Origin of the sequence: Mycolicibacterium parafortuitum (assembly GCF_002086815.1) — a bacterium.
GTDB classification, from domain to species: domain Bacteria; phylum Actinomycetota; class Actinomycetes; order Mycobacteriales; family Mycobacteriaceae; genus Mycobacterium; species Mycobacterium parafortuitum.
The window spans coordinates 113,555-164,057 of sequence record NZ_MVID01000011.1; the positions used below are offsets into that span (position 1 = coordinate 113,555).

At 68.8% G+C, this 50,503-nt stretch carries 45 protein-coding genes and 3 tRNA genes (1 of these 48 only partly in view); 37 read left to right on the plus strand and 11 right to left on the minus strand.

Annotated elements, in window-relative coordinates; all coding sequences use genetic code 11:
- The 5 genes in view from BST38_RS14300 to BST38_RS14320 are tightly spaced (at most 2 nt apart) and all read left to right on the plus strand, a layout consistent with a single transcriptional unit that may run on beyond the window.
- On the plus strand, window positions 1–1,522 hold the 3' portion of the coding sequence (locus BST38_RS14300; RefSeq protein WP_083143984.1) for a carboxyl transferase domain-containing protein. Its footprint begins 29 nt before the window's first position; only the last 1,522 of its 1,551 coding nucleotides appear in the window; its start codon lies off the left edge, out of view; it ends in the stop codon at window positions 1,520–1,522.
- A gap of 2 nt (window positions 1,523–1,524) precedes the next feature.
- A complete protein-coding gene (locus BST38_RS14305; protein WP_083144041.1) occupies window positions 1,525–3,507 on the plus strand; it encodes an acetyl-CoA carboxylase biotin carboxylase subunit in 1,983 nt (660 codons plus the stop codon).
- Window positions 3,504–4,664 carry an acyl-CoA dehydrogenase family protein gene (locus BST38_RS14310; RefSeq protein WP_083143985.1) on the plus strand — a complete coding sequence of 387 codons (1,161 nt, stop codon included), beginning with the start codon at window positions 3,504–3,506 and terminating at the stop codon, window positions 4,662–4,664. Before BST38_RS14305 ends, BST38_RS14310 begins: the two co-directional genes overlap by 4 nt.
- The gene (locus BST38_RS14315; RefSeq protein ID WP_083143986.1) at window positions 4,661–5,176 is read left to right on the plus strand and encodes a MaoC family dehydratase; all 516 of its coding nucleotides are present in this window, start codon (window positions 4,661–4,663) and stop codon (window positions 5,174–5,176) included. The genes BST38_RS14310 and BST38_RS14315 overlap by 4 nt, the downstream gene beginning before the upstream one ends.
- Complete coding sequence (locus BST38_RS14320; protein WP_083143987.1) at window positions 5,173–5,976, plus strand: HpcH/HpaI aldolase/citrate lyase family protein; 804 nt, start codon at window positions 5,173–5,175, stop codon at window positions 5,974–5,976. Before BST38_RS14315 ends, BST38_RS14320 begins: the two co-directional genes overlap by 4 nt.
- Before the next feature lie 2 nt (window positions 5,977–5,978).
- On the opposite strand, the gene BST38_RS14325 is transcribed toward BST38_RS14320, so the two are convergent.
- The 3 genes from BST38_RS14325 to BST38_RS14335 form a co-directional block, all read right to left on the minus strand.
- Complete coding sequence (locus tag BST38_RS14325; protein WP_083143988.1) at window positions 5,979–6,731, minus strand: enoyl-CoA hydratase; 753 nt, start codon at window positions 6,729–6,731, stop codon at window positions 5,979–5,981.
- 5 nt (window positions 6,732–6,736) lie between these two features.
- Entirely contained in the window at window positions 6,737–7,513 is a 777-nt protein-coding gene (locus BST38_RS14330) for an acyl-[acyl-carrier-protein] thioesterase (RefSeq protein WP_083143989.1), read from the minus strand.
- Between the two features lie 92 nt (window positions 7,514–7,605).
- The gene (locus BST38_RS14335) at window positions 7,606–8,013 is read right to left on the minus strand and encodes a hypothetical protein (RefSeq protein WP_083143990.1); all 408 of its coding nucleotides are present in this window, start codon (window positions 8,011–8,013) and stop codon (window positions 7,606–7,608) included.
- 91 nt (window positions 8,014–8,104) lie between these two features.
- Between BST38_RS14335 and BST38_RS14340 the strand changes: the two genes are divergently transcribed.
- From BST38_RS14340 to BST38_RS14350, 3 genes are all read left to right on the plus strand, one after another.
- Window positions 8,105–8,887, plus strand: coding sequence for a TetR/AcrR family transcriptional regulator (locus tag BST38_RS14340; RefSeq protein ID WP_083143991.1), 783 nt, complete (start codon window positions 8,105–8,107; stop codon window positions 8,885–8,887).
- Between the two features lie 53 nt (window positions 8,888–8,940).
- Entirely contained in the window at window positions 8,941–9,801 is an 861-nt protein-coding gene (locus tag BST38_RS14345; RefSeq protein WP_083143992.1) for an alpha/beta fold hydrolase, read from the plus strand.
- Window positions 9,802–10,038: 237 nt separating this feature from the next.
- Entirely contained in the window at window positions 10,039–11,646 is a 1,608-nt protein-coding gene (locus BST38_RS14350) for a hypothetical protein (RefSeq protein WP_083143993.1), read from the plus strand.
- A 7-nt stretch (window positions 11,647–11,653) separates the two neighbouring features.
- Here BST38_RS14350 and BST38_RS14355 read toward each other — a convergent pair.
- Window positions 11,654–11,726, minus strand: a tRNA-Arg gene (locus tag BST38_RS14355).
- Between the two features lie 97 nt (window positions 11,727–11,823).
- Here BST38_RS14355 and BST38_RS14360 point away from each other — a divergent pair.
- From BST38_RS14360 to BST38_RS14400, 9 genes are all read left to right on the plus strand, one after another.
- Window positions 11,824–13,308, plus strand: a complete 1,485-nt coding sequence (locus BST38_RS14360; RefSeq protein ID WP_083143994.1) for a wax ester/triacylglycerol synthase family O-acyltransferase — start codon at window positions 11,824–11,826, stop codon at window positions 13,306–13,308.
- Window positions 13,309–13,334: 26 nt separating this feature from the next.
- Window positions 13,335–14,963, plus strand: coding sequence for an HAD-IB family hydrolase/lysophospholipid acyltransferase family protein (locus BST38_RS14365; protein WP_110781757.1), 1,629 nt, complete (start codon window positions 13,335–13,337; stop codon window positions 14,961–14,963).
- Window positions 14,960–17,311 (plus strand): glycerol-3-phosphate 1-O-acyltransferase, encoded by a 2,352-nt coding sequence (locus BST38_RS14370; protein WP_083143996.1) that lies wholly within the window; start codon window positions 14,960–14,962, stop codon window positions 17,309–17,311. The genes BST38_RS14365 and BST38_RS14370 overlap by 4 nt, the downstream gene beginning before the upstream one ends.
- 32 nt (window positions 17,312–17,343) lie before the next feature.
- A complete protein-coding gene (locus tag BST38_RS14375) occupies window positions 17,344–19,365 on the plus strand; it encodes a bifunctional copper resistance protein CopD/cytochrome c oxidase assembly protein (RefSeq protein ID WP_083143997.1) in 2,022 nt (673 codons plus the stop codon).
- A gap of 272 nt (window positions 19,366–19,637) precedes the next feature.
- Window positions 19,638–20,147 (plus strand): single-stranded DNA-binding protein, encoded by a 510-nt coding sequence (locus BST38_RS14380; RefSeq protein ID WP_083143998.1) that lies wholly within the window; start codon window positions 19,638–19,640, stop codon window positions 20,145–20,147.
- A gap of 110 nt (window positions 20,148–20,257) precedes the next feature.
- A complete protein-coding gene (ettA, locus tag BST38_RS14385; protein WP_083143999.1) occupies window positions 20,258–21,931 on the plus strand; it encodes an energy-dependent translational throttle protein EttA in 1,674 nt (557 codons plus the stop codon).
- Window positions 21,932–22,043: 112 nt separating this feature from the next.
- Window positions 22,044–26,912, plus strand: coding sequence for an NAD-glutamate dehydrogenase (locus BST38_RS14390; RefSeq protein ID WP_083144000.1), 4,869 nt, complete (start codon window positions 22,044–22,046; stop codon window positions 26,910–26,912).
- A gap of 50 nt (window positions 26,913–26,962) precedes the next feature.
- Window positions 26,963–27,325, plus strand: coding sequence for an acyl-CoA thioesterase (locus BST38_RS14395; protein WP_336385743.1), 363 nt, complete (start codon window positions 26,963–26,965; stop codon window positions 27,323–27,325).
- Entirely contained in the window at window positions 27,313–28,005 is a 693-nt protein-coding gene (locus BST38_RS14400) for a DUF8185 domain-containing protein (RefSeq protein WP_083144042.1), read from the plus strand. Before BST38_RS14395 ends, BST38_RS14400 begins: the two co-directional genes overlap by 13 nt.
- Before the next feature lie 93 nt (window positions 28,006–28,098).
- Here the strand turns inward: BST38_RS14400 and BST38_RS14405 are convergent, their stop codons facing one another.
- Complete coding sequence (locus BST38_RS14405; RefSeq protein WP_083144002.1) at window positions 28,099–28,509, minus strand: globin; 411 nt, start codon at window positions 28,507–28,509, stop codon at window positions 28,099–28,101.
- A 132-nt stretch (window positions 28,510–28,641) separates the two neighbouring features.
- On the opposite strand from BST38_RS14405, the gene BST38_RS14410 reads away from it, so the two are divergent.
- From BST38_RS14410 to BST38_RS14420, 3 genes are read left to right on the plus strand one after another with little or no spacing between them, the layout of a single operon-like run.
- Window positions 28,642–29,307 carry an HNH endonuclease gene (locus tag BST38_RS14410; RefSeq protein ID WP_083144003.1) on the plus strand — a complete coding sequence of 222 codons (666 nt, stop codon included), beginning with the start codon at window positions 28,642–28,644 and terminating at the stop codon, window positions 29,305–29,307.
- 25 nt (window positions 29,308–29,332) lie between these two features.
- Entirely contained in the window at window positions 29,333–29,566 is a 234-nt protein-coding gene (gene ctaJ / locus BST38_RS14415) for an aa3-type cytochrome oxidase subunit CtaJ (RefSeq protein ID WP_232079726.1), read from the plus strand.
- The gene (locus BST38_RS14420; RefSeq protein ID WP_083144005.1) at window positions 29,553–30,029 is read left to right on the plus strand and encodes a DUF5130 domain-containing protein; all 477 of its coding nucleotides are present in this window, start codon (window positions 29,553–29,555) and stop codon (window positions 30,027–30,029) included. Before ctaJ ends, BST38_RS14420 begins: the two co-directional genes overlap by 14 nt.
- 27 nt (window positions 30,030–30,056) lie before the next feature.
- On the opposite strand, the gene BST38_RS14425 is transcribed toward BST38_RS14420, so the two are convergent.
- Entirely contained in the window at window positions 30,057–30,440 is a 384-nt protein-coding gene (locus tag BST38_RS14425; RefSeq protein ID WP_083144006.1) for an HNH endonuclease, read from the minus strand.
- Window positions 30,441–30,545: 105 nt separating this feature from the next.
- Complete coding sequence (gene pepN, locus BST38_RS14430; RefSeq protein WP_083144007.1) at window positions 30,546–33,140, minus strand: aminopeptidase N; 2,595 nt, start codon at window positions 33,138–33,140, stop codon at window positions 30,546–30,548.
- A 105-nt stretch (window positions 33,141–33,245) separates the two neighbouring features.
- Here pepN and BST38_RS14435 point away from each other — a divergent pair, with 105 nt between their 5' ends.
- The 7 genes from BST38_RS14435 (at window position 33,246) to BST38_RS14465 (ending at window position 39,790) form a co-directional block, all read left to right on the plus strand.
- The gene (locus BST38_RS14435) at window positions 33,246–33,866 is read left to right on the plus strand and encodes a mycothiol-dependent nitroreductase Rv2466c family protein (protein ID WP_083144008.1); all 621 of its coding nucleotides are present in this window, start codon (window positions 33,246–33,248) and stop codon (window positions 33,864–33,866) included.
- Window positions 33,867–34,016: 150 nt separating this feature from the next.
- On the plus strand, window positions 34,017–34,484 hold the full coding sequence (locus tag BST38_RS14440) for a nucleoside deaminase (protein ID WP_083144043.1): 468 nt from the start codon (window positions 34,017–34,019) through the stop codon (window positions 34,482–34,484).
- Window positions 34,481–35,440, plus strand: a complete 960-nt coding sequence (locus tag BST38_RS14445; protein ID WP_083144009.1) for an isopenicillin N synthase family dioxygenase — start codon at window positions 34,481–34,483, stop codon at window positions 35,438–35,440. Before BST38_RS14440 ends, BST38_RS14445 begins: the two co-directional genes overlap by 4 nt.
- Window positions 35,441–35,539: 99 nt before the next feature.
- Window positions 35,540–36,013, plus strand: a complete 474-nt coding sequence (locus BST38_RS14450) for a ribose-5-phosphate isomerase (RefSeq protein WP_083144010.1) — start codon at window positions 35,540–35,542, stop codon at window positions 36,011–36,013.
- An 18-nt stretch (window positions 36,014–36,031) separates the two neighbouring features.
- A complete protein-coding gene (locus BST38_RS14455; protein ID WP_083144011.1) occupies window positions 36,032–37,231 on the plus strand; it encodes an allophanate hydrolase-related protein in 1,200 nt (399 codons plus the stop codon).
- A 5-nt stretch (window positions 37,232–37,236) separates the two neighbouring features.
- On the plus strand, window positions 37,237–38,043 hold the full coding sequence (locus tag BST38_RS14460) for an Fpg/Nei family DNA glycosylase (protein WP_083144012.1): 807 nt from the start codon (window positions 37,237–37,239) through the stop codon (window positions 38,041–38,043).
- A 61-nt stretch (window positions 38,044–38,104) separates the two neighbouring features.
- Entirely contained in the window at window positions 38,105–39,790 is a 1,686-nt protein-coding gene (locus BST38_RS14465; RefSeq protein WP_083144013.1) for a cation:proton antiporter, read from the plus strand.
- Between the two features lie 4 nt (window positions 39,791–39,794).
- On the opposite strand, the gene BST38_RS14470 is transcribed toward BST38_RS14465, so the two are convergent.
- A complete protein-coding gene (locus BST38_RS14470) occupies window positions 39,795–40,619 on the minus strand; it encodes a hypothetical protein (protein WP_083144014.1) in 825 nt (274 codons plus the stop codon).
- Between the two features lie 401 nt (window positions 40,620–41,020).
- On the opposite strand from BST38_RS14470, the gene BST38_RS14475 reads away from it, so the two are divergent.
- Genes BST38_RS14475 through BST38_RS14490 form a run of 4 tightly spaced genes read left to right on the plus strand, consistent with a single transcriptional unit; the run spans window position 41,021 to window position 43,874 of the window.
- Entirely contained in the window at window positions 41,021–41,881 is an 861-nt protein-coding gene (locus tag BST38_RS14475; protein WP_083144015.1) for a helix-turn-helix transcriptional regulator, read from the plus strand.
- Between the two features lie 13 nt (window positions 41,882–41,894).
- Window positions 41,895–42,797, plus strand: coding sequence for an aldo/keto reductase (locus tag BST38_RS14480; RefSeq protein ID WP_083144016.1), 903 nt, complete (start codon window positions 41,895–41,897; stop codon window positions 42,795–42,797).
- On the plus strand, window positions 42,775–43,587 hold the full coding sequence (locus BST38_RS14485) for an alpha/beta fold hydrolase (RefSeq protein ID WP_083144017.1): 813 nt from the start codon (window positions 42,775–42,777) through the stop codon (window positions 43,585–43,587). Before BST38_RS14480 ends, BST38_RS14485 begins: the two co-directional genes overlap by 23 nt.
- Window positions 43,584–43,874, plus strand: a complete 291-nt coding sequence (locus BST38_RS14490) for an EthD family reductase (RefSeq protein ID WP_083144018.1) — start codon at window positions 43,584–43,586, stop codon at window positions 43,872–43,874. The genes BST38_RS14485 and BST38_RS14490 overlap by 4 nt, the downstream gene beginning before the upstream one ends.
- A gap of 96 nt (window positions 43,875–43,970) precedes the next feature.
- Here BST38_RS14490 and BST38_RS14495 read toward each other — a convergent pair.
- Window positions 43,971–44,041, minus strand: a tRNA-Gly gene (locus BST38_RS14495).
- Between the two features lie 135 nt (window positions 44,042–44,176).
- On the opposite strand from BST38_RS14495, the gene BST38_RS14500 reads away from it, so the two are divergent.
- From BST38_RS14500 to clpP2, 4 genes are all read left to right on the plus strand, one after another.
- Window positions 44,177–44,253 (plus strand) — tRNA-Pro (locus BST38_RS14500).
- Window positions 44,254–44,293: 40 nt separating this feature from the next.
- Window positions 44,294–45,736: a trigger factor gene (gene tig, locus BST38_RS14505; protein ID WP_165761591.1), complete on the plus strand. Its 1,443-nt coding sequence runs from the start codon at window positions 44,294–44,296 to the stop codon at window positions 45,734–45,736.
- 54 nt (window positions 45,737–45,790) lie between these two features.
- On the plus strand, window positions 45,791–46,462 hold the full coding sequence (locus tag BST38_RS14510) for an ATP-dependent Clp protease proteolytic subunit (RefSeq protein WP_083144020.1): 672 nt from the start codon (window positions 45,791–45,793) through the stop codon (window positions 46,460–46,462).
- Window positions 46,459–47,118 (plus strand): ATP-dependent CLP protease proteolytic subunit ClpP2, encoded by a 660-nt coding sequence (gene clpP2 / locus BST38_RS14515; protein ID WP_083144021.1) that lies wholly within the window; start codon window positions 46,459–46,461, stop codon window positions 47,116–47,118. The genes BST38_RS14510 and clpP2 overlap by 4 nt, the downstream gene beginning before the upstream one ends.
- Before the next feature lie 6 nt (window positions 47,119–47,124).
- On the opposite strand, the gene BST38_RS14520 is transcribed toward clpP2, so the two are convergent.
- Entirely contained in the window at window positions 47,125–47,568 is a 444-nt protein-coding gene (locus tag BST38_RS14520) for a TIGR03618 family F420-dependent PPOX class oxidoreductase (protein ID WP_083144022.1), read from the minus strand.
- Between the two features lie 125 nt (window positions 47,569–47,693).
- Between BST38_RS14520 and BST38_RS14525 the strand changes: the two genes are divergently transcribed.
- The gene (locus BST38_RS14525) at window positions 47,694–47,978 is read left to right on the plus strand and encodes a hypothetical protein (protein ID WP_083144023.1); all 285 of its coding nucleotides are present in this window, start codon (window positions 47,694–47,696) and stop codon (window positions 47,976–47,978) included.
- A gap of 3 nt (window positions 47,979–47,981) precedes the next feature.
- Here the strand turns inward: BST38_RS14525 and mmuM are convergent, their stop codons facing one another.
- On the minus strand, window positions 47,982–48,863 hold the full coding sequence (gene mmuM, locus BST38_RS14530; protein ID WP_083144024.1) for a homocysteine S-methyltransferase: 882 nt from the start codon (window positions 48,861–48,863) through the stop codon (window positions 47,982–47,984).
- A gap of 268 nt (window positions 48,864–49,131) precedes the next feature.
- Between mmuM and clpX the strand changes: the two genes are divergently transcribed.
- On the plus strand, window positions 49,132–50,412 hold the full coding sequence (clpX, locus tag BST38_RS14535) for an ATP-dependent Clp protease ATP-binding subunit ClpX (protein WP_083144025.1): 1,281 nt from the start codon (window positions 49,132–49,134) through the stop codon (window positions 50,410–50,412).
- Window positions 50,413–50,503: the final 91 nt, after the last annotated feature.

Sequence of the window (50,503 nt, forward strand, 5' to 3'; positions counted from 1 at the left end):
TCACGTCGCGCTGGTCGACCAGTTGCGGGCCAAGCTCGCCGCGGCGGCGCTCGGGGGTCCCGAACGGGCCCGGGAGCGCCATATCAGCCGGGGCAAGCTGCTCCCGCGCGATCGCGTCAACGGCCTGCTCGACCCCGGCAGCCCGTTCCTGGAACTGGCGGCGCTGGCCGCTGACGGCATGTACGACGACGAGTGCCCCGGTGCGGGCATGATCGCCGGCATCGGCCGGGTGTCCGGGCGTGAATGCATGATCGTCGCCAACGACGCGACGGTGAAGGGCGGCACCTACTACCCGGTCACGGTCAAGAAGCACCTGCGCGCCCAGGAGATCGCGCTGCAGAATCTGCTGCCGTGCATCTACCTGGTCGACTCGGGCGGGGCGTTCCTTCCGCGCCAGGACGAGGTGTTCCCCGACCGCGAGCACTTCGGCCGGATCTTCTACAACCAGGCGACCATGAGCGCCAAGGGAATCGCGCAGATCGCCGCGGTCCTGGGCTCCTGCACCGCCGGCGGCGCGTACGTCCCCGCGATGAGCGACGAGGCCGTGATCGTGCGCAACCAGGGCACCATCTTCCTCGGCGGGCCGCCGCTGGTGAAGGCCGCGACCGGAGAGGTGGTCACCGCCGAGGAACTCGGTGGCGGGGATCTGCACTCGAAGGTCTCCGGGGTCACCGACCATCTCGCCCACGACGACCGCGACGCGCTGCGGATCGTGCGCCGCATCGTCGCGACGCTGGCACCGAAAGCCGCGCCGCCGTGGGAGGTGGCACCCGCCGTCGCCGCGGTCGCCGACCAGACCGAGCTCTACGACGTCGTGCCCGTCGACTCCCGGGTGCCCTACGACGTGCACGAGGTGATCACCCGCATCGTCGACGGCGGCGAATTCGGGGAGTTCAAGGCCGAGTACGGCACCACGCTGGTGACCGGCTTCGCCCGCATCCACGGCCACCCGGTCGGGATCGTCGCCAACAACGGGGTGTTGTTCGGCGAATCCGCGGTCAAGGGTGCGCATTTCATCGAGCTGTGCGACAAACGCAACACGCCGCTGCTGTTCCTGCAGAACATCTCGGGATTCATGGTCGGACGCGACTACGAGGCCGGCGGCATCGCCAAGCACGGCGCGAAGATGGTCACCGCGGTGGCGTGCGCGCGGGTGCCGAAGCTGACCGTGGTGATCGGCGGATCCTACGGGGCGGGCAACTACTCGATGTGCGGACGGGCGTATTCGCCGCGCTTCCTGTGGATGTGGCCGAACGCGCGGATCTCGGTGATGGGCGGCGAACAGGCCGCGTCGGTGCTGGCCACCGTGCGCGGCGATATGACCCCCGAGGAGGAAGAGGCGTTCAAGGCGCCGATCCGCGAGCAGTACGAGAGCCAGGGCAATCCCTACTACTCCACCGCACGGCTGTGGGACGACGGCGTCATCGACCCCGCCGACACCAGAGACATTGTGGGATTGGCACTTTCGGTGGCAGGCCAGGCTCCGCTGGAGCCGGTGTCCTACGGCGTCTTCAGGATGTGAACATGTTCGATACGGTTCTGGTGGCCAACCGCGGCGAGATCGCGGTCCGGGTCATCCGCACGCTGCGCTCGATGGGGATCCGCTCGGTCGCGGTGTTCAGCGACGCCGACGCCGGCGCCCGGCACGTCCGGGAGGCCGACGTCGCGGTCAACATCGGGCCCGCTCCGGCGCGACAGAGCTACCTGTCCGTCGACGCGCTGCTGTCCGCGATCGAGCGCACCGGCGCGCAGGCCGTCCATCCAGGATACGGATTCCTTTCGGAGAACTCGCAATTCGCCGATGCGCTGAAGTCCGCGGGGGTGGTGTTCATCGGCCCGCCGGTCTCGGCGATCGAGACCATGGGCGACAAGATCTCGGCCAAGGCGGCCGTCTCGGCGTTCGGTGTCCCCGTAGTTCCGGGGATCTCGCGGCCCGGGCTGAGCGACGACGATCTGATCGCCGGCGCGCCGGAGATCGGCTTCCCGGTCCTGGTGAAACCGTCCGCCGGCGGCGGCGGTAAGGGGATGCGGGTCGTCCAGGAAGCCAGTGAGTTACTCGCCGCCCTCGTCTCCGCCCGCCGCGAGGCGGCGTCGGCGTTCGGTGACGACACGCTGTTCCTGGAGCGGTTCGTGCTCAACCCGCGCCACATCGAGGTGCAGGTGCTCGCCGACAACCACGGCAACGTCGTGCATCTCGGTGAGCGGGAGTGCAGCCTGCAACGTCGCCACCAGAAGGTGATCGAAGAGGCGCCGTCGCCGCTACTCGATCTCGACACCCGCGCGCGGATCGGCACCGCGGCTTGCGACACCGCACGCAGTGTCGACTACACCGGGGCGGGAACCGTCGAGTTCATCGTCTCCGCCGACCGGCCCGACGAGTTCTTCTTCATGGAGATGAACACCCGCCTGCAGGTCGAACATCCGGTCACCGAGATGGTGACCGGACTCGACCTGGTCGAGCTGCAGGTCCGGGTCGCCGCGGGGGAGAAGCTGCCGATCGAGCAGCACGACATCCGGCTCGACGGCCACGCGATCGAGGCGCGGGTGTACGCCGAGGATCCCGCGCGCGGATTCCTGCCCACCGGCGGCGATGTCGTCGGTCTGCGGGAACCGGCCGGGCCCGGCATCCGCGTCGACTCCGGGCTGCGGGTCGGCACCGTGGTCGGCAGCGATTACGACCCGATGCTGGCCAAGGTGATCGCGCACGCCGCCGACCGTCCGGCCGCACTGCGCGCGCTCGATGCCGCGCTCGCCGACACCGCGGTGCTCGGGCTGACCACCAACGTGGAGTTCCTGCGCTTCCTGCTCGCCGACCGCGACGTCGTCGCCGGGGACCTGGACACCGGGCTGCTCGACCGGCGGCTGCCCGATTTCGTGCAGGCGCTTGCCTCCGACGACGATTTGATCGCCGGGGCCGCCTACCGCTGGCTGCGGTCCTGGCCCGTGACGCCCGCAGACCCCTGGGAGGTGCCGTCGGGCTGGCGCATCGCCGGCCGCGCACCCACCACCGTCCGGTTGCACGCCGGTGAGCGCACCGACCACGTCTGGCTCACCGGCACCCCCGACAACGCGACCGCGACCGTCGAAGGCGGGGAAACCCGAACGCTGCGCGCGGAATTGGACGGCGACCGGCTTGCGGTCACGATCGACGGACTGCGCACCGACTACACCGTCGCCGAGGCCGGACACCAAGTGTGGCTGGCCGGCGCCGGACGCGTCGCGATGATCGAGGAGGTCCGCGAGGCGCCGGTGCGCCCCGACGACGAACACAGCGGAGACGCCGAACTGACCAGCCCGATGCCGGGCGCCGTGGTCGCCGTCGGCGTCGAGGACGGGGCGACCGTCGCGGCGGGGACCGTGGTGGTCACCGTCGAGGCGATGAAGATGGAGCACGCGTTGTCCGCACCCGTCGACGGGGTGGTGGAACTGTTGGTCGACGCGGGCGAACAAGTCAAGGTGGGTCAGGTCCTGGCCCGCGTAACGGCAAGCAAGGAGCCGCAATCATGACCGAATTTCTCGCGACCGGGACGCTGCCCGACCACTACGCGGAGCTCGCCAAGACGGTGCGGGACTTCGCTCAGAGCGTCGTCGCGCCCGTCGCGGCCAAACACGACGAGGAACATTCGTTTCCGTACGAAGTCGTTTCCGGCATGGCCGATATGGGCCTGTTCGGGCTGCCGTTCCCCGAGGAGTACGGCGGCATGGGCGGAGACTACTTCGCGCTGTGCCTGGCGCTCGAAGAACTTGGCAAGGTCGACCAGAGTGTGGCGATCACGCTGGAGGCCGGTGTCTCCCTCGGGGCGATGCCGGTGTACCGGTTCGGCTCCGAGGACCAGAAGCAGGAATGGCTGCCGCTGCTCGCCAGCGGCAAGGCGCTCGGCGCGTTCGGTCTGACTGAGGCGGGCGGCGGCAGTGACGCGGGCGCGACGAAGACCACCGCCAAACTCGACGACGGCCACTGGGTTATCAATGGCAGCAAGCAGTTCATCACCAACTCCGGCACCGACATCACCAAACTGGTCACCGTCACCGCGGTCACCGGCGAGAACAACGGCAAGAAGGAGATCTCGTCGATCCTGGTGCCGGTCCCGACCCCCGGCTTCACCGCCGAGCCGGCCTACAACAAGGTGGGCTGGAACGCGTCGGACACCCATCCGCTGAGCTTCGACGACGTCCGAGTTCCCGAGCAGAACCTGCTCGGTGAGCGTGGCCGCGGCTACGCGAACTTCCTGCGGATCCTCGACGAGGGCCGGATCGCGATCGCGGCGCTGTCGGTCGGTGCCGCGCAGGGCTGTGTGGACGAAAGCGTCAAGTACGCCAAGGAACGTGAGGCCTTCGGCCGCCCGATCGGCAGCAACCAGGCGATCGCGTTCAAGATCGCCCGGATGGAGGCCCGGGCCCACGTCGCGCGCGCCGCGTACTACGACGCGGCCGCACTGCTGTTGTCGGGCAAGCCGTTCAAGAAGCAGGCCGCGATCGCCAAGATGGTCGCCAGCGAGGCCGCGATGGACAACGCCCGTGACGCCACCCAGATCTTCGGCGGCTACGGTTTCATGAACGAGTACTCGGTGGCCCGGCACTACCGCGATTCGAAGATCCTCGAAATCGGCGAGGGCACAACGGAAGTGCAGTTGCTGCTGATCGGACGGGAGCTCGGGCTGTGAGCGCAGCGGACGATCGAGGCGACGCACCGAAGAAGATCGTCGTCCAGCGAGGGCTGTGGTTCGAGGAGTTCGAGACCGGCGTGCTCTATCAGCACCGGCCCGGACGCACCATCACCGAGGCCGACAACGTGTTGTTCACGACGCTGACGATGAACACCCAGGCGCTGCACCTCGATGCCGCGTTCTCGGATGCGTTGCCGCCGTTCCACCAGCGGCTGGTCAACTCGATGTTCACGCTGTCGACGCTGGTCGGCCTGTCGGTCGCGCAACTGACCCAGGGCACGATCGTCGGCAACCTCGGGTTCGGTGAGGTGGCCTTTCCGAAGCCTCTGTTCCACGGCGACACGCTGTACGCCGAGACCGAGGTCACCGACAAGCGGGAATCCAAGAGCCGCCCGGGGGAGGGGATCGTCACCTTCAGCCACGTCGGGCGCAACCAGCATGGCGATATCGTGGCGACGGCATCGCGGAAGACCATGGTGCGCAAGCGACCCGAAGGAGATGCGCAGTGACCCTGGCGCCTGGGACGGCGTGGCTGTTCTGCCCCGCGGACCGACCGGAACGATTCGAGAAGGCCGCCGCGGCTGCCGATATCGTGATCCTCGACCTGGAGGACGGGGTGGCGGCCAAGGACCGGCCGGCGGCCCGCGAGGCGTTGGTGAACACCCCACTGGATCCGCAGCGGACCGTGGTGCGGGTCAACCCCACCGGCACCGCCGATCACGAACCCGACCTGGAGGCCGTCTCCCGCACCGCGTACACCACGGTGATGCTGGCCAAAACCGAAGCGCCCGAACAGGTCAGCGCGTTGGCGCCGTTGGACGTGATCGTGCTGATCGAGACGCCGCTGGGGGCGCTGAACGTCGTCGAGCTGGCCCGGGTGGACAACGCGTACGCGCTGATGTGGGGCGCCGAGGACCTGTTCGCCGCGCTCGGCGGGACGGCGAACCGCTACCCGGATGGCTCCTACCGCGAGGTCGCCCGCCATGTCCGGTCCCAGACGCTGCTGGCCGCCAAGGCCTACGGGCGGGTCGCGCTGGATTCGGTGTTCCTCGACATCAAGAATCTCGACGGGTTGCGCGCCGAGGTCGACGACGCGGTCGCCGTCGGCTTCGACGGCAAGGTCGCGATCCACCCGACGCAGACCGCGGTGATCCGGGGCGGCTACACACCGACCGAGAAGGAAGCGGACTGGGCGCGACGGGTGCTGGCCGCGGCGCGGACCGAACGCGGCGTGTTCCAGTTCGAAGGCCAGATGGTCGACATGCCGGTGCTACGGCGTGCCGAGAGGATCGTCGCGCTGGCGCCCTAGGTCTACTTCCGCTTGGCTGCGGCCAGCCGCGCCGCGAACTCGGGCGATTCGATCGACGTCGCCTGCGGGACGATCTCGATGTCGACCGCGAGGCGGTGCTGCTCCAGGTCGTCGGTGCCCGGATGGGCGGTGGCGCGCATCGAGGCCTTCGTGGCCACCACGACGTCGCGAGGCGCACCGGCGGGCCCGGCGGCCAGCTCGCGCGCACGGGCGACCGGGTCGTCGGCCACTTCGAGGGCGAGTCCGTGGCGGACGGCGGCCTCGGCGTCAAACCGCATCCCGAACAGCAACGCGGCGCGGGCCGCCTGCGGGCCGGTGATCCGCTGCAGCATCCAGGTCGCGCCGCCGCCGGGATGGATGCCCAGTTTCTGGAAGCGCGGGTCGAACATCGCATGGGGCCCGGCGATCCGCACATCGGCCGCCAGCGCCAGATTGAGCCCAGCGCCGACGGCGGCACCGTTGACCGCCGCGATCGTCGGAAGGCTGCACTGCGCGACGGCCAGGAAGCCGTCGTAGATCACCCGCAGACCGTCCTCGGTCGCCGCGCCCAGTGCGGTCAGGTCGGCACCGGCGCAGAACGCCTTGCCCGCCCCCGTGACGATCACCGCGTGCACGCCCGGGTCGGCCTCGGCGGCGCTGACGGCGGCCCGCAACGCGGCCGAGATCTCCGCGGTCACGGCGTTGCGCCGGTCGGGATCGTTGATGGTGATGACGGCGACGCGGTCGGTGACCTGCATCAGTACCAGTTCGGACACGGGGCTCAGCCTAACGACAGCGTGCGCAGCACAGCAGCGGCCCGCACCTCGCCGTCGACGGTCAACGCGATGTCGACGCGGGGTGCGTCGTCGCGGCGGCGCCACGCGATGACGACGTCCTCGCCGTACTTGATCGGCTTGCGGTATTCGACCACGGTCCGGTACGGCGCGGTGCCGATGTCGGGAACGCGGGCGGCCACCTCGTGGATCGCGTGCCAGTACGCGGTGTTGGTGACGTGCTCGAAAAGGTCGATGTCGGTGCGCCGCAGGGCGAACGGCGTCGTCTGGTCGGCGTCGGTCAGGTTGTCCAGCCACGGCCGCCACTTGAGCCGATGCTGGTCGGTGGTACTGGAGAACCGTTCGATCAGCGAGTCGGTGGCCCGTTGCGGCGTCAGGGTTTTCGCATTGATCGCGATCCAGAACCCCTCGGTCTCGATGCGCCCGCCGTCGCTGCCGACGAGGTCGACGCGCATCGTGCACCACCGCGTCGACAGCGCCGAGCACCAGCGGCTGAACGTGATCTCGTTGGGGAACTCGATCGGTTCGATCACGTCGATGACGGTGCGCTGCACCAGCCAGTGCGGGTGCGCCTCGGCCTCGCCGGCGTCGACGAGGTTCTCCGCGCCGACTTCTTGGATGTAGCGCGCGACGCCGTCGAGGCGAAGCGTCAGGTCGCTGCCGATGTCGCCGGTCGCGACCCGCCACGCGGTGCGGTAGACGTAGCCGGAGTCCGGTTGCACGACCTGTCGCTGGTCGAGTGGGCCGTCCGGGCTGGTGGGCATCGAGGCCAGCCTACGGGCGGGGCTAGGCCGCGAGTCTGAACCTGTGCGCGACTTTCCGGCCGGATCTCGCCAACGAGTTCAGAATCGGCGGGTCAGAACTCGCCCCAGCCGCCCTGCACCATCGTCTGGAACCTCCACGCGCCGCCCGATTTCACCAACAGATCGCCGTAGCGCACCTGGTGGCTGAACTCGCCCGCGGTGATGGTGGCGTCGGTGATGACGAACACCAGGTTCTCGTTGATGAAGTGCGGTGTGCGCACCGACTCCATCGACACGTCGCCGGCGTCGCCGAGTTGTTCGGTCATCTGCGCGACGAACTTGGCTCGGTCACAGGATGCGGCGTAGCCGTCGGTGACCTCGTTGAGCGGGAACATCGCCTGATCGGCCATCGCCTCGATGTCTTTGGCGACCGCCAGCGCGTCGTAGTTCGCGAACCAGGACATCACCTCCTCGACGTCAGCGGCGGACGGGGTGAAGGCGGCCTGGGCAGGTAGCGACATCGTCGATCCTCTCGATCTGATTCCGTACAACGTACGGTGTACAACGTACGGGAAAATTGTCGACTCGGCCAGGTCCATTACGATCGGCCGGATGAGCCCGCCTTCCGTGCCGGAACGCAGCAGCGCCGGGGACCCGGCACGCACGCTGGAGTTGCTCTGGCGCGCATCCGGTGAGCCGCGCACCGGCCGGGGGCCGAAACAGCGGACCAGCGTCGACTCGGTCGTGGCCGCCGGGATCGAGATCGCAGACGCCGACGGGCTGTCGGCGGTGACCATCCGCGCCGTCGCGGCCAAGCTCCGGATCGCGCCGATGGCCACCTACACCTACGTTCCCGGCAAGGCCGAACTCTTCGACCTGATGCTCGACACGGTCTACGCCCAGATGCCGCGCGCGGACCTGTCGGGAATGCAATGGCGGGACAGGGTTTCGGTCATCGCCGCGGAGAATCGCGCGATGTTCGACGCGCATCCGTGGGTCGCGCACCTGGCGACCACGCGGCCGCCGCTCGGTCCCGGGATGGCCGCGAAGTACGAACACGAGCTGCGCGCGTTCGACGGTCTCGGACTCAGCGATCTCGACATGGACTCCGCGCTGACGTTCGTGCTCGGCTTCGTCACCTCGGTGGCCCGCATCGCCATCGACACCCGAAATGCGCAGGCCGACAGCGGCATCAGCGACCAGGCGTGGTGGGAGCGGGCGGAACCCCTGCTGGCCGAGGTGTTCGACGCCGAGAAGTTCCCGCTCGCGGCACGGGTGGGGGCGGCCGCAGGCCACGCACACGACAGCGCTTACAGCGCGGATCACGCGTTCACGTTCGGTCTGGCCCGGGTGCTCGACGGCCTGCAACCCGTGATCGACCGCGCAGCGCGATGAGGTAAGCGGGCGCCCAGCGGGTACAGGGCAGAGCAGTCGAGGGAAGGACATTCATGACTGCGATCACCGCCTACCGTGGCCCGCTGCGCACCACCGATCTCTACGTCGACGACACCGGGGGACAAGGACGCCCCGTCGTGCTGATCCACGGCTGGCCACTGCACAGCGGATCTTGGGCGGCTCAGGTGGACGTGCTGCACGGCGCGGGCTACCGCGTCGTCACCTACGACCGGCGCGGCTTCGGGCGCAGTGACAAACCGTTGGTCGGCTACACCTACGAGAGCCTGTCCGACGACCTGTCGGCGCTGCTGGAGGAACTCGACCTGCGCGACGTGACGCTGGTCGGGTATTCGATGGGCGGCGGTGAGGTGGCCGCCTATTGCGCGCGCAAAGGGGTCGAGCGGATCCGCAGCGCGGTGTTCGCGGCGTCGGTCACGCCGTTCATGTCGACGCGTAAGGACAATCCGGACGGCCCGCTGGGCGCGACGGACGCGGCGAAGATGGCGGCGGCGCTGACCGCGAACCAGGACGCGTTCTACGAGCAGTTGATGACCGACGTCTATTCCGTCGACGGCGAACTCAAGGTCGACGAGGAACAGCGGCAGGAGGCGCTGCGGATGTGCGGCGACGCAAGCAAGGTGGCGGCGCTGGCGTGTATGGCCGCGTTCGGCGGCACCGACTTCCGTGAAGACCTGCCCAAGGTCACCGTGCCGAGCCTGGTCGTCCACGGCGACCGCGACACGACGGTGCCGTTCGAGGGCTCCGGAAAACGCACGCACGAGGCGCTTCCGGACAGCCGGCTGCACGTGATCGCCGGAGGACCGCACGGCATCCCGGCCACCCATGCCGGCGAGTTCAACGAGGTGCTGCTGAAATTCCTCGCCGAGGACTTCGGTAAGCAACAGCTGGTCTGACCCGGCTTCCGGAATTTCCGGAATCGTCAGAGGTGTTGCTGGGTTTGAGTTACATTGACCCCGACGCGGGACGTCCTCAACGCTGCGGAACGAGTCGGGGGGTTCATGGTGGGTAACAGGCTGCCGCAATCAGGCACTGCTCCACGACAATTCAGATCAAGCGCACCGTCGGCACCACTGCGCGGCAGACATGCCGCCACCTGGCTGACCGCGTGGGCGCTGACCATCGGGCTCGGCATGGCATTGCTGAGCGGTGCGGCCGTGGCCGCGGCCGACACCGAATCCGGCGGCTCGACGGGGGACACCGCCAGCGTCGGCTCGAGCGGCGCCGATGGCGCGGATCGGGCGGGTACCGACTCCGGCAGTGAGTCCGTCACCGGTCACCGGCAGTCGCGCAAAGCCGCAGAGGGCACGCTGCTGCGGCAGTCCTCGCCGGGCCGTGGCGCGGAACCGGCAGCCGACGACAGCGCAGACAGTGACGACACCGACGTCACCGACGACAGCGACGTCACTGACGTCAGTGACGACGACCCCTCCGACTCCGGCGATTCCACCGAGGTGACCCCGGTCGACGAGGTCGTGGTGGCAGATCCCGAGGTGACCGACGACGTCGTCGAGGTCGTGGAGAACGGCGCACCTGCGGCCCCGGTCGCCTCCGGGGGTGCGACACCGCGTGCCGGTCCGGCCACCGCGGCCCCCGACGCTCGTCCCGACGGCGCTGTCGCCGGCGCGCAGTCGCCGAACTCGTGGTGGGACACGCTGATCCGCGACCTCACGTACACCTTCTTCAACAAGGCGCCGACTCTGTCGCCCACCGACAACGTCGAGGTCGCCCCGGGCGTTTTCACCGGGAAACTCAACGGCCAGAGCAACAACGGGCTGACGCTGAGCTACAGCATCAAGGAGCAGCCGAAGCTCGGCACCCTGATCATCGACCAGGAGACCGGCACCTACACCTACACCTTCGACCCGGCGGACTTCGACGAGGACACCACGGATTCGTTCGTCATCGGCGCGGACAACGGCGAGGAGGCCCGCCGTCCCGGTCTGTTCGGGATCGTGCAGCTCGTCATGCACAACATCGCGATCGGCCTCGGACTGTCCCAGCGTGACACCACCGAATCCACCTTCAGCGTGACCGCGAGGAAGGTCGAAGAGGAGATCGAGGTTGCCGTTCGCGGAACGGGCTTCTACGGCAACGTGTCCAACAAGAAGTACTGGGCGGAACAGAATTACGCCGACAACTGCATGCTGATGTCGATTCTGATGATCGAAAGCCAGTTCACCGGGATACTGCCGACCCGGGCCCTCGAAGAGGCGATCGTCGCGCAGGCGAAGTTCACGCCCAGCGTCGTCGATCCGTCCAAGATGATGTACCTCGGGGACGGCAACGAGGATGGGGTCAAGTCCGAGGATGCGGTCGCGCTGCTGCAGATCCGTGGCAACGACGCGGCGCTGAAGTACTTTCCCAACAAAGACGACGATGCCACCTTCTACGACGGCCTGGACGCGCTCGATTTCGTGAGCAAATGGCTCCTGGGTGGCAACGGCGTGATCGCCGGAGTGAACAACCAGACGATCTGGGACGCCACCGACAACGAGGGGACCCCGGGGGCCGACCGCATCAACGCCAACCACGGCGTGGTCGTGATCGCGGTGGACACCCACAACGGCAAGGTCTATCTCAACGATCCGGGGGTCTCCGGAGGCAAGGGCCTGGTGGTACCCCTGGGGGCCTTCATGTGGGCGTGGCAGAGCGAATCGTTCGAAACGATCGCGGTCGAGCGTCCGCTGACGCAGACCGGGTACGCCGCGCACAGTGACCAGCTGATCCTGGTCGCCTGACCAAAAGCGCCCCCGGCAGGGATCGAACCTGCGACCGACCGCTTAGAAGGCGGTTGCTCTATCCACTGAGCTACGGAGGCAACGCCGGGGAAGTCTATCGCGTGGCGGGAGCCGGTCTGGTCGGCAACGGCGCTTAAAGCCACTCCTGTCACAAACGTGCCGACTAGTTTGGTGCACATGAGCAACGCGCCGGACTTCGATGCGGCCGGACTCCCGGAGGAACTCAGCCCGCTCGACCAGATCCTGCATCGTGGCGAGGCCAATCCGCGCACCCGCTCGGGCATCATGACCGTCGAATTGCTCGACACCACGCCGGACTGGGACACCTTCCGGACCCGCTTCGAGCATGCCTCGCGCAAGGTGCTGCGGCTGCGGCAGAAGGTGGTCACACCGACGCTGCCCACCGCCGCGCCACGCTGGGTCGTCGACCCGGACTTCAACCTCGATTACCACCTGCGCCGGGTCCGCGTCCCCGAGCCCGGCACCGTGCGCCAGGTCATGGACCTCGCCGAGATCGCGGCACAGTCCCCGCTCGACATCTCCCGGCCGCTGTGGACCGCCACCCTGATCGAGGGCGTCGAGGACGGGCAGGCCGCCCTGATGGTGCACCTGAGCCACGCCGTCACCGACGGCGTCGGCGGAGTGGAGATGTTCGCCAACCTCTACGACCTCGAACGGGACCCGCCCCCGCAGCCCGTACCGCCGCTGCCGGTGCCGACCGACCTGTCGCCGAACGACCTGATGCGCAACGGGCTGAACCGGCTGCCCGGCACCATCCTCGGCGGCGTGCGCGACGCGTTCGTCGGTTCCGTCAAGGTGGCCGGCCACGTGGTCCGCGACCCGGTGACCCGGCTGGGCAGCGCCTTCGACTACGCGAGGTCGGGGGTCCGGGTGGTCGGCCCGTTCGCGACCCCGTCGCCGATCCTGCGCCGGCGCAGCCTGTCATCGCGCAGCGAGGCCATCGACATCGAGTTCAGCGAGCTGCACCGCGCGTCGAAAGCCGCGGGCGGCTCGATCAACGACGCCTATCTGGCGGGTGTGTGCGGCGCGCTGCGGCTCTACCACGAAGCCATGGGGGTGCCCGTCGACACGCTGCCGATGGCCGTCCCGGTGAACCTGCGCCGGGAGGCCGACCCGGCCGGCGGGAACCGCTTCGCCGGGGTCAACCTCGCGGCGCCGATCGGCCTGTCCGACCCCGAGGTCAGGATCAAGGAGATCCGCGCGCAGATGACCAGCAAGCGCGAGGAGCGTGCGATCGATCTGGTCGGCGCGATCGCACCCGTGGTCAGCCTGCTGCCAGACTCCGTGCTGGAAACCATGGCCGGGTCCATCGTCAACGCCGACGTGCAGGCCAGCAACGTCCCCGTCTACGCCGGGGACACCTTCATCGCCGGTGCGAAAGTGTTGCGGCAGTACGGCATCGGGCCGCTGCCCGGTGTCGCGATGATGGTGGTGCTGGTGTCGCGGTCGGGCTACTGCACCATTACCGCCCGCTACGACCGTGCCTCCGTCACCGACCAGGACCTGTTCGCGCGCTGTCTGCTCGCCGGATTCGACGAGGTCTTGGCCCTCGGCGGCGACGGCCGGGCCGTACCCGCGACATTCAGCGTCCCCGAGACACCTTCATCCACCGCCGAACCGAACAGGAGTGGCCCGCAGTGACACCCGACTTGTCGGCGAACCGGCAGATGCGTCTTCCCGGCTCGGTCGCCGAAATCCAGGCAAGCCCACCGGGGCCGGAGATCGGCGCATTCTTCGATCTCGACGGCACTTTGGTGGCCGGCTTCACCGGCGTCGTGATGACCCAGGACCGGTTGCGGCGCAGGCAGATGTCTGTCGGTGAGTTCATCGGCATGGTGCAGGCCGGCCTCAACCATCAGCTCGGGCGATCCGAGTTCGAGGACCTGATCGGCAAAGGTGCGCGGATGCTGCGCGGCAACTCGGTCGCCGACATCGACGAACTCGCCGAGCGGTTGTTCGTCCAGAAGATCGTCGGCCGGATCTACCCGGAGATGCGCGAGATCGTGCGGGCGCACATGGCCCGCGGACACACCGTCGTGCTCAGCTCGTCGGCGCTGACCGTCCAGGTCGAGCCCGTCGCCCGCTTCCTGGGCATCGGCAACGTGCTGAGCAACAAGTTCGAAACCGACGAGGACGGGCTGATCACCGGAGAGGTGACGCGACCGATCATCTGGGGGCCCGGAAAGGCCCGTGCGGTACAGGAATTCGCCGCCGCCAACAATGTCGACCTGTCGCGCAGCTACTTCTACGCCGACGGTGACGAGGACGTCGCACTGATGTACCTCGTCGGCAATCCGCGGCCCACCAACCCGGAGGGCAAGATGGCCGCTGTCGCGGCCAAGCGTGGTTGGCCGATCCTGAGGTTCAGCAGCCGCAGCGGCAGCAGTCCGGCGTCGCAGGTGCGCACCGCCCTCGGCGTCGCGTCGATGGTGCCGATCGCGGCCGGCGCGCTCGGTGTCGGAATCCTGACCCGCAACAAGCGCACCGGGGTGAACTTCTTCACCTCGATGTTCGGGCGCACGCTGCTGGACACCGTCGGGATCAACCTGCAGGTGCTCGGGGAGGAGAACCTGACCGCGCAGCGACCCGCGGTGTTCCTCTTCAACCACCGCAACCAGGCCGATCCGCTGATCGCCGGGCGGCTGGTGAAGGACAACTTCACCACGGTGGGCAAGAAGGAACTCGAGAGCGATCCGGTCGTCGGCACCATCGGCAGGATCCTCGATGCCGCCTTCATCGACCGCGACGACCCGAGGAAGGCGGTCGAAGGGCTGAAGAAGGTCGAAGAGCTTGCCCGCAAGGGGCTTTCGATTCTGATCGCACCCGAGGGCACCCGGCTCGACACCACCGAGGTCGGCGAGTTCAAGAAGGGGCCGTTCCGGATCGCGATGTCGGTAGGCATCCCGATCGTGCCGATCGTCATCCGCAACGCCGAGGTGATCGCCGCCCGCGACTCCAGCACCTTCAACCCCGGCACCGTCGACGTCGTCGTCTACCCGCCGATTCCGGTCGACGACTGGACTCAGAAGAACCTGCCCGAACGGATCGAGGAGGTCCGGCAGCTCTACCTCGACACGCTGAAGGACTGGCCGCACGACGAGCTGACATTGCCGGATCTGTACAAGCGGTCCGCGCCGGCGAAGAAGACAAGTGCGAGAAAGGCTCCCGCGAAGAAGAAGGCGCCGGCCAAGGCCGCACCTGCCAAGGCCGCCAAGGCCACGCCCGCCAAAGCCGCCAGACCTGCCAAGGCCACCAAGGCCACCAAGCCCGCCGGTGACGACAAGGACCGGTCATGAAGTTCCGCGCCGACGAGATCGCGGCGTATTCGGCGGTGGGGGACACCCTGGTGCTGGCGTCGGTGTCGTCGCCGGCCGAGGAAGCCCTACTCGCCGACTGGCTCGCCGAGCAGCGCACCGCCCATCCCGAGTCGAAGATCGAAGTCCTCAAACTGCCCGCCGACGACGATCCGCCCCCGGCGGTGCTGGCACAGCTCGTCGAACTGCTCCAAGCCGACGACGACCGCTCGGTCGTCCCGGTCCGGGTGTTCTGGGTGCCGGGCGGCCTGCCCACCCGGTCCAAGGTGGTCGCGCTGCTCTCCGGCCGTGACACCTACTGTCCGCCGAAGGCCATTCAGCACAGCATCCTCAAACGGGACCCGTCCCGGGCACGCGTCGTCGCGGGCGAACCCGCGAAGGTGTCCGAGCTGCACGAACGGTGGAAGGACACCACCGTCGCCGAAAACCCCAGGGAATTCGCCCGATTCGTGCTGCGCCGGGCGATCCTGGCCATCGAGCGCGTCGAGCTGCGGCTGCTGGGTCCCGAATACAAATCCCCTCAGCTGATCAAACCGGAGGTGCTGTCCTCGGCGCGGTTCCGCGAAGGCCTGGAGAAGATCCCGGACGCCACGGTCGAGCAGGCCGGCGAGATGCTCGACGAACTGTCCACCGGGTGGAGCCGGTTCTCGGTCGACCTGATCCCGTCGTTGGGCCGGGCCATCTTCAGCCGCGGTTTCGATCCCAACATCGACTACGACCGCGCCGAGATCGAATCGATGCGCCAGGCGTTGGAGACGCATCCGGCGGTGCTGCTGTTCTCGCACCGGTCCTATCTCGACGGGGTGATCGTGCCCGTCGCGATGCAGGAGAACCGGCTGCCGCCGGTGCACACCTTCGCCGGGATCAACCTGTCGTTCGGCTTCATGGGTCCGCTGATGCGCCGCTCCGGCGTCATCTTCCTGCGCCGCACACTCGACGACCCGCTGTACAAGTTCGTGCTGCGCCAGTTCGTCGGCTACATAGTCGAGAAGCGGTTCAACCTGTCCTGGGCGATCGAGGGCACCCGGTCGCGGACCGGAAAGATGTTGCCGCCCAAGCTCGGTCTGCTCGCCTACGTCGCCGACGCCTACCTGGACGGACGCAGCGACGACATCCTGCTGCAGCCGGTGTCGATCAGTTTCGACCAACTGCACGAGACGGCCGAGTACGCGCGGTATGCCCGCGGCGGGGAGAAGACCCCCGAGGGGCTCTCGTGGCTGGTGAATTACATCAAGGCGCAGGGCGAACGTAACTACGGCAAGATCTACGTCCGTTTCCCCGAAGCCGTGTCGATGCGCGAATACCTCGGCGAGCCGCACGGTCCGATGAGCACCGATGAGGCCGCCAAACGCCTCGCGATGCAGAAGATGGCGTTCGCGGTGGCCTGGCGGATCCTGCAGGTCACGCCGGTCAACGCGACCGCTCTGGTGTCGGCGCTGCTGCTGAGTACCCGCGGCATCGCGCTGACCCTCGACCAGTTGCACCACACCCTGCAGGATTCGCTGGACTACCTTGAGCGCAAACAGGTTCCGATGACCAACAGCGCGCTGCGGCTGCGCACCCCGGACGGGGTCCAGGCCGCGCTCGACGCGTTGTCGGGCGGGCATCCGGTCACGCGCACCGACAGCGGCCGTGTCCCGGTGTGGAACATCGCGCCGGAAGACGAGCTGCAGGCCGCGTTCTACCGCAACTCGCTGATCGACGCGTTCCTGGAGACCTCACTGGTCGAGTTGGCCCTCGCCTACGCCGCGCGCACCGAGACCGACCGGCTGGACGCGTTCTGGACCCAGGTGATGCGCCTGCGGGATCTGCTGAAGTTCGAGTTCTACTTCGCCGATTCCGCCGCCTACCGCGAGCACGTGGCCGAGGAGATGTCGTGGCATCCCGACTGGGAGGGTGCGGTCGAGGAGGGCGGTGAGCGCATCGACGCGCTGCTGGCCGAGAAACGGCCCGCGATCGCCGGGCCGCTACTGCGGCCGTTCTTCGAGGCCTACCAGATCGTCGCCGACGCGCTGATCGACGCACCTGCCGAGATCTCCGAGAAGGATCTGACCGCCAAGGCGCTCGGTCTCGGCAGGCAGTACCTGGCGCAGGGGCGGGTGCAGAGCACCGAATCGGTGTCGGCGCTGCTGTTCACGACGGCCCGTCAGGTCGCCGCGGACCAGCATCTGCTCGAACCCGCCGCCGACCTGGCCGATCGGCGGCGAGCCTTCCGGACCGAGCTGCGCGGCATCCTCAAGGACATGAACACCGTCGACCGCTGCGCCCGCAGGCAGTTCTTCGCGCGTGAGCGCAGCCGGTGGCAACTACGCAACGACCCTGTGTCGTAGATCGCCTTCGACGAGGTCATACGCTGGGGTGCATGGCTGCCGAGACCTCTGCCGCACCCGTCGGCGCCGCGCGCCGCGCACCGGTGTGGGCCGTGCTGTACGGGGTCGCGGTCCTCGCGGGTGTGACCGCCGCCGCGCTCGCGGCGCTCTCACTCGCTGACGCGCTGACCGCGACAGGTCTTCCCGATCCCGGACCGGTGACCACCTACGGGTTGCCGTTCGTCCGCGCGGCGGGGGAGATCGCGGCGGTGACCGCGACCGGCGGGTTACTGCTCGCCGCATTCCTGGTCCCGCCCCAGCAGAACCAGGTCCTCGACGCCGGCGGCTACCGGTCACTGCGGATGGCCACTGCGGCGTCCGGGATCTGGGCGGTGTGCGCGGTGCTGATGGTGCCGCTGACGGTCTCCGACGTCAGCGGTCAACCGTTGTCGTCGCGGCTGAGCTTCGCCGACATCTGGGCGGTGGCCGATCTGATCGACATCGCCGGCGCGTGGCGGTGGACCGCGCTGCTCGCGGTGCTGGTGACGGTGCTGAGCATCCCTGTGCTGCGCTGGTCCTGGACACCCGTGCTGTTCGCCGGGTCGTTGGTGACCTTGCTGCCGCTGGTGCTGACCGGGCATTCGTCCTCCGGCGGGGCGCACGACATCGCCACCAACAGCCTGTTGTTCCACCTGATCGCCGGCGCGATCTGGGCGGGCGGCCTGCTCGCCCTGCTGGCGCACGCGCTGCGCGGCGGTGAGCACGCCGCACTGGCCGCGCGGCGATTCTCGGCGGTCGCGCTGTGGTGCTTCGGCGCGATGGCGATCAGCGGCCTGATCAACGCGCTGGTCCGGGTCCGGCTGTCCGATCTGCTGACCACCACCTACGGGGCGCTGGTGCTGGCCAAGGCCGCCGCGCTGATCGCGCTGGGTGTGCTCGGCTGGCAGCAGCGGCGTCGGGGAGTGGCGGCCCTGCAGGCCGATCCGGAGGCCCGCGGCGCGCTGATCCGCCTCGCGCTCGTCGAAGCGGTGATCTTCGGTCTGACGTTCGGCATCGCGGTCGCCCTCGGCCGCACGCCTCCGCCGGCCCCGCTGAATCCGAACCTGTCCATCCTCGAAGTCGAGATCGGTTACGACCTGGCCGGCCCGCCGACCCTGGCGCGCCTGCTCTTCGACTGGCGTTTCGACCTGGTGTTCGGGACCGCGGCGATCGTGTTCGCCGTCCTCTACCTGGCCGGGGTGCGCCGGTTGCGGCGCCGCGGCGACGCCTGGCCGCCCGGGCGGGTGGTGGCCTGGCTGCTGGGCTGCCTGGTGCTGCTGCTGGCGACGTCGTCGGGATTCGGGCGCTACATGCCCGCGATGTTCAGCATCCACATGATCGCGCACATGATGCTGTCGATGCTGGCGCCGATCCTGCTGGTGCTCGGTGCCCCGGTGACCCTCGCGCTGCGGGCGCTGCCGACGGCGGGGCGCAACGCCCCGCCGGGGCCACGGGAGTGGCTGCTCGCGGCGCTGCACTCGCGGTACTCCCGGTTCGTCACCAACCCGTTCGTCGCGACCGCGCTGTTCGTCGTCGGGTTCTACGGCCTGTACTTCAGCGGCCTGTTCGACGCGGCGGCGGGCAGCCACGCCGCCCACGTCGCGATGAACCTGCACTTCCTGCTCAGCGGCTACCTGTTCTATTGGGTCGTCATCGGCATCGACCCGACCCCGCGGCCGATACCGCACCTGGTCAAGCTCGGGATGGTGTTCGCGTCGCTGCCGCTGCACGCGTTCTTCGGTGTGGTGCTGATGGGCACCCAGTCGGTGCTCGCCGAGAGCTTCTACTGCTCGCTGCAACTGCCGTGGAACACCGACCTGCTCGCCGACCAGCGTGTCGGTGGCGGGATCGCCTGGGCGGCCGGCGAGGTGCCGCTGGTGGTGGTGCTGATCGCGTTGTTCGTGCAGTGGCGCCGCAGCGACGACCGCACGGCCAAACGGCTCGACCGTGCCGCCGACCGCGACGACGATGCCGACCTGGCCGCCTACAACAACATGCTGGCCGAGCTGGCGCGCCGGGAGCGCGAGCGGGGCTGACCCCGTCATATTTTCAGCTGTTCAGATATTCAGGTGTTGTGCTACCGTCGTCCGCACGGGCCGGCCTCGCAACCCCGATGCAGCACATCGACGCGATGGCCGGCCCGCGCCGTCGGGTGACCTTTCTCCCCAGATCCGATTTCATCCCCAGCCCGGGGTTCCGAGACGTGCGCGCAGCCGTTTCGTGTCGGCGCCGAAGCGCTCAATGGCGGTGTCATCACGGGCCCGGTGCAGTGCCTGGCCCGTCGCCGAAAATCGAGGAAGGCACCGCCATGTTCGAGACACCCATCACCATCGTCGGCAACATCGTCACCGCACCCGACCGCCGCTGGGTCGGGGACCAGGAGCTGATCAAGTTCCGGGTCGCCAGCAACTCCCGCCGTCGCACCGCCGACGGCACTTGGGAGCCCGGGAACTCGCTGTACGCGACGGTGAACTGCTGGGGCAATCTGATCACCGGCGTCGGTGCCGGGCTCGGAAAGGGAGATCCGGTGATCGTCGTCGGATACGTCTACACCAGCGAGTACGAGGACCGCGACGGCAACCGGCGCTCGTCTCTGGAGATCCGCGCCACCTCGGTCGGGCCGGACCTGGCCCGCTGCATCGTGCGGATCGAGAGCCGCAGGCACCCGCGCCCGGCGGTGACCGATTCCCCGACCGATTGCCAGGCCGATTCGCCTGCCGACGCGCAGTCCGAACCCGGGGCCCGGGAACCCGCGGCCGAGGGGTCCAGCGCCGCGACGGGCGACCCCGGGGAGGAGTCGCTGCCGCTGAGTGCGTAGCGGCCACCGCCTTCGATGCGGCCGCGCCTAGGATGGGCCCCGACTATCGCGGAGGTCCAACGTGGTCCCGGAGAACATGCCCGGGATCGAGAAAGGCGACATCGAAGGCAATGGCCGAATTCATCTACACGATGCGGAAGGTCCGCAAGGCGCACGGCGACAAGGTCATCCTTGACGACGTCACGCTGAACTTCCTTCCGGGCGCGAAGATCGGCGTCGTCGGTCCGAACGGGGCTGGTAAGTCGAGCGTCTTGCGGATCATGGCCGGGTTGGATCAGCCCAACAACGGCGACGCGTTCCTGGCCCCCGGAGCCACGGTCGGAATCCTGATGCAGGAGCCCGAGCTCGACGAGACCAAGACGGTCCGCGAGAACGTCGAAGAGGGTGTGGCCATCAAGGCCAAGCTCAATCGGTACAACGAGGTCGCCGAACTGATGGCGACCGACTACACCGACGAGCTGATGGACGAGATGGGCAAGCTCCAGGAGGAGCTCGACGCCGCAGACGCCTGGGACATCGACAGCCAGCTCGAACAAGCGATGGACGCGTTGCGCTGCCCGCCGCCCGACGAGCCCGTCACCCATCTGTCCGGCGGCGAGAAGCGCCGCGTCGCACTGTGCAAGCTGCTGCTGTCGAAGCCGGACCTGCTGCTGCTCGACGAGCCCACCAACCACCTCGACGCCGAGAGCGTGCTCTGGCTCGAACAGCACCTCGCCGAGTACAAGGGCGCGATCCTGGCGGTCACGCACGACCGGTACTTCCTCGACAACGTCGCGGAGTGGATCCTCGAGCTCGACCGCGGGCGCGCCTACCCGTACGAGGGCAACTACTCGACGTACCTGGAGAAGAAGGCGGAACGCATCGCCGTCCAGGGACGTAAGGACGCCAAGCTGCAGAAGCGACTCAAGGACGAACTGGACTGGGTCCGCTCGGGCGCCAAGGCCCGGCAGGCCAAGAGCAAGGCCCGTCTGCAGCGCTACGAGGAGATGGCCGCCGAAGCCGAGAAGACCCGCAAGCTCGACTTCGAGGAGATCCAGATCCCGACCGGGCCCCGCCTCGGCAACGTGGTGGTCGAGGTCGAGCATCTCGACAAGGGCTTCGACGGCAGGCTGCTGATCAAGGACCTGTCGTTCACGCTGCCGCGCAACGGCATCGTCGGCGTGATCGGCCCCAACGGCGTCGGCAAGACGACGCTGTTCAAGACCATCGTCGGACTCGAGCCGCCGGACAGCGGCACGGTCAAGATCGGCGAGACGGTCAAGTTGAGCTACGTCGACCAGTCCCGCGCGGGCATCGACCCGACCAAGACGGTGTGGGAGGTCGTCTCCGACGGACTCGACTACATCGAGGTCGGCCAAAACGAGATGCCGTCGCGGGCCTACGTGTCGGCTTTCGGGTTCAAGGGCCCCGATCAGCAGAAGCCGGCCGGGGTGCTCTCCGGCGGTGAACGCAACCGCCTCAACCTGGCGCTGACCCTCAAAGAGGGCGGCAACCTGATCCTGCTCGACGAGCCGACCAACGACCTCGACGTGGAGACCCTGAGCTCGCTGGAGAACGCGCTGCAGAACTTCCCCGGCTGCGCGGTGGTGATCAGCCACGACCGGTGGTTCCTGGACCGGACCTGCACGCACATCCTGGCGTGGGAGGGCGACGACAGTAATCCGGCGAAATGGTTCTGGTTCGAGGGCAACTTCGGCGGCTATGAGGAGAACAAGATCGAGCGACTCGGCGCCGATGCCGCGCGTCCGCACAGGGTCACCCACCGGAAGCTGACTCGGGACTAGTCTCGTCGTGCGGACCAGGTAACTCGGCGCGAACGCACGGGGCAAGCACCCAGCCCAGCGCCCGGTTGCAGCCAACGACGGCCGGTGCGCACGTGGGAGTCAGGAGCGGCGAATGTCGTTGAAGCCAGGCGCGATCAACAACACTGACGGCGCGGTCGGCGCCGAGGTTGTCGACCGGCTGATACCGGCTTATCTCGCGACCTACCGGGGTCCGCACGGTGACGCACCTGGTGCCGAGGCCGCGGTCACCGGGCCCGTGCGCCGCCTCGGTGAAGGGCTCGACACCAAGGCTCTGGTCGAGGCCCAGTGCCGGCTGGGCAGCCAACGGCTGGCCGGCGCGACCAACGTCGCCGTCTACCAGGCCGACGACGCCGCCGGGTTCGGTCCCGCACTGCAGGTCGTCACCGACAACGCGTCGCTGCTGATGGATTCGGTGACGGTGCTATTGCACCGGCTCGGGGTCGCGTACACCGCGATCATGAACCCGGCATTCCGGGTCCGGCGGGGTGGATCCGGCGACCTGCTCGACATCGCGCCCGCGTCCGACGCGACGTTCAGCGACGGGGTCGCCGAGACCTGGGTGCACGTGCAGCTGGCGAGTTCGGTGGACCGCCGCGCGCTCGCCGAGGCCGAGGAACTGCTGCCGCGAGTCCTGGCCGACGCCCGCCAGGTCGCGCTGGATTCCACCGACATGGCCGCCGCGGTGCGCATCCTCGCCGCCGAACTCGACGGCGACACCGGGCGGCGGTTCCCCAGCCCGGACCGCAAGGACGTCGCCGCGCTGCTGCGCTGGCTGGCCGATGGGCATTTCGTGCTGCTCGGATACCAGCGCTGCACGGTCCGCGACGGCGTGGCCACCGTCGACACCTCCAGCAGGCTCGGTGTGCTGCGGTTGCGCCAGGATGTTCTGCCGCAGCTGACCAGCAAGGACGAGCTGCTGGCGCTCGCGCAGGCCACGATCCCGAGCTTCCTGCGCTACGGCGCGTACCCGCAGATCGTCGTCGTCCGCGAGGAATCCCCGGACGGGGACGGCGCCGCGATCGAGCACCGGTTCGTCGGGTTGTTCACCGTCGCCGCGATGAACGCCAACGTGCTGGAGATCCCGCTGGTGTCGCGGCGCGTCAACGACGCGCTGGCGATGGCGCACCGCGACCCGAGCCATCCTGGGCAGCTGCTGCTCGACATCATCCAGACCATCCCGCGCTCGGAACTGTTCGCGCTCAGCGCCCGCGAGCTGCTGGACATGGCGATGGCGGTGGTGGACCTCGGCTCCCGCCGTCGCACGCTGCTGTTCATGCGCGCCGACCGGCTCGCGCACTTCGTGTCGTGCCTGGTCTACCTGCCGCGCGACCGCTACACCACCGCGGTGCGCCTGGAGATGCAGGACATCCTGGTGCGCGAGCTCGGTGGCGTGAGCATCGACTACGCCGCGCGCGTCAGCGAATCACCCTGGGCGGTCGTCCATTTCACCGTGCGCCTGCCAGAGGGGCTGCGTGAGCAGGACATCGACGTCTCGGACGCCAACGAGTCACGGATCCAGGACCTGCTCACCGAGGCCGCCCGCACCTGGAGCGACCGCCTGCTCGGTGCGCTGTCCGCGGACGGCCCGATCGACCAGGGCACCGCCGAGCACTACGCCGCCGCGTTCCCGGAGGAGTACAAGCAGGCGGTCAACCCGGTCCAGGCGCTCACCGACATCGCGATCATCGAAGAGCTTCAAGATGATTCGGTCAAGCTGGTGCTCGCCGACAACGAGGAGACCGACGACACCGGCGTCTCGAACCTGACCTGGTACCTGGGCGGGCAGTCCGCGTCGCTGAGCCGGCTGCTGCCGATGTTGCAGTCGATGGGTGTGGTGGTGCTCGAAGAGCGCCCGTACACCGTGTCTCGGGCCGACGGGCTGCCGGTGTGGATCTACCAGTTCAAGGTCTCCCCGCACCGCGGAATCCCGCGCGCTCCGCAGGGACCCGAGCGCGAGGCCACCGCGCAGCGGTTCGCCGACACCGTCACCGCGATCTGGCACGGCCACGCCGAGATCGACCGCTTCAACGAGCTGGTGCTGCGTGCCGGGCTGACCTGGCAGCAGGTCGCGGTGCTGCGCGCATACGCCAAATACCTCAAGCAGGGCGGCTTCGCCTACAGCCAGTCCCATATCGAGACGGTGCTCAACGACCACGCCGGCACCGCGCGGTCGCTGGTCGCGCTGTTCGAGGCGCTGTTCGGCGCGGGCGGGAATTCCGGCCGGGCCAACACCGACGCCCAGACCGCGGCGGCCGCCGTCGCCGCCGACATCGACGCGCTGGTCAGCCTCGACACCGACCGGGTGCTGCGCGCGTTCGCGTCGATGATCCAGGCCACCCTGCGCACCAACTACTTCGTCACCCGGCCCGAATCAGCTCGTGCCCGAAACGTGTTGTCGTTCAAGCTCAATCCCGAGCTGATCGACGAACTCCCGCTGCCGCGGCCGAAATTCGAGATCTTCGTGTACTCGCCGCGAGTCGAGGGCGTACACCTGCGGTTCGGCTTCGTGGCCCGCGGCGGGCTGCGGTGGTCGGATCGGCGTGAGGACTTCCGTACCGAGATCCTCGGCCTGGTCAAGGCGCAGGCGGTCAAGAACGCCGTGATCGTCCCGGTCGGCGCCAAGGGCGGCTTCGTCGTCAAGCGGCCCCCGGCCGCCACCGGCGATCCGGCCGCCGACCGCGACGCGACCCGGGAAGAGGGCGTGGCGTGCTACCGGCTGTTCATCGCCGGGCTGCTCGACATCACCGACAACGTCGACAAGATCACCGGCGAGGTGCTCACGCCGGCCGACGTGGTGCGCCGCGACGGCGACGACGCCTACCTCGTCGTCGCCGCCGACAAGGGCACCGCGACGTTCTCCGACATCGCCAACGACGTCGCGAAGTCCTACGGTTTCTGGCTCGGTGACGCGTTCGCCTCCGGCGGGTCGGTCGGCTACGACCACAAGGCGATGGGTATCACCGCCAGGGGCGCGTGGGAGTCGGTGAAGCGGCACTTCCGCGAGATGGGCATCGACACCCAGTCCGAGGACTTCACCGTCGTCGGTGTCGGCGACATGAGCGGCGACGTGTTCGGCAACGGAATGCTGCTCTCCGAACACATCCGGCTGCTCGCCGCGTTCGACCACCGGCACATCTTCATCGACCCGGACCCCGACGCCGCGACCTCGTTCGCCGAGCGCAGGCGGCTGTTCGAACTGCCGCGGTCCAGCTGGGAGGACTACGACAAGTCCCTGATCAGCCCCGGCGGCGGGGTGTACAGCCGTGAGCAGAAGTCGATCCCGGTCAGCGAGCAGGCGCGCGCCGCGCTCGGCATCGACGACGACGTCACCGAGATGACGCCGCCCGCACTGATGAAGGCGATCCTGAAGGCGCCGGCCGACCTGCTGTGGAACGGCGGCATCGGGACCTACATCAAGTCCGAGTCCGAGGCCGACGCCGACGTCGGCGACCGTGCCAACGATCTGGTTCGGGTGAACGGAAACCAGGTGCGGGCCAAGGTGGTCGGCGAGGGCGGCAACCTCGGGGTGACGTCCTTGGGGCGCACCGAGTTCGATCTGTGCGGCGGCCGGATCAACACCGACGCGATGGACAACTCCGCGGGCGTGGATTGCTCGGATCACGAGGTCAACATCAAGATCCTGATCGACTCGCTGGTCACGTCCGGCAAGGTCGACGCCGCCGACCGCACCGAGCTGTTGCTGTCGATGACCGACGAGGTCGGTCGACTGGTGTTGGCGGACAACGAGAGTCAGAACGACCTGATGGGCACCAGCCGGGCAAACGCGGCCAGCCTGCTCAACGTGCACGCCCGGATGATCAAGGACTTCGTCGAGAACCGCGGCCTCAACCGGGAATTGGAGGCGCTGCCGTCGGAGAAGGAGATCGTCCGGCGCACCGACGCCGGAATCGGTTTGACGTCACCGGAGTTGGCGACGCTGATGGCGCACGTGAAGCTCGCGCTCAAAGACGATCTGCTCGCCGGTGAGCTGCCGGACCAGGAGGTTTTCGCCTCGCGGCTGCCCGTCTACTTCCCGACCACGCTGCGGGACCAGTTCGGACCCGAGATCCGCGCGCACCAGCTGCGCCGCGAGATCGTCACCACGATGCTCGTCAACGACGTCGTCGACACCGCGGGGATCTCGTTCGCCTACCGCGTCACCGAGGACGTCGGTGTGGCCCCGATCGACGCGGTGCGCAGCTTCGCCGCGGGCGACGCGATCTTCGGGTTCGGGCGGGTGTGGCGCCAGATCCGCGAGGCGGGCGCCAACGGCGTCTCCGTCGCGGTGACCGACAGGATGACGCTGGATCTTCGCCGCCTGATCGACCGGGCCAGCCGCTGGCTGCTCAACTACCGGCCGCAGCCGTTGGCCGTCGGCGCCGAGATCAACCGGTTCGCCGCGAAGGTGGCCGCGCTGACCCCGCGGATGCCGGAGTGGCTGCGCGGCGACGACAAGGCGATCGTCGAGAAGGAAGCCCGTGAGTTCAGCGCTCAGGGGGTGCCCGACGAGCTGGCCTACATGGTCGCGACGGGGCTGTACCAGTTCAGCCTGCTCGACGTGATCGACATCGCCGACATCGTCGACCGCGATCCCGCCGAGGTCGCCGATGCGTACTTCGCGCTGATGGACCACCTGGGCACCGACGGCCTGCTCACCGCGGTGTCCCGGCTGTCGCGCAACGACCGCTGGCATTCGTTGGCGCGCTTGGCGATTCGTGACGACATCTACGGCTCGCTGCGGGCGCTGTGCTTCGACGTGCTCGCGGTGGGGGAGCCCGACGAGAACGGCGTCGAGAAGATCGCGGAATGGGAGATGACCAACAGCTCCCGGATCCACCGCGCGCGCCGCACGCTGACCGAGCTGTACGAGAGCGGTGAGCACGACCTCGCGACGCTGTCGGTGGCGGCGCGCCAGATTCGCAGCATGACCAGGACGAGCGGAACGGGATCCAGCGGGTGAGCAGTCACGGCTTCACGGCACCGGTGCATGTGCGGTGGTCGGACATCGACATGTACCAGCACATCAACCACGCCACGATGGTGACCATCCTGGAGGAGGCCCGGATCCCGTTCCTGCGGGAGCCGTTCGGCGACACGATCACCACGATCGGGCTGTTGATCGCCGAGGTGAACATCTCCTACAAGGCTCAGCTGCGGCTCATCGACTCCCCGCTGCAGGTCACGATGTTCTCCAAGCGGGTCCGGGCGGTCGACTTCACGATCGGCTACGAGGTGCGCTCCGTCGGCGCGCCGGCCGACTCCAAGCCTGCCGTCCTCGCCGACACCCAGTTGGCGGCGGTGCACATCGAGGAGCAGCGGCTGCAGCGGCTCACCGAGGCGCAGCGCGAATACCTGCAGCGCTGGCTGCGGTGACCGAACGCGGACTGTGGCTCGGCCCCGACAACCGGGTCGCCCACCGTGACGACCTCGCGACGTTCGTCGAACGCGCTCTGCGCCTCGACGACGCGGCGGTGATCCGGCTGCGTGCGCGCCCGAACGGGATGGTCGTGGCCTGGGTGGCGACGGGGTTCGACGTGCTCGCCTGCCGGGTGGTCGCGGGCCGGCTCGCCCCGGCCGATCTGTCCGCCGGCGCCGACGCGCTGCTGCCCAACCTGCGGGCGATGGCACCCGACGGCCACGTCGACCCCGGTTTCGCGATGGATTCGGGGTGGCGCGGCGTGCTGCCGCCCGACACCGGGTTCGTCCACCTCGACGACGTCCCGGCCCGCGCGGTGCTCGGTCTCGCGCAGCGCGGCGCAAGTCTGGCCAAGGAGCATTCCGGTGCCCACGGACCACCCGCGTCGCTGCTGGATCAGGAAGTGCTCGACGTGGCGTCGGCCGACGACAGTGTCGGCATCCCGATGCGGTGCGTGCTGGCGCTGACCGCGATGGACTTCCTGCCGCAGGCGCCGTCGCGCGACCGGTTCGACCCCGAGGGGGTGAGCCCCGACGAGGTGGTGCGGGTGCGCGTGACGCCGACCTGGCTGCGCGTCGACGCGCGGTTCGGCAGCGTGTACCGCCGCCGCGGCGACCCGGCGATCGTGCTGCGCTGACGTCGCGAGCAGACGCACAATCGAACACTTCGGCGCCAAACCAGGCGAGTTTGTGTCTGCTCGCGAGGGGCCGCAACCCTTACAACGGCGGCGTCAGAACGGCGAGTTGACCATCGACTGCGCTGCCATCTCCAGGTAACCGATCAGCTCCTGGCGGTGCGCGTCGTCGAGGGTCTGCGAGTCGATCTCGGCGACCGCGGTGTGCATGCACCGCAGCCACGCGTCACGCTCCAGGTACCCGATCCGGAACGGGGCGTGCCGCATCCGCAGCCGGGGGTGCCCGCGCTGCTCGGAGTAGGTGCGCGGGCCGCCCCAGTACTGCTCCAGGAACATGCGGAGACGCTCCTCGGCGCCGTCGAGGTCGTCCTCGGGATACAGCGGCCGCAGGATCTCGTCCTCGCGGACGAGCTCGTAGAACCGGGACACGAGGGTGTTGAACGTGGCGTGCCCACCGACCGCGTCGTAGAACGACTGCTGCTTGCTCTGCGCGTCCATCGAATCCATTGTGGTCCATCCCGGCGGCCGGGCCCCACGCGCGGCTCCGGTCACCGGATGTTCACCGACTGACCAGCGAACACGACGGGAATTGCCGTGCGATCCGGGGTAATCCGTGGTGGACTGTCGGACGGAGGACGTATGGCGCAGCGCAAGAACGGACGCGGCCACCGGAATCACCGGGCCGCGGTGGCCACACCCGGGTCGCCGTCTACGACTGCCTCGCGCACATTGCACAGCGTGACCCCCGCCGGGGACGTCCACACCGTCGTCGTACCGGAGGCCTCGATCTGGGGCCGCCGCAGGGTGTTGCTGCTGAACTCGACCTACGAACCGCTGACCGCGCTGCCGCTGCGGCGGGCCGTGATCATGTTGATGTGCGGTAAGGCCGACGTCGTCCACGACGACCCGGTCGGCCCGGTGATCCACTCGGCCACCCGGTCCATCTCGGCTCCGACCGTGATCCGGCTGCGCACCTTCGTGCGGGTGCCGTACCGGGCGCGGATCCCGATGACGCGGGCGGCGCTGATGCACCGCGACCGGTTCCGCTGCGCATATTGCGGTGCCAAGGCCGACACCGTGGACCACGTCGTCCCGCGCAGCCGCGGCGGCGGCCATTCCTGGGAGAACTGCGTCGCGGCGTGCTCGGCGTGCAATCACCGCAAGGCCGACAAACTGCTCAGCGAGCTGGGCTGGTCGCTGCACACCACGCCGCTGCCGCCCAAGGGACAGCACTGGCGACTGCTGTCCAGCGTCAAGGAACTCGACCCCGCATGGGTCAGATACCTGGGTGAGGGCGCGGCCTGAACCGGTCGTGGGATACGGTTTGCGCGTGACATCAACAGCTCTTGTGCATGCAAGCTTCTTGTTGGTTCCGCTCGCGCTGGCGGGTCTCCTGTCGCTGTTCATCTTCACCAAGAAGGGGCCGCATCCCGCGACCTTCAACATGTCGGAGAAGTGGACGCACGAGCCCATCCTGTGGGCGGCTGACGAACCCGCAGATCATGGCCACGGCGGCCATGACTCGCACCTGACCATCGGAGGTGGCGCAAGTGGCAAGTGGTGAAGTGACGAAGGCGGGCGCCCTCGACCTCGCCGAGCTTCCCTACGGCGCGGCCATCACCTCCAGCGGACGCATCTCGGCGGTCACCGAGCCCGGCGTGCTGTCGGTGCAGTACCCGTTCCCGATCAAGGACCTGGTGATCCTCGACAACGCGCTCAAGTACGGCTCGCGCCGTGCCAAGGCGCGGTTCGCGGTCTACGTCGGTGACCTCGGAGCCGACACCGCGGCGACCGCCCGCGAGATCCTGGGCCGGGTCCCGACGCCGAACAACGCCGTGCTGCTGGCCGTGTCCCCGGATCAGCACGCCATCGAGGTCGTCTACGGCGCCGACCTCAAGGGCCGCGGCATCGAGGCCGCCGCTCCGCTCGGCGTGTCCGCGGCGGCGGCGTCGTTCAAGGAAGGCAATCTGATCGACGGCCTGATCAGCGGCATCCGCGTGCTGTCGGCCGGCGTCTCACCTCGCTGACATCTCACGAAACCGCCCTCACGGTAGCTACCGGGCCTCGGTAGCGACGGTGGGGGCGGTTTCGCGATCTGCGGCCAGAAGTTCGGCGCGGATCCGGACGTAGCGTTCGAGGAACGTCCGCTCGTCGAGGCGTTTGCGCCGCAGCCAGCCGGTCACCTCGTCATTGCACTTGCTGGCGTTGCACGCCGCGCACGCGGGCACCACGTTGTCCAGGGTGTAGCGGCCGCCCCGCGAGATGGCCATGACGCAGTCGCGCTGCATGGTCCCGGTTGTCTTGCCGCAGTACGCGCAGCCGTTCCAGGCCGCCTGGATCGCAACCCACTGCACATCGGTGAGGTCGTTGACGACGGCGGCGACGCGGCGTTTGCGTCGCCGCGCGGCGCGGGCCCTGCGACTGTTGTTGACCGCCACGGCGTGAGCATAGGTGCGCGCGTGGGCGACGAGCGTGCGCTGCCGTACGCCGCGAGCGGCGTGTCGCGGAGCAGACACGCACGCTCGCGGGGCCAGCGCGACCGTCTAGGACATGTCGAACGTGCGGGCCTTCAGCGCCCGCTCGACGCCGGCGCGGCCCTCGAGGACCAGCCGGCGCAGCGCGGGCGGCACCTCGGGGTCGGCGAGGAACCGGCCGGCGGCCTCAAGGGCCTCCTCGCTGATCTCCCAGGACGGGTACAGCCCGATGACCACGGTCTGGGCGACCTCGCTGGAGCGCCGCTCCCACACCCCGGAGATCGCCTCGAAGTAGCGGTCCCGGAACGGCGCCAGCACCTCGCCCTGCCCGGGCTGGGCGAAGCCGCCGATGATCGCGCGGGCGGTGATGTTGGCCAGCGTGTCGTCCTCGACGACCTGCTGCCACGCCGCCGCCTTGACCTCGGCCTGGGGGCGTGCGGCCGCTGCGGCCGCGGCCGCTCGCCGGCCCGCCGCGGTGCGGTCCTTGTCGGCCTCGGCGTCGATGAACGGCGTATCAGGGCCGTCGCCGTCGATGACCCCGGCACGGGCCAGCGCGGTGACGATCCGCCAGCGCAGGTCGGTGTCGATCACCAGGCCCTCCAGGTTCACCGCGGCCGGCTCGTTGTCCAGCAGCGTCGACAGCACCGCCACGTGGTTCGGCGACAGCACCGACGTGCACAGCGCGTTGACGAACGCCAGCTGGTGGTCCGAGCCGGGCGCGGACTGCCCGGCCAGGTCCAGCAGCGCGTCCCCGAACGCGGGCCAGCCGTTCTCGGCGGCCCATGCGGGATCGGCGTAGGAGCCCAGCGCGGTCTGCGCCTGCATCAGGAGCCGCTGCGCGACACCGACCTCGGTCTCGGCGTGTAGCCCGCTGATCACCAGCGCGACGAAGTCGCGGGCCCGCAGCTCGGCGTCGCGGGTCATCTCCCAGGCCGCCGACCAGGCCAGCGTGCGGGGGAGCGGTTCGGCGATGTCGGCGATGCGGCTGAGCACCGTCTCCAGTGAGTCGGGGTCCAGCCGCAGCGAGCAGTAGGTCAGGTCGTCGTCGTTGACCAGGATGAGCTTGCCGCGGGAGACGCCCTGCAGCGCCGGGACGTCGGTGACGGGCCCTTCGACGTCGAGCTCCTCGCGATGCACCCGCACCAACTTGCCGGACGCGTCGTCGTCGTAGATGCCGACGGCCAGCCGGTGCACCCGCGTCTCACCCTCGCCCGGCTTGGCGCCGCCCTGGTCGATCGCGAACCGGGTGAACGCGCCGGTGGCGTCGGTGTCGAAGTCCGGCCGCAGCGTGTTCAGGCCGGTGGTCTTGAGCCACTGTCGGCCCCAGCCGGACAGGTCGCGGCCCGACGACTTCTCCAGCGCGCCGAGCAGATCGCCGAACGTCGCGTTGCCGAACGCGTGGTCGCGGAAGTAGTCGCGCAGCCCGGCAAGAAACGCCTCCAGGCCGACATAGGCGACCAGCTGCTTGAGCACGCTGGCGCCCTTGGCGTAGGTGATCCCGTCGAAGTTCACCTCGACGGCGTGCAGATCCGGGATGTCGGCGGCCACCGGGTGCGTCGACGGCAGCTGGTCCTGCCGGTAGGCCCACGACTTCTCCACGTTGGCGAACGTCGTCCACGCCTCGGTGTACTCGGTCGCCTCCGCCTGGCACAGCACCGAGGCGAACGTGGCAAAGGATTCGTTGAGCCACAGGTCATCCCACCACCGCATGGTGACCAGGTCGCCGAACCACATGTGTGCCATCTCGTGCAGCACGGTCTCGGCGCGGCGTTCGTAGGAGGCCCGGGTCACCTTGGACCGGAAGACGTAGTCCTCCAGGAAGGTCACCGCGCCGGCGTTCTCCATCGCGCCGGCGTTGAACTCAGGCACGAACAGCTGGTCGTACTTGCCGAACGCGTACGGCACCCCGAAGTTGTTGTGGTAGAAGCCGAATCCCTGCTTCGTCTCGGTGAACAGCCGCTCGGCGTCCATGTACTCCGCCAGCGACTTGCGGCAGAAGATACCGAGCGGGATGTCCCCGTGGTCGTCGGAGTAGACGTCATCCCAGCGGGCGTACGGGCCGGCGATCAACGCGACCAGGTAGGTGCTCATCCGCGGCGTGGCCTTGAAGGTGTGGCGTTTGGCCCGGGCGTTGTCGGACTCCTCGACGGCCTCGACGGTGGCGCCGTTGGAGATCACCTCCCAGTGCGCGGGGGCGACGACGGTGACGTCGAAGGCGGCTTTGAGATCAGGCTGATCGAAACACGCGAACATGCGTTTGGCGTCGGCGGTCTCGAATTGCGAATACAGGTACACCTCGTCGTCGACGGGGTCGACGAAACGGTGCAATCCCTCCCCGGTGTTCGAGTAGCGGCAGTCCGCGTCGACCACGAGGGTGTTGCGGGCGCGCAGACCCCGCAACGCGATCCCGGTGGACTCGTCGTAACCGGATACGTCGACGTCGACGCCGTTGAGCGTCGCGCTGCGCACCGTGTCGGCGGCGAGGTCGATGTAGGTGTCGGCCCCGTCGAGAGCGTCGAATTCGACGGTCGTCACGGAGCGGAAAGTGCGCTCGCCCGGCCTGCCGGATCCGTCGGTCAGATCGAGGGCGATGTGATAGCTGTCGACGGTGATCAGGGCGGCGCGCTCGGCGGCCTGGTCGCGGGTCAGGTTAGGAAGTGCCACGCTCGTCAACACTAGCCTCATCCGGGAAGACACAACGGGCGTCGGCGGTTGTTCCAAAGCGACGTCTGTCGCTGTTCGGTGAGCACGTTGAAGAGAGGACCACCTATGTCTGAGAAGTCCCGCGCCGATTTCTGGTTCGACCCGCTGTGCCCGTGGGCCTGGATCACCTCCCGCTGGGTGCTGGAGGCCGAGAAAGTGCGCGATATCGACGTCAACTTCCACGTGATGAGCCTCGCGGTGCTCAACGAGGGACGCGATCTGCCCGAGGAGTACCAGGAGGCCATGAAGAAGGCGTGGGGGCCGGTCCGGGTCGCGATCGCCGCCGAGCAGGCCAAGGGCTCCGAGATCCTCGGTCCGCTGTACACCGCGTTCGGCACCCGCATCCACAACCTGGGCTACCGCGAATCCGACCCCGACTTCACCCGCGTCATCGCCGAGTCGCTCGACGAGCTCGGCCTGCCCGCCGAGCTGGCGTCGGCCGCCACGTCGACCGACTACGACGACGCGCTGCGCAAGAGCCACCACGAGGGGATGGACGCCGTCGGTCCCGACGTCGGCACCCCGACCATCCACGTCAACGGTGTCGCGTTCTTCGGGCCGGTGCTGTCGCGGATCCCGCGCGGCGAGGAAGCCGGCAAGCTGTGGGACGCATCGGTGACCTTCGCGTCCTACCCGCACTTCTGGGAGCTCAAGCGCACCCGCACCGAGCGGCCCGAGTTCGACTGAGCACCGACCCCGGCCCACCGCCGCTGTGTGATTGATCTCCGGCCCGCTGCCTCCGGTTGCGGGCCGGGGCGCGCACCACGAAGGTGGGACGGTGCCTGAGCCGAAGTCCCCTGCATACTCGGTGGCGTGTCCACCGATGATCACCACAGCATGACCCCCGCCGAGATGCTCGACGTCGCCGTCGAGGAAGCCCGAAAAGGTCTGTCGGAGGGCGGAATCCCGATCGGCGCCGCGCTGTTCGGCGCCGATGGGACGGTGCTGGGCCGCGGCCACAACCGCCGGGTCCAGCTCGACGACCCGTCGATCCACGCCGAGACCGACGCGTTCCGTAACGCGGGCCGCCAGCGCGGCTACCGGTCCACGACCATGGTCACCACGCTGTCGCCCTGCTGGTACTGCAGCGGGCTGGTGCGGCAGTTCAACATCGGCTCCGTGATCATCGGCGAGAGCCAGACCTTCACCGGCGGGCACGACTGGCTCGCCGAACACGGCGTCAAGGTCACCGTCCTCGACGACGAACGCTGCGTGACGTTGATGCGCGACTTCATCGAGGCGAAGCCGGAACTGTGGGCGGAGGACATCGGAGAATGCGGACGCGAGGAGCAAGACGGCAGATGAGTGTGATTGCCACCATTGACCTTTCGGCGTGGCGGGCTGGCGGGGCCGCTGCCGACGAAGTCGCCGCCGAGGTCGACGCAGGGCTGCAGCGGGCCGGTTTCATCCTGGTGCGCGGCCACGGCGTCGACCCGGCGCTGGCCCGTGACGTGCGCGCCGCGGCGCGAGAGTTCTTCGCGCTGACCCATGACGTGAAGTCCCGGTACTCGGTGCCTGTCGGTGGCCGCGGCTGGATCGGGCCCGGTGCGGAGGCCAACGCGTACGCCGAGGGAACCGAGACGCCGCCGGATCTGAAGGAGAGTTTCAGCCTCGGCGCCGAGACCACGACCGGGGATCCCGACGTCGACCGGTTCTGGTTCGCGCCCAACGTCTGGCCGCACGAGGTGCCCGCGCTGCAGTCGCTGGTGGCGGAGTACACCGCGCAGATGCGCCGCGTCGCCGACGATCTGCTCGCGCTGTTCGCCCATGCCCTGCGGATGCCGCAGAACCCGTTCGCCGCACTGGCGAGCAGGCCGACCTGGACGATGAACATCAACCACTACCCGCCGGTCAGCGTCGTGGGCGACCCCGAACCCGGCCAGTTCCGCATCGGCCCGCACACCGACTTCGGCACGGTGACCATCCTGGACCGCGAGCCGGGCGCCGGCGGCCTGCAGGTGTACTCGGAAGCCGCGGGGTGGGAGGACGCGCCGTACGAACCCGACGCGCTGACGGTCAACATCGGCGACCTGCTGGAGTACTGGAGTGGACGGCGCTGGCCGTCGGGCCGGCACCGGGTGCTGCCGCCGCAGGCGCACGCCCCGGAGGAGGACCTGGTTTCGCTGATCTACTTCTACGAGGCGAACCACGACGCGCTCGTGACCCCGCTGCCGCCGCCGGTCGGCAGGGCCGAAGGACTCGCACCGGTCGTGTCGGCGGACTTCATCAAGGAGCGGCTCGACGCGATCACCGTCGCCTGACGGGTGACGGGCGCAACGTCAGTCCCTGCCCGCGGGGTGTGTCACTGCGCAAACACGCGCGCTCGCGGTGCGGAGGCGGCGGGTTATAGGGTGACCGCCATGCGCGTCTACGTCGGAGCTGACCACGCCGGATACGAACTCAAGCAGGCCCTCGTCGAGCACCTCACCAAGACCGGGCACGAGCCCGTCGACTGCGGTGCGTTCAGCTACGACGCCGAGGACGACTACCCGGCCTTCTGCATCGCGGCCGCCGAGAAGACGGTCGCCGATCCGGGCAGTCTCGGCGTCGTGCTCGGCGGCTCCGGCAACGGTGAGCAGATCGCGGCGAACAAGGTGCCGGGCGCGCGCTGCGCACTGGCATGGAGCACCGAGACCGCGGTGCTGGCACGCGAACACAACAACGCGCAGCTGATCGGCATCGGTGGCCGCATGCACAGCACCGAGGAGGCGCTGGCGATCGTCGACGCGTTCCTGGCCGCGAAGTGGTCGGAGGCGCCGCGACACCAGCGCCGCATCGACATCCTCGCCGAGTACGAGAAGACGCACGTCGCCCCGCCGGTCCCCGGCGCCTGACACCGACGGCCGTCCGCGATGACCGTCTGGATCAGCCGGCGGCCTGACGCCGAGATCGCGGCGGAGATCGAAAGTCGCGGCGGCGACGGGCATTTGGCGGGTCTGCGGCTGGCGGTCGACGAGACCTCCGACGCAGCAGCGGTCGAGGCGCTGCGGACCGCGGGCGCGGTGGTGGTCGGCACCACCCACAGTGCACCGGTGGCGGTCGCCGCGGGTGCGGCCGACCTCGCGCTGGCCGCCGCCGCGGGTTCGCGCGTCCCCGCCGCGGTACACGGGATCGTCGCGATCGCCCCGACTGTCGGCGTGCTCATCGGACAAGCCTGCCGGACAGTGGTTTTCGCGCCCACCCTGGCCTCGGCCGATCGCGCGACGGCAGTGCTGGCGGCGGCACCGGAGCGGTCGTGGCCCAGCGACGTCCGGCTGGCCGCCGCACCGGCCCCGGTGGTCGCGATCCCCGAGGAACTTCCCGAGCTGGACGGTCCGGGGCGGGCTGCGTTCGAACGCGCGGTGGACACCCTCGCCGCCGCCGGAGCCCGCATCGTCCGGGTCGGCACTTCCGCGTTCCTCGCCGCGCACGACCTGCGTGACGACGCGCTGGCGGTTCTCGACGGCGCCGACGCGCTGCTCGTTCCCGCCGCCTACACCACGGCGGCCGGCCCGTTCGGCCTGTGCGCCGTCACGGTCCCCACCGCCACCGCCGGTGACGCCCGAGGCAGTGTCACGGTCGTCGCGCGTGCATTCGACGACGCCGTCGCCCTCGACGTCGCCGCGCTGCTGGCGGGCGAGTCCCCACCGGCGGTGTGGCCGCTGGCCGGCACCGAGCACGTCGAGCTGGTGGTGTTCGGCGCGCACCTGGCCGGAGGCCCGCTGGCCCACCAACTCACCGACCGCGGCGCCCGGTTCGCCGGCGAGATCACCACCGCGCCGCGGTACCGGATGACGGTGCTGCCGACCAACCCACCCAAGCCCGGCGTCACCCGCGTCGCCGACGGCACCGCCGGTTCGGCGTTGAGCGGGCACCGCTGGTTGATGTCGCCGGCCGCGCTGGGCGCATTCCTCGCGGCCCTGCCCGCCCCGATGCAACTCGGCAAGGTCGAATTCGCCGACGGCAGCTGGCGCACCGGTTTCGGGTGCGACGGATCGGCGCGCGGTGCAGACATCAGCGGCTACGGCAGCTGGACCAATGCACTGGCCGCCGGGGCGGTCGAGCAGACTTAGCCGCTATGCCCGAAGGACACACACTGCACCGGCTGGCGCGCCAGCATCACCGCCGATACGGGCGTGCCCCGGCGATCGTGTCGAGCCCGCAGGGCCGGTTCGTCGACGGCGCCGCCGCGGTCACCGGGCGGGTGTTCAAGAAGGCCAGCGCGTGGGGCAAGCACCTGTTCCACCACTACGAGGGCGGCCGCGTGGTGCACGTGCACCTGGGTCTGTACGGGACGTTCACCGAGTGGCCGCTGCTGGCCGGGGGAACGCCGCCGCTGCCGGTGGGCCAGGTGCGGATGCGCATCGTGGGCGCCGAATACGGCACCGACCTGCGTGGCCCGACGGTGTGCGAGGTCATCGAGGAACCCGAGATCGCCGACATCGTCGCCAAGCTCGGACCCGACCCGCTGCGCGCCGACGCCGACCCCGCGCCGGCGTATCGGCGGATCAGCAAGTCGCGCAGGCCGATCGGTGCGCTGCTGATGGATCAGGCGGTGATCGCCGGGGTCGGCAACGTGTACCGCAGCGAACTGCTGTTCCGGCACCGTGTCGACCCGTTCCGGCTCGGGACCTCGATCACCGCCGACGAGTTCGCCGAGATGTGGACCGATCTGGTCGCGCTGATGAAGGTCGGGGTGCGGCGCGGCAAGATCGTCGTGGTGCTGCCCGAACACGACCACGGCGCGCCGTCGTACCGCCAGGGCCGGCCCCGCACGTACGTCTACCGCAGGGCGGGGGAGCCGTGCCGGGTGTGCGGCACCTCGGTCCGTACGGTCGAGATGGAAGGCCGCAACCTGTTCTGGTGCCCGAACTGCCAGAGTTGACGCCGACCTCGAGCCCGCCCTCCGACGGGACATCCTGTGAGGCAGCCGGGAGAATCTTCGCGTGGAACTGATCTTGGTAGTGGTGGGCGCCATCGTCGTCACCGCGATGGCGCACCGGCGCGGGCTGGAGCCCGCGCTGATCATCGTCGTCGTCGGGATCGCCGTGTCGTTCGTGCCGGGATTCGAGGCGCCCGAGCTCGACTCGCACATCCTGTTGTCGGTGGTGTTGCCGCCGCTGTTGTACTCGGCCGCGCTGAACTTCTCGTTCCCGACGTTCCTGCGCAACATCAAACCGATCCTCGGCCTCGGGGTCGGGCTGGTGGTGGTCACCGCGTTCGTCGTCGCGGCGGTGTCGTCGTGGCTGGTCGTGGTGCCGCTGACCTTCGCCACCGCGCTGGTGCTCGGCGCGATCGTGGCCCCGCCGGATGCGGTGACGGCGGTGGCGGTCGGGCGCAAACTGGGGCTGCCCAAACGGGTGATGTCGATCCTGACCGGCGAGAGCCTGATCAACGACGCGGCAGCGCTGGCCTTGTTCTCGATCGCGGTGGCCCAGGTCGCGGGAAGCCACACGTTCATCGAGAACCCGCTGCTGCTGTTCGGCTACAGCGCCGTCGTCGGCCCCGTGGTCGGGGCGGTGCTGGGCTACGTGACGCTGTGGATCCGCCGCCGGCTGGCCCAGCCCGCGCTGGAGACGGTGCAGGGTCTGATGGTGCCGTTCGCGGCGTTCATCCTCGCCGAGGAGATGCACGCATCCGGGGTGCTCGCCGTGGTCGTCGCGGGCTTCGTGGTCGGCAGCGGAACGGTCGACGCCGGGTACCAGACGCGGCTGCAGGAACGCTACGTCTGGAACTCGGTGGACGTCCTGCTCGAAGCGTTCGTGTTCGCCTACATCGGGCTGCACCTGCGGTTCGTCCTGGAGGACCTGCGGGGTGCGCACGAGTCGCTGGCTCAGGTCGCGATCGCGTCGGTCGTGGTGTTGTTGATCGTGCTGGTGATCCGGCCGCTGTCGGTGTTCGTGATGTTCGGCCGCCGCAAGCTCGCCCACCAGGTCGAAAAGCGGCTCAGCGTCCCGATCCCCGAGGGCGGCCGCGGCGCACTGGGCGCCCGGCGTAAGGACCGCGCACCGGGCAAGTGGCGGTCGCTGATCGACAACCGTGCGCTGAGCTGGCAGGAGAACGTGGTCGTGTCGTGGACCGGGATGCGCGGGGTGGTCACCCTCGCCGCGGCCGCGGCGATCCCGGTGACCACCGCCGCCGGCGAGCCGTTCCCGGAGCGCGCGACGATCCAGGCGATCGCGTTCGTCGTCAGCGTCGGCACGCTGCTGCTGCAGGGCTGGACGCTTCCGCTGCTGATCCGGCGGCTCGACGTGTCCGGGGAGGCCGACCGCGAATACACGTCGGCGGAGACGGCGAAAGCCGAGGAATTGGTGCACCGGGCCGCAGACGACGTGATCGCCGAGTTCCGGGCCAACCCGCCGCGCGGGCTGGATCCCCGGGCGCTCGCCGAGATCCGCGCGATTGTGGCCCGCCATTCACAGGACGCCGACGAGATGCCGGATCCGGAGGCGCACACGCTGCGCGCCGAGGTGTTCGCGAAGCTCTACCGCGATGTGCTCGCCGCGCAGCGGGCCGCGCTGATCGCCGAGCGCGACGCCGGCCAGATCGACGACGAAGCGGTGCGCGCGATGCTGGAACGCCTGGACCTGCAGGAGGCCGGGGTTTCCGCGCGGCTGGAAAGCCGGTTCTGACGAGCTAGAAGTCGAACCCGCCGAAGTCGCCGCCGCCGAAATCTCCGCCGCCCCAGTCGCCGCCGGAGTCCCAGCCGCCGCCGGAATCTCCGCCCCAGTCGCCACCACCGGCATCGCCGCCGTAGTCGCCGCCGCCGTCACCGAGCTGACCCTGGTCGAGGCCGTCCTGGAACCCGTCGCCGTAGCCGTTCTCGAAGGCCTGGGCGTCGTAACCGACCCCGGCCATCCCGGAGAACAGCGAGCTGAACAGCAGCGCCGAGCCCAGCCCCCACGCCCCGGCGACCAGCGCGGGCTTCCACCACGGTTCGGAGTACCACCCGGCCGGTACCGGCCGGCCCGCGACCCGTCCGCCCGGGTAGTAGTTCGGGGTGCGCGGTGACGGCGCCGGAGACGCCTCGATCTCGCGGCCCTCGAAGTTCACCCGGCGGTCCTCGGTGACCACACCCGCCGAGCGCTGGCCGCTGAGCGATTCGAGCTCCGGTCCGGGATCCATCCCCATGGCGGTGCGCGCGGCGCGCACGTAGTAGAGGCCTTCCATCGCGCTTTCCTTCGCCAGCGCGGCCTGGCGCACCGTCGTGGCCTGGTCGATCTGCGACGACGCGGCGGTGTACCGCTCGGACGCATCGGCGAGCGCCTGTTTGGCGGCGTCATCGGTTCCGGTCAACGCGAACACCTGGCCACCCAGCCGTTCGATGGCGCGGCGCGCATCGGCCTTGGCGTCGGCCAGCGACGCGGCGGTGCGCTTCTCCGACGCTTTCGACGACGCGTAGACCGCGATGCCGATCGCCGCGACGACCAGGACGATGAGAACCAGCAGTACGCCATTCATGGTTCACAGCGTACCGACAGAATCCGCAGGTGCCGGGGCCGTCGCCGTCCCGGTCCCACCCCACGGCGTTCCTGCGGCACCGGCCACGGTATCGCTGCGATTGCCCGGGTTGGACGGAACCGGACGCAGATTCCAATGACGAACGTGGATTGCGAATGCCGCGCACGCCACGTCGTGCACCTGCTGTTGGGTGTCACGGGAATCGTGTTGGCGCGCAGATTCATTGGGTCCCGTAACCACCTGATCGGTGGTGGTGTGATCTATGCGGTGCCGACCGCACTTCGGTCTCGCGCGGGGCCGCTCGGCGTGGGGACGCATCGACGATCCGGTGGTGGAGCGTCCGTGGAAGGGGGTGCCGCGCACCCACCCAGCCGGCCGTGACGGTGATTACCGTCGACGTCATGAACGCGGACAACGACCTCGGAAGGTATCTGCGAGCGCGCCGCGACGCGGTGACGCCCGAGGACGTCGGCCTGGCGCCGGGACCGGCTCGCCGGGTGCCCGGCCTGCGCCGCGAAGAGGTGGCACTGCTGGCCGGCGTGAGCATCGATTACTACACCCGGATCGAGCAGGGCCGGGAACGGTTCCCGTCCCCACAGGTATTGCAGGCCATCGCCAGGGTGCTTCGATTGGATGAGCCGGCCGCAGCGCACCTGTTCCGGTTGGGCGGCAGCGCGCCACAGGCGACATCCCCGCCGGACGGTGGGGTCACCCCCGAACTGCTGCGAATGATGGACGGCCTCCACGAGCTTCCCGCCTTCGTCGTGGGGCGGGCTCAGGACATCCTGGCCGCCAACGCGATCGCCGATGAGCTGTACTCCGGATCTCAGCGGTTCGACAACCTGCTCCGGATGATCTTCCTGGATCCCTTTGCTCGCGAGTTCTACGCGGATTGGGATCAAGTGGCGCGCATCGCGGTTGGCAATCTGCGGGCGTCGGCAGCGCGATTTCCCAACGACGAGCGGATCGAGCGCATCGCCGGGGCTCTGATGATGCGCAGTGAGGCGTTCACCGCCCACTGGATGCACTACGACGTACGTCCGCGAACCCGCGAGGTTAAGGAGTTCCGGCATCCCGAGGTCGGTTCTCTGCGTCTGAGCTTCGAATCCATGGCGGTGGAAAGCGCACCGGGGCAACATCTTTCGATCTACAGTGCCGAACCCGGCAGTTCCAGCGCGGATGGGCTGATCCTGTTGCGAAGGCTGGCCGGCCAGCGACTGGACGACCAGCACCGGCACTCACCGCAACGCGATCTCATGTGAACGGAGGCGTCGAATGACGATCACAGCGTTGGCCGACCGGGCCGGAACTTTCGATATCGCCGGGAAAACCGTGCCCCGGATGGGTTTCGGAGCGATGCGGTTGACCGGGCGCGGCATCTGGGGGCAACCGGCGGACCGTGACGAGTGTGTGCGGGTGGTGCGCCGCGCCGTGGAACTCGGAGTCGCGCTGATCGACACCGCTGACTCATACGGCCCGCACGTCAGCGAAGAGATCCTCCACGAGGCGCTGTACCCGTATCCCGAGCATCTCCTGATTGCCACCAAGGCCGGTCTCACCCGTAACGGACCCGACGTCGTCGACACCGACAGCGGTGTCGTCCGCCTCGGGCCCAAAGCCTGGCCGCCGGTCGGGCGACCCGAGTACCTGCGCCAGCAGGCCTTGCTGAGCATGCGCCGCCTGGGCCTGGATCACCTCGACCTGTTCCAGCTACACCGGGTCGACCCGGCTGTGCCGCTGGAAGATCAGGTGGGAGAACTGAAAAGACTCCAGGACGAGGGCAAGGTGGTCGCCATCGGGCTGTCGCAGGTATCCGTCGAGCAGATCGAACAGGCACGTCAGATCGCCGAGGTCGCCACGGTGCAGAACCGCTTCAACCTGGTCGACCGTTCTTCAGCCGATGTCCTCGAGTATTGCCGCAGGGAAGGTATCGGCTTCATCCCGTGGGCGCCCGTCGCCGCCGGTGCGCTCGCGCGCCCCGGTGGACCTGTCGACCGGATCGCGCAGGCGCACAACGCATCCCCGTCGCAAGTGGCGTTGGCCTGGATGTTGGCGCAATCCGAAACGCTCGTTCCGATCCCCGGCACCGCCAAGGTGGGTCACCTGGAAGAGAACATCAGCGCGGTCGACGTGCATCTGAGCGAGGAGGAACTCGATGAACTCGCCGGCGCGGCCTGACACAGCAGCAGCCACCGAGATCCTGCCCGTCGACGACACCGGGCCGGCGGCAGGTCGCACGGTGGTGCTGCTGCACGCGCGGCCCACCGACCGTTCGATGTGGAGTGCACACCTGCAGGAATTCGCCGCCGCGGGGGTGCGGGCCATCGCGGTTGATCTTCCCGGTTACGGCGACGCGGCCGGGCGCACCGTCGACCCCTGGTCGGCAGTCCCCGAGACACTGGCCGCCCGCGGCGACAGGCGCTGCGTGTTGGTGGGCAATTCGCTGGGGGCGCTGGTGGCTCTGCAAGTGGCCGCAGTCAACCCCGAACTCGTCGAGGGGTTGGTGGCGCTCGGTTACCGTCCGCACGATCAACCTCCGTCGGCGATGCTGCAGGCGGCGTGGGATCAGGAAAAGGCGGCGCTGGCGCGCGGGGACGTCGACGGGGCGGTACGTGCCGGGGTGACCGCGTGGACGGCGCCGTCGACGCCCGAGGCCACCAAGACCCTGGTGGCGCGGATGCTGCGCAACAACGTGGAGCGGCGCAACCGGAACGGGGAGCCAACGACCGGTGCCGATCCGCTTCAGCGCCCCGGCGGGCTGCGCTCAGTGCACGTGCCCGCCCTCGTCGCCGTCGGTGCGCTCGACATGCCGGACTTCTTCGACGGCGGGGAGGCGTTGGCGCGTGAGCTCGGTGCCGGTCCACTCGTCGTGGTGCCGGGTGCGGCGCACCTGGTGCCGCTCGATCAGCCCGCCGCGTTCCGGCGGCTCGTCCTGGATTTCCTCGACAGCTTGGAGGGCCGCGAATGACCACCATGTTCGTGACCTATCCCGGTGACGCTTCGACGAGGTTCGACCGGGAGTACTACGTCGGCGTCCACCTGCCGCTGGTGAGGACCGCCTGGGAGCCCCACGGTCTACTCAGCGCGACGGCGTTCTTTCCCGCAGGAAGCGTCGAAGGCACCGTTGCGCTGGCAGTGTGTGAATTCCGCGACGATGCCGCGGTCGACGCAGCGCTCGGCTCGCCGCAGAGCAACGCCGTGATGGCAGACATCGTGAACTTCACCGACTCGACGCCTGCCCGGCGTCGGTGCTGACAAACAGCGGCTCAAAGCGCGCCCGGGGCGGGCCGCCGGCCGGGGCGCGACGTCCGCCGAAGACCCTTCGGCGGACCTCGCGCTGGTCCTGATCGGAGCGGGCGACGGGAATCGAACCCGCGTAATCAGTTTGGAAGACTGAGGCTCTACCATTGAGCTACGCCCGCGTGTGCTGCACCAACGTGACAGTACCGGCAGATGGTACCGGGACCGCCTAACTCAAATCCAATTGAGGCATCGGCGTGGCCAGGCCGTAGGATCGCCGGTGGTCTGATGCTGCGCGCACGGGTAGCAGCGCCGACCGGGGTGTAGCGCAGCTTGGTAGCGCATCCGCTTTGGGAGCGGAAGGCCGCAGGTTCAAATCCTGTCACCCCGACCAGCACGACCCCACCATTACAGAAGCAATAGAGGAGTACGAAGTGAAGAGCACCGTCGAGAAGTTGAGCCCGACGCGGGTTCGCATCAACGTGGAGGTGCCCTTCGCGGAACTCGAACCCGACATCGACAAGGCGTTCAAGCAGCTGGCCAAGCAGATCCGGCTGCCCGGCTTCCGCCCCGGCAAGGCGCCCCGCAAGCTGCTGGAGGCCCGTGTCGGCCGCGGCGCCGTGCTGGAGCAGGTCGTCAACGACGCGCTGCCGGTGCGCTACAGCCAGGCCATCACCTCCGAGTCGCTGCAGCCGATCGGCCAGCCCGAGATCGAGGTGACCAAGCTCGAGGACAACGAGGAACTGGTCTTCACCGCCGAGGTCGACGTCCGCCCGGAGATCGACCTGCCCGACCTGTCGACCGTGAAGATCGTCGTCGACCCGGTCTCGGTCACCGACGAGGACATCGACGCCGAGGTCGAGGCGCTGCAGAAGCGCTTCGGCACCCTGACCGGGGTGGACCGGGCCGCCGAGGACGGCGACTTCGTCTCCATCGACCTGTCGGCGACCGTCGACGGCAAGGACGTCCCGGAGGCGCAGACCGAGGGCCTGTCCCACGAGATCGGCTCCGGCCAGCTCATCGACGGCCTCGACGAGGCCATCATCGGGCTGAAGGAAGGCGAGTCCAAGACCTTCACCACGAAGCTGGTGGCGGGTGAGCACGCCGGCCAGGACGCCGAGGTGACGGTCACCGTCAAGTCCGTCAAGGTGCGCGAGCTGCCCGAGCTCGACGACGAGTTCGCGCAGCTGGCAAGCGAATTCGATACCATCGACGAGCTGCGTGCCGATCTGCGGGAGAAGGTCACCCGCGTCAAGACCGTGCAGCAGGCCGAGACCATCCGCGACAAAGCGATCGAGGTGCTGCTCGAGCAGACCGAGGTCCCGCTGCCCGAAGCGGTGGTGCAGGCCCAGGTCGACGACGCGCTGCACAACGCGATCCACGGCCTCGACCACGACGAGGAGCGCTTCGCCGAGCAGCTCAAGGAGCAGGGCTCCAGCCGCGAGGAGTTCGACGCGGACAACCGCGCCAACGCCGAGAAGGCGATCAAGACTCAGCTGCTGATGGACGCCATCGCCGACAAGCTGGAGATCCAGGTCGGCCAGAACGACCTCACCGAGCGCCTGGTGCTGATGTCGCGTCAGTACGGCCTGGAGCCGCAGCAGCTGCTGCAGCTGCTGCAGCAGAACAACCAGCTGCCCGCGATGTTCGCCGACGTGCGGCGCGGCCTGACCGTCGCCGCGGTCGTGCACGGCGCGTCCGTCACCGACACCGACGGCAACGAGATCGACACCACGGAGTTCTTCGGCCCGTCGGGTGAGCAGGCTGCCGCCGAGGCCGGCGAGGCCACCGACGAGTCCGAGACCGACGAGTCCGAGGCCGGCGACGAGACCGAGACCGACGCCTCCGACGCCGCCGAGGCAGACGACAACAAGTGATGCTCTGAGCGAACTCGCGCCGTCTGGGGACTCCCCGGCGGCGCGGGTTCGTTAGTGTCATCCGTAAGACCGGTCACCGCGTCGGAAGTACACAAAGAAAGCAGGTATCCAGTCGTGACGGACATGCGTGGCGCCTCTTCGGGCCTCAACCTTGTCGACTCGGTGTATGAGCGGTTGCTGGCCGAGCGCATCATCTTCCTGGGCTCCCAGGTCGACGATGACATCGCTAATCGCCTCTGCGCGCAGATCCTTCTGCTGTCGGCCGAGGACCCGACCAAGGACATCCACCTCTACATCAACTCGCCCGGCGGCTCGATCAGCGCGGGCATGGCGATCTACGACACGATGGTGCTGGCCCCGTGCGACGTGGCCACCTATGCGATGGGCATGGCCGCCTCGATGGGTGAGTTCCTGCTCGCCGCGGGCACCAAGGGCAAGCGCTACGCACTGCCGCACGCCCGCATCCTGATGCACCAGCCGCTCGGCGGCATCACCGGCGGCGCCGCGGACATCGCGATCCAGGCCGAGCAGTTCGCCAGCATCAAGAAGGAGATGTTCCGCCTCAACGCGGAGTTCACCGGGCAGACCATCGAGCGCATCGAGGCCGACTCCGACCGTGACCGCTGGTTCACGGCGCAGGAGGCCCTCGAATACGGCTTCGTCGATCACATCATCACCAGCGCCAGCATCAACGGCGACGGACCAGGAGCAGGACTCGACAAATGACCGACAACATCCACCCGGCCCTGGATCCGCGCGTGCAGCCGCAGGCCCGCTACATCCTGCCGTCGTTCATCGAGCATTCGAGCTTCGGCGTCAAGGAATCCAACCCGTACAACAAGCTGTTCGAGGAACGCATCATCTTCCTCGGCGTGCAGGTCGACGACGCGTCGGCCAACGACATCATGGCGCAGCTGCTGGTGCTGGAGTCGCTGGATCCCGACCGCGACATCACCATGTACATCAACTCGCCCGGCGGTTCGTTCACGTCGCTGATGGCGATCTACGACACCATGCAGTACGTGCGCGCCGACATCCAGACGGTGTGCCTGGGCCAGGCCGCATCGGCCGCGGCGGTGCTGCTGGCCGCCGGCACGCCCGGTAAGCGGATGGCCCTGCCGAACGCCCGCGTGCTGATCCACCAGCCCGCCCTCGGTGGCGTGATCCAGGGCCAGTTCTCCGACCTGGAGATCCAGGCCGCCGAGATCGAGCGCATGCGCACGCTGATGGAAGAGACGCTGTCGCGGCACACCGGCAAGCCCGCCGACGTGATCCGCAAGGACACCGACCGCGACAAGATCCTGACCGCCGAAGCGGCCAAGGATTACGGCATCATCGACACGGTGCTGGAGTACCGCAAGCTGTCCGCCCAGAAGGGCTGACGCGGCTCAACCGTTGCCGTAGATCCGAGTCGGTGTGATGAGGACGGCGACGCGGCGCTGTTCGCGCATCGTCGCGTCGTAGTCGTCCCAGTTGTCATGGGTTCCGCCGGCTGCTCTGAAGATGTCGCGGAGAAGCAGCGCGAGTTCGTAGTCGCTGCCGAGCCAGGGCTGCGGGTCGTCGGGGCCGGCGAGTTCGGCCCGCCCCTCGACCGTCGCCCACTGCCATCCCTGCTGGAACGTCACCGCGATCTGCGGTCGCGCCCGCAGGTTGGCGAGTTTGACCTTTCCGTAGGTCACGAACCCGAGTACCGGCTTCCCGTCACCCGGGTGCGGCAGTGGCCCCGCGTTGATCAGTGACGACTGGATGGTGAGGTCTGCGCGCAGCGTCGAGACCACGGCCAAGCCGTTGTCGTTTCGGGCCAGGGCGAAGGCATCCTGCAGCGAGGTCATGTCTCGCAGGGTACGACCGCAGATGGTGGCGAATCGCGCCCTCGTAACGTTCTGACGTGTCAACCTGAATATCTACACAGTCGTCAGCAACAGTCGGCGACCCGTGTCCAGATATAGGGGATCTCATGAGTGTGCGAATCGGAGCCCTCGCCGCGGTCGCGGCGGCGGTGGTTGCGGGGGCCGTGGGGACGCCGATGGCGTTCGCGCAGGAGCCGGTGTGCCCGGCGGGCATGTACTGGAATGTGGCGTTGCTGGAGTGCCTGCCCGATTACGTCCACCCGGTGATCGGGCCTGCCGGACCCGTCGGTGTCGGCGGGGTTGTCGGCCCGGTGGGGCCGGGCCCGGTCGGCCCCGGGCCTGTCGGACCCGGCCCGGTGGGACCGGGCCCGCTCGGTCCCGGACCGCGCTGATCCCTACCGCACGTCAGCGGCGATGCGGGTGATGTCCGACGGACTCACCCGGCAGCAGCCGCCGACGATGCGGGCCCCGGCGGCGACCCACCGGGGTACCAGGCCCGGTACCCACGACGACGTCCCGGTCCACACCCGGCGCGCGCCGTCCCACACCTCGCCGCTGTTCGGATAGACGACGACGGGTTTTCCGGTCACCTCCCGCGCGATCGTGATCGCGGGCAGGACATCGCCGGGCGCGCAGCAGTTCACGCCGACGGCCACGATCTCGTCCACGCCCGCGGCGACGGCGAACGCCTCCGACAGCGGCTGCCCGGCGCGCGTCACGGTGCCGTCGACGGTGAACGACAGCCACGCGGGCACCCCCAGCTCGGCGACCACGGCCGCGACCGCCTCGGCCTCGTCGAGGTCCGGCACGGTTTCGATCGCGAACAGATCGGGGCCGGCGTCGGCGATGACCTCCATCCGGGGCCGGTGCCATGCGGTCAGCTCGGCGACGGTCAGCCCGTAGCGGCCGCGGTACTCCTCGCCGTTGGCCAGCGCGGCCCCGTACGGACCGATCGACGCCGCGACCCATCCGCTGCCGTGCGCATCGCGGGCCTCCCGCGCCAGCGTGACCCCCAGGCGCATCAGCGCCGCGGCCCGCGGGCGGTCGATTCCGCGTTCGGCGAACCCGTCGAACGACGCCTGATACGTCGCCGTCGTCGCGACCTCGGCGCCCGCGTCGAAGTACGCCGAGTGCACCGCGGCGATCTGCTGCGGCCCGTCCACCAGCAACCGTGCCGACCACAGGTCGTCGGACAGGTCGTGGCCGCGCGCTTCGAGCTCGGTCGCCAATCCACCGTCGCTGACCAGCACGGCTCCGACGGGAACGGAGAACGTCACGCCGTCACAGTACGGTCACGATCTGACGGGTACTCTCGGTCGGGTAACAGCGGCGACACGCCAGAGACACGGCGGTGCGTTCCGTGGCCCTCCGCGGGGGCTCAGGCGATATGTTGACGCAACTACACGTGAATACCCGGCGCTATTCGGCTTTATCGGTCGCACGGCGGCGGAGACTGCGGGTAGCGTCGGGGACAACATTCACGGTCCCGGAGCAACCCGGTGAACGACCGAGTGATACGGCAACAGGAAGTGGGACCCCAGCACCATGGCACGCATCGGAGATGGCGGCGACCTGCTGAAGTGCTCGTTCTGCGGCAAGAGCCAAAAGCAGGTGAAAAAGCTCATCGCGGGTCCCGGCGTGTACATCTGCGACGAGTGCATCGACCTGTGCAACGAGATCATCGAGGAGGAGCTCGCTGACGCCGACGACGTCAAGCTGGACGAGCTGCCCAAACCCGCGGAGATCCGCGAGTTCCTCGAGGGATACGTCATCGGTCAGGACGCCGCGAAGCGCACCCTCGCCGTCGCGGTCTACAACCACTACAAGCGCATCCAGGCCGGCGAGAAGAGCCGCGACTCGCGCTCCGAGCCCGTCGAACTGGCCAAGTCCAACATCTTGATGCTGGGGCCGACCGGGTGCGGCAAGACCTACCTCGCCCAGACGCTGGCCAAGATGCTCAACGTGCCGTTCGCGATCGCCGACGCGACCGCGCTGACCGAAGCCGGCTACGTCGGTGAGGACGTCGAGAACATTCTGCTCAAGCTGATCCAGGCCGCCGACTACGACGTCAAGCGCGCCGAGACCGGCATCATCTACATCGACGAGGTCGACAAGATCGCCCGCAAGAGCGAGAACCCGTCGATCACCCGCGACGTCTCCGGCGAGGGTGTGCAGCAGGCGCTGCTGAAGATCCTTGAGGGCACCCAGGCCTCGGTTCCTCCGCAGGGCGGCCGCAAGCACCCGCACCAGGAGTTCATCCAGATCGACACCACCAACGTGCTGTTCATCGTCGCGGGCGCGTTCGCCGGGCTGGAGAAGATCGTCTCCGACCGGGTGGGCAAGCGCGGGCTGGGCTTCGGCGCCGAGGTGCACTCCAAGGCCGAGATCGACACCCAGGACCACTTCGCCGAGGTCATGCCCGAGGACCTGATCAAGTTCGGGCTGATCCCCGAGTTCATCGGCCGCCTGCCGGTCGTCGCGTCGGTGACGAACCTGGACAAGGAATCGCTGGTCAAGATCCTGTCCGAGCCGAAGAACGCCCTGGTCAAGCAGTACACGCGACTGTTCGACATGGACGGGGTCGAGCTCGAGTTCACCCCCGATGCGCTGGAGGCCATCGCCGACCAGGCGATCCACCGCGGCACCGGCGCCCGTGGCTTGCGCGCCATCATGGAAGAGGTCCTGCTGCCGGTGATGTACGACATCCCGAGCCGCGACGACGTCGCCAAGGTGGTCGTCACCAAGGAGACCGTCGACGACAACGTGCTGCCGACGATCGTGCCGCGCAAGCCGTCGCGGAGCGAGCGCAGGGATAAGAGCGCTTAAGCACTTCGAGATTGCGCTGAGGGCCGTTCAGTCCAGCTCAGACTCAATCGGTCGCTGCAACACCTGATTCGTCGAGGGGTGTTGTTCGATG

What these genes read in the sequence shown, in the direction of transcription:
- BST38_RS14305 (WP_083144041.1), top strand. Translation starts at nt 1,525, where the DNA reads ATGTTCGATACGGTTCTGGTGGCCAACCGCGGCGAGATCGCGGTCCGG.
- BST38_RS14310 (WP_083143985.1), top strand. Translation starts at nt 3,504, where the DNA reads ATGACCGAATTTCTCGCGACCGGGACGCTGCCCGACCACTACGCGGAG.
- BST38_RS14330 (WP_083143989.1), bottom strand. Translation starts at nt 7,513, where the DNA reads ATGCCCACCAGCCCGGACGGCCCACTCGACCAGCGACAGGTCGTGCAA.
- BST38_RS14335 (WP_083143990.1), bottom strand. Translation starts at nt 8,013, where the DNA reads ATGTCGCTACCTGCCCAGGCCGCCTTCACCCCGTCCGCCGCTGACGTC.
- BST38_RS14340 (WP_083143991.1), top strand. Translation starts at nt 8,105, where the DNA reads ATGAGCCCGCCTTCCGTGCCGGAACGCAGCAGCGCCGGGGACCCGGCA.
- BST38_RS14345 (WP_083143992.1), top strand. Translation starts at nt 8,941, where the DNA reads ATGACTGCGATCACCGCCTACCGTGGCCCGCTGCGCACCACCGATCTC.
- BST38_RS14350 (WP_083143993.1), top strand. Translation starts at nt 10,039, where the DNA reads ATGGCATTGCTGAGCGGTGCGGCCGTGGCCGCGGCCGACACCGAATCC.
- BST38_RS14360 (WP_083143994.1), top strand. Translation starts at nt 11,824, where the DNA reads ATGAGCAACGCGCCGGACTTCGATGCGGCCGGACTCCCGGAGGAACTC.
- BST38_RS14365 (WP_110781757.1), top strand. Translation starts at nt 13,335, where the DNA reads ATGCGTCTTCCCGGCTCGGTCGCCGAAATCCAGGCAAGCCCACCGGGG.
- BST38_RS14370 (WP_083143996.1), top strand. Translation starts at nt 14,960, where the DNA reads ATGAAGTTCCGCGCCGACGAGATCGCGGCGTATTCGGCGGTGGGGGAC.
- BST38_RS14375 (WP_083143997.1), top strand. Translation starts at nt 17,344, where the DNA reads ATGGCTGCCGAGACCTCTGCCGCACCCGTCGGCGCCGCGCGCCGCGCA.
- BST38_RS14380 (WP_083143998.1), top strand. Translation starts at nt 19,638, where the DNA reads ATGTTCGAGACACCCATCACCATCGTCGGCAACATCGTCACCGCACCC.
- ettA (WP_083143999.1), top strand. Translation starts at nt 20,258, where the DNA reads ATGGCCGAATTCATCTACACGATGCGGAAGGTCCGCAAGGCGCACGGC.
- BST38_RS14390 (WP_083144000.1), top strand. Translation starts at nt 22,044, where the DNA reads ATGTCGTTGAAGCCAGGCGCGATCAACAACACTGACGGCGCGGTCGGC.
- BST38_RS14395 (WP_336385743.1), top strand. Translation starts at nt 26,963, where the DNA reads ATGTACCAGCACATCAACCACGCCACGATGGTGACCATCCTGGAGGAG.
- BST38_RS14405 (WP_083144002.1), bottom strand. Translation starts at nt 28,509, where the DNA reads ATGGATTCGATGGACGCGCAGAGCAAGCAGCAGTCGTTCTACGACGCG.
- BST38_RS14410 (WP_083144003.1), top strand. Translation starts at nt 28,642, where the DNA reads ATGGCGCAGCGCAAGAACGGACGCGGCCACCGGAATCACCGGGCCGCG.
- BST38_RS14435 (WP_083144008.1), top strand. Translation starts at nt 33,246, where the DNA reads ATGTCTGAGAAGTCCCGCGCCGATTTCTGGTTCGACCCGCTGTGCCCG.
- BST38_RS14440 (WP_083144043.1), top strand. Translation starts at nt 34,017, where the DNA reads ATGACCCCCGCCGAGATGCTCGACGTCGCCGTCGAGGAAGCCCGAAAA.
- BST38_RS14445 (WP_083144009.1), top strand. Translation starts at nt 34,481, where the DNA reads ATGAGTGTGATTGCCACCATTGACCTTTCGGCGTGGCGGGCTGGCGGG.
- BST38_RS14450 (WP_083144010.1), top strand. Translation starts at nt 35,540, where the DNA reads ATGCGCGTCTACGTCGGAGCTGACCACGCCGGATACGAACTCAAGCAG.
- BST38_RS14455 (WP_083144011.1), top strand. Translation starts at nt 36,032, where the DNA reads ATGACCGTCTGGATCAGCCGGCGGCCTGACGCCGAGATCGCGGCGGAG.
- BST38_RS14460 (WP_083144012.1), top strand. Translation starts at nt 37,237, where the DNA reads ATGCCCGAAGGACACACACTGCACCGGCTGGCGCGCCAGCATCACCGC.
- BST38_RS14470 (WP_083144014.1), bottom strand. Translation starts at nt 40,619, where the DNA reads ATGAATGGCGTACTGCTGGTTCTCATCGTCCTGGTCGTCGCGGCGATC.
- BST38_RS14475 (WP_083144015.1), top strand. Translation starts at nt 41,021, where the DNA reads ATGAACGCGGACAACGACCTCGGAAGGTATCTGCGAGCGCGCCGCGAC.
- BST38_RS14480 (WP_083144016.1), top strand. Translation starts at nt 41,895, where the DNA reads ATGACGATCACAGCGTTGGCCGACCGGGCCGGAACTTTCGATATCGCC.
- BST38_RS14485 (WP_083144017.1), top strand. Translation starts at nt 42,775, where the DNA reads ATGAACTCGCCGGCGCGGCCTGACACAGCAGCAGCCACCGAGATCCTG.
- BST38_RS14490 (WP_083144018.1), top strand. Translation starts at nt 43,584, where the DNA reads ATGACCACCATGTTCGTGACCTATCCCGGTGACGCTTCGACGAGGTTC.
- clpP2 (WP_083144021.1), top strand. Translation starts at nt 46,459, where the DNA reads ATGACCGACAACATCCACCCGGCCCTGGATCCGCGCGTGCAGCCGCAG.
- BST38_RS14520 (WP_083144022.1), bottom strand. Translation starts at nt 47,568, where the DNA reads ATGACCTCGCTGCAGGATGCCTTCGCCCTGGCCCGAAACGACAACGGC.
- BST38_RS14525 (WP_083144023.1), top strand. Translation starts at nt 47,694, where the DNA reads ATGAGTGTGCGAATCGGAGCCCTCGCCGCGGTCGCGGCGGCGGTGGTT.
- clpX (WP_083144025.1), top strand. Translation starts at nt 49,132, where the DNA reads ATGGCACGCATCGGAGATGGCGGCGACCTGCTGAAGTGCTCGTTCTGC.